The organism is Gemella sp. 27098_8_149, assembly GCF_041433745.1.
Taxonomy (GTDB): domain Bacteria; phylum Bacillota; class Bacilli; order Staphylococcales; family Gemellaceae; genus Gemella.
Genome location: NZ_JAPWCB010000001.1, coordinates 57480 through 115150 on the forward strand (window position 1 = coordinate 57480; position 57671 = coordinate 115150).

47 protein-coding genes (2 of these 47 cut by a window edge) are annotated in these 57671 nt (G+C 29.3%); 2 read left to right on the top strand and 45 right to left on the bottom strand.

Annotated elements, in window-relative coordinates:
- The 6 genes from O3801_RS00340 to O3801_RS00365 all read right to left on the bottom strand — a co-directional run.
- Window positions 1–1386, bottom strand: the 5' portion of a protein-coding gene (locus O3801_RS00340; RefSeq protein WP_294683289.1) for a GntP family permease. 15 nt of this gene lie to the left of the window's left edge; 1386 of the gene's 1401 nt are visible here — the first part of the coding sequence; its start codon is at window positions 1384–1386; its stop codon lies beyond the left edge, outside the window.
- Window positions 1387–1461: 75 nt separating this feature from the next.
- Window positions 1462–1998, bottom strand: a complete 537-nt coding sequence (locus tag O3801_RS00345; protein ID WP_294683290.1) for a DUF1697 domain-containing protein — start codon at window positions 1996–1998, stop codon at window positions 1462–1464.
- Window positions 1999–2067: 69 nt separating this feature from the next.
- Window positions 2068–2625, bottom strand: coding sequence for an elongation factor P (gene efp, locus O3801_RS00350; protein WP_003145634.1), 558 nt, complete (start codon window positions 2623–2625; stop codon window positions 2068–2070).
- Between the two features lie 152 nt (window positions 2626–2777).
- Complete coding sequence (gene trmB / locus O3801_RS00355) at window positions 2778–3422, bottom strand: tRNA (guanosine(46)-N7)-methyltransferase TrmB (RefSeq protein WP_294683291.1); 645 nt, start codon at window positions 3420–3422, stop codon at window positions 2778–2780.
- A 12-nt stretch (window positions 3423–3434) separates the two neighbouring features.
- Window positions 3435–6302, bottom strand: a complete 2868-nt coding sequence (locus O3801_RS00360; RefSeq protein ID WP_371453483.1) for an insulinase family protein — start codon at window positions 6300–6302, stop codon at window positions 3435–3437.
- 22 nt (window positions 6303–6324) lie between these two features.
- A complete protein-coding gene (locus O3801_RS00365) occupies window positions 6325–6837 on the bottom strand; it encodes an adenine phosphoribosyltransferase (RefSeq protein WP_003144963.1) in 513 nt (170 codons plus the stop codon).
- Between the two features lie 177 nt (window positions 6838–7014).
- On the opposite strand from O3801_RS00365, the gene O3801_RS00370 reads away from it, so the two are divergent.
- The gene (locus O3801_RS00370) at window positions 7015–7386 is read left to right on the top strand and encodes an iron-sulfur cluster biosynthesis family protein (RefSeq protein WP_294683293.1); all 372 of its coding nucleotides are present in this window, start codon (window positions 7015–7017) and stop codon (window positions 7384–7386) included.
- A 67-nt stretch (window positions 7387–7453) separates the two neighbouring features.
- Entirely contained in the window at window positions 7454–7981 is a 528-nt protein-coding gene (locus tag O3801_RS00375; protein WP_294683294.1) for a VanZ family protein, read from the top strand.
- Between the two features lie 66 nt (window positions 7982–8047).
- On the opposite strand, the gene O3801_RS00380 is transcribed toward O3801_RS00375, so the two are convergent.
- The 39 genes from O3801_RS00380 to tkt form a co-directional block, all read right to left on the bottom strand.
- Complete coding sequence (locus O3801_RS00380) at window positions 8048–12262, bottom strand: leucine-rich repeat protein (protein ID WP_371453485.1); 4215 nt, start codon at window positions 12260–12262, stop codon at window positions 8048–8050.
- A 218-nt stretch (window positions 12263–12480) separates the two neighbouring features.
- On the bottom strand, window positions 12481–13107 hold the full coding sequence (locus O3801_RS00385) for a DsbA family protein (protein ID WP_371453487.1): 627 nt from the start codon (window positions 13105–13107) through the stop codon (window positions 12481–12483).
- Window positions 13108–13129: 22 nt separating this feature from the next.
- Window positions 13130–15391, bottom strand: a complete 2262-nt coding sequence (gene recJ, locus O3801_RS00390; protein ID WP_371453488.1) for a single-stranded-DNA-specific exonuclease RecJ — start codon at window positions 15389–15391, stop codon at window positions 13130–13132.
- Between the two features lie 31 nt (window positions 15392–15422).
- Entirely contained in the window at window positions 15423–15698 is a 276-nt protein-coding gene (locus O3801_RS00395; protein ID WP_371453490.1) for a LapA family protein, read from the bottom strand.
- Complete coding sequence (gene ligA / locus O3801_RS00400) at window positions 15698–17689, bottom strand: NAD-dependent DNA ligase LigA (protein ID WP_371453491.1); 1992 nt, start codon at window positions 17687–17689, stop codon at window positions 15698–15700. Before ligA ends, O3801_RS00395 begins: the two co-directional genes overlap by 1 nt.
- Window positions 17690–17695: 6 nt before the next feature.
- Entirely contained in the window at window positions 17696–19879 is a 2184-nt protein-coding gene (locus O3801_RS00405; RefSeq protein ID WP_371453493.1) for an ATP-dependent helicase, read from the bottom strand.
- Window positions 19880–20233: 354 nt separating this feature from the next.
- Window positions 20234–21373, bottom strand: coding sequence for a recombinase RecA (gene recA, locus O3801_RS00410; RefSeq protein WP_294683301.1), 1140 nt, complete (start codon window positions 21371–21373; stop codon window positions 20234–20236).
- A gap of 16 nt (window positions 21374–21389) precedes the next feature.
- Window positions 21390–22304: a fumarylacetoacetate hydrolase family protein gene (locus O3801_RS00415; RefSeq protein WP_371453495.1), complete on the bottom strand. Its 915-nt coding sequence runs from the start codon at window positions 22302–22304 to the stop codon at window positions 21390–21392.
- A gap of 130 nt (window positions 22305–22434) precedes the next feature.
- A complete protein-coding gene (uvrC, locus tag O3801_RS00420; protein WP_371453496.1) occupies window positions 22435–24183 on the bottom strand; it encodes an excinuclease ABC subunit UvrC in 1749 nt (582 codons plus the stop codon).
- An 85-nt stretch (window positions 24184–24268) separates the two neighbouring features.
- A complete protein-coding gene (gene pknB, locus O3801_RS00425; RefSeq protein ID WP_371453497.1) occupies window positions 24269–26167 on the bottom strand; it encodes a Stk1 family PASTA domain-containing Ser/Thr kinase in 1899 nt (632 codons plus the stop codon).
- Complete coding sequence (locus O3801_RS00430) at window positions 26160–26903, bottom strand: protein phosphatase 2C domain-containing protein (protein ID WP_294683305.1); 744 nt, start codon at window positions 26901–26903, stop codon at window positions 26160–26162. The genes pknB and O3801_RS00430 overlap by 8 nt, the downstream gene beginning before the upstream one ends.
- Complete coding sequence (gene rlmN / locus O3801_RS00435; protein WP_003145512.1) at window positions 26881–28014, bottom strand: dual-specificity RNA methyltransferase RlmN; 1134 nt, start codon at window positions 28012–28014, stop codon at window positions 26881–26883. Before rlmN ends, O3801_RS00430 begins: the two co-directional genes overlap by 23 nt.
- Entirely contained in the window at window positions 28008–29333 is a 1326-nt protein-coding gene (rsmB, locus tag O3801_RS00440) for a 16S rRNA (cytosine(967)-C(5))-methyltransferase RsmB (protein WP_371453499.1), read from the bottom strand. The genes rlmN and rsmB overlap by 7 nt, the downstream gene beginning before the upstream one ends.
- Window positions 29326–30288, bottom strand: a complete 963-nt coding sequence (gene fmt / locus O3801_RS00445; RefSeq protein WP_294683307.1) for a methionyl-tRNA formyltransferase — start codon at window positions 30286–30288, stop codon at window positions 29326–29328. Before fmt ends, rsmB begins: the two co-directional genes overlap by 8 nt.
- An 88-nt stretch (window positions 30289–30376) precedes the next feature.
- Window positions 30377–30880: a methylated-DNA--[protein]-cysteine S-methyltransferase gene (locus tag O3801_RS00450; RefSeq protein ID WP_371453502.1), complete on the bottom strand. Its 504-nt coding sequence runs from the start codon at window positions 30878–30880 to the stop codon at window positions 30377–30379.
- Between the two features lie 83 nt (window positions 30881–30963).
- Complete coding sequence (gene lspA, locus O3801_RS00455; RefSeq protein WP_371453504.1) at window positions 30964–31419, bottom strand: signal peptidase II; 456 nt, start codon at window positions 31417–31419, stop codon at window positions 30964–30966.
- 13 nt (window positions 31420–31432) lie between these two features.
- Window positions 31433–32077: an endonuclease III gene (gene nth / locus O3801_RS00460; RefSeq protein ID WP_294683310.1), complete on the bottom strand. Its 645-nt coding sequence runs from the start codon at window positions 32075–32077 to the stop codon at window positions 31433–31435.
- The gene (locus O3801_RS00465; RefSeq protein ID WP_294683311.1) at window positions 32058–32579 is read right to left on the bottom strand and encodes a DnaD domain protein; all 522 of its coding nucleotides are present in this window, start codon (window positions 32577–32579) and stop codon (window positions 32058–32060) included. The genes nth and O3801_RS00465 overlap by 20 nt, the downstream gene beginning before the upstream one ends.
- A gap of 9 nt (window positions 32580–32588) precedes the next feature.
- Window positions 32589–33875 (bottom strand): asparagine--tRNA ligase, encoded by a 1287-nt coding sequence (asnS, locus tag O3801_RS00470; protein WP_294683312.1) that lies wholly within the window; start codon window positions 33873–33875, stop codon window positions 32589–32591.
- 129 nt (window positions 33876–34004) lie between these two features.
- A complete protein-coding gene (locus tag O3801_RS00475) occupies window positions 34005–35855 on the bottom strand; it encodes an exonuclease domain-containing protein (protein WP_371453507.1) in 1851 nt (616 codons plus the stop codon).
- Between the two features lie 28 nt (window positions 35856–35883).
- On the bottom strand, window positions 35884–37044 hold the full coding sequence (locus O3801_RS00480) for a CCA tRNA nucleotidyltransferase (RefSeq protein WP_371453509.1): 1161 nt from the start codon (window positions 37042–37044) through the stop codon (window positions 35884–35886).
- Window positions 37045–37104: 60 nt separating this feature from the next.
- Window positions 37105–38289 (bottom strand): acetate/propionate family kinase, encoded by a 1185-nt coding sequence (locus tag O3801_RS00485; RefSeq protein ID WP_371453510.1) that lies wholly within the window; start codon window positions 38287–38289, stop codon window positions 37105–37107.
- Window positions 38290–38495: 206 nt separating this feature from the next.
- Complete coding sequence (locus O3801_RS00490) at window positions 38496–39491, bottom strand: hypothetical protein (RefSeq protein WP_371453512.1); 996 nt, start codon at window positions 39489–39491, stop codon at window positions 38496–38498.
- Window positions 39492–40627: 1136 nt separating this feature from the next.
- Window positions 40628–42007, bottom strand: a complete 1380-nt coding sequence (sufB, locus tag O3801_RS00495; RefSeq protein ID WP_040464531.1) for a Fe-S cluster assembly protein SufB — start codon at window positions 42005–42007, stop codon at window positions 40628–40630.
- Window positions 42008–42042: 35 nt separating this feature from the next.
- Entirely contained in the window at window positions 42043–42471 is a 429-nt protein-coding gene (gene sufU / locus O3801_RS00500; protein WP_371453514.1) for a Fe-S cluster assembly sulfur transfer protein SufU, read from the bottom strand.
- On the bottom strand, window positions 42461–43687 hold the full coding sequence (locus O3801_RS00505) for an aminotransferase class V-fold PLP-dependent enzyme (RefSeq protein ID WP_371453706.1): 1227 nt from the start codon (window positions 43685–43687) through the stop codon (window positions 42461–42463). The genes sufU and O3801_RS00505 overlap by 11 nt, the downstream gene beginning before the upstream one ends.
- A 5-nt stretch (window positions 43688–43692) precedes the next feature.
- Window positions 43693–44979: a Fe-S cluster assembly protein SufD gene (gene sufD / locus O3801_RS00510; protein WP_294681616.1), complete on the bottom strand. Its 1287-nt coding sequence runs from the start codon at window positions 44977–44979 to the stop codon at window positions 43693–43695.
- A 1-nt stretch (window position 44980) separates the two neighbouring features.
- Window positions 44981–45721: a Fe-S cluster assembly ATPase SufC gene (gene sufC / locus O3801_RS00515; RefSeq protein WP_003145337.1), complete on the bottom strand. Its 741-nt coding sequence runs from the start codon at window positions 45719–45721 to the stop codon at window positions 44981–44983.
- Between the two features lie 200 nt (window positions 45722–45921).
- Complete coding sequence (locus O3801_RS00520; RefSeq protein WP_371453516.1) at window positions 45922–46857, bottom strand: C39 family peptidase; 936 nt, start codon at window positions 46855–46857, stop codon at window positions 45922–45924.
- Between the two features lie 12 nt (window positions 46858–46869).
- Entirely contained in the window at window positions 46870–47733 is an 864-nt protein-coding gene (locus O3801_RS00525) for a DMT family transporter (RefSeq protein WP_371453518.1), read from the bottom strand.
- Window positions 47726–48871: a glycerate kinase gene (locus O3801_RS00530; RefSeq protein ID WP_371453520.1), complete on the bottom strand. Its 1146-nt coding sequence runs from the start codon at window positions 48869–48871 to the stop codon at window positions 47726–47728. Before O3801_RS00530 ends, O3801_RS00525 begins: the two co-directional genes overlap by 8 nt.
- 499 nt (window positions 48872–49370) lie before the next feature.
- Entirely contained in the window at window positions 49371–50231 is an 861-nt protein-coding gene (locus tag O3801_RS00535; protein ID WP_371453522.1) for a polyprenyl synthetase family protein, read from the bottom strand.
- Complete coding sequence (xseB, locus tag O3801_RS00540) at window positions 50224–50424, bottom strand: exodeoxyribonuclease VII small subunit (protein WP_294681605.1); 201 nt, start codon at window positions 50422–50424, stop codon at window positions 50224–50226. Before xseB ends, O3801_RS00535 begins: the two co-directional genes overlap by 8 nt.
- Window positions 50424–51680: an exodeoxyribonuclease VII large subunit gene (gene xseA / locus O3801_RS00545; protein WP_371453524.1), complete on the bottom strand. Its 1257-nt coding sequence runs from the start codon at window positions 51678–51680 to the stop codon at window positions 50424–50426. The genes xseB and xseA overlap by 1 nt, the downstream gene beginning before the upstream one ends.
- 13 nt (window positions 51681–51693) lie before the next feature.
- Window positions 51694–52089 (bottom strand): transcription antitermination factor NusB, encoded by a 396-nt coding sequence (gene nusB, locus O3801_RS00550; RefSeq protein ID WP_003145384.1) that lies wholly within the window; start codon window positions 52087–52089, stop codon window positions 51694–51696.
- 14 nt (window positions 52090–52103) lie between these two features.
- The gene (locus tag O3801_RS00555) at window positions 52104–52409 is read right to left on the bottom strand and encodes an Asp23/Gls24 family envelope stress response protein (RefSeq protein WP_003145278.1); all 306 of its coding nucleotides are present in this window, start codon (window positions 52407–52409) and stop codon (window positions 52104–52106) included.
- 186 nt (window positions 52410–52595) lie between these two features.
- The gene (alaS, locus tag O3801_RS00560) at window positions 52596–55217 is read right to left on the bottom strand and encodes an alanine--tRNA ligase (protein WP_371453526.1); all 2622 of its coding nucleotides are present in this window, start codon (window positions 55215–55217) and stop codon (window positions 52596–52598) included.
- A gap of 299 nt (window positions 55218–55516) precedes the next feature.
- A complete protein-coding gene (locus O3801_RS00565; RefSeq protein ID WP_294682768.1) occupies window positions 55517–55885 on the bottom strand; it encodes a S1 RNA-binding domain-containing protein in 369 nt (122 codons plus the stop codon).
- Window positions 55875–57671, bottom strand: the 3' portion of a protein-coding gene (gene tkt, locus O3801_RS00570) for a transketolase (RefSeq protein WP_371453528.1). It continues 180 nt past the right edge of the window; the window shows 1797 of its 1977 coding nt (coding positions 181–1977); its start codon lies beyond the right edge, outside the window; it ends in the stop codon at window positions 55875–55877. Before tkt ends, O3801_RS00565 begins: the two co-directional genes overlap by 11 nt.

Genomic DNA, 57671 nt, shown 5'->3' on the forward strand with positions numbered 1-57671 from the left:
TATTATCAATATTATAATAAAGGCTATTACAGAAGATACAGTTGTTCCTAATGTCCAGGTCTTAAATGTAGTTTTAAAATCTAAATTTAGATATTGTTTAAATAACCAAAATCCAGGATCATTTACATGTGAACAGAACATACTTCCTGCTGTGATGCTTAACATTATAAATACCGGTGAGTAACTTACTGTACTAACAAGTGGTTCAACAATAGCAAGCGTAGTTATTGCAGCTATTGTAGCACTACCTAATGATATTCTTAATATAGCAGCTACTAGGAAGCTAATAACGATTGGTGATAGATTAAGACCATTAGTTAGACTAACAATTTCATCAGTAACTTTAGAATCAACTAATACTTGTTTTAAACCACCTGCAGCACCATTAATTAGTAATACCACTGCAATTGTTTTAAGAGACTGGCTTAGCAATGGAACAATTGATCTTATTCTCAATCCTTTTGTTACCATTAGTTCAATAATAGCTATTAATAAACTTATTATTAAAGCAGTAACAGGATTACTTATAATTGTTAAGATACCTTTTATTGTTTGTGATAGATTAGGTATACCTAAAATTATTGTAGGGATTGTAATTAATAGTACTGGTAATAGCATTAACAAGATAGCAAATGTAGTACTCATAGTTTGATTTTCAATTTTTAGAACGCTTATATTCTTTTCATTATTATTTAAATTAACTCTTGTTTTTACTAAATTAGAATTAGTTAGTAGTAAGCCACCTATAAAAGCCGTAGGCAAAGCAACTATTAATCCATAGTAGAATACTTCAGCCATATTTAAGTGAAATGTTTTTACTATTATACTTGGACTTGGATGTGGTGGGAATAAAGCGTGAATAGTTAGTACTCCTATACTTGCAGGAAGAGCAAGATATATCTTATCTAGTTTTAACTCCTTTGCTACTGCAAGAATAATTGGAATTACTAAAATAAAAGCCACATCAAAGAATAAAGAAAAACTTATACACATTCCAGCTATAAGTAAGCCTAATTGGATTCTCTTAACTCCAAATACACTAATCATTTTTTTTGCGGTAATCTCTACTGCACCTAATTCTTCCAATATTTTACCAAACATTGCTCCTAGACCTAATATTAATGATAAATGTCCTAGAAGAGATCCAGTCCCCTTCTCTATTGAATCTATCAATGTATTAGGGGGAAGTCCTAAAAATAATCCTAGAATTATAGCTACTATTAATATTGATAAAAATGGTTCAAAATGTAATTTTGTTATTAAAAATATAAGAGCACTAATACCAATAAATACTAACAATAATTTATAGGAATAATTTCCTAAAAAAAATGCTAATGATGAGTAGACTATTAATCCTAAGATAATAAATATCTTATCTAATTTCATTATATTCTCCTTAAATTTTCATTAGGTAATTATAACATTATTAATATAGAGAAGTAAAGGTAAACGCTTTATAATTTATTTATTTAGGAGATCAGCAATTTTTTCGAAAGTTCTAGCATTTCGTATAGTAATAGACTTATAGAAACTTTCTTTTATTAAATACTTATGATATGAAGTTTTTAAGTAACTTGTTTCGTTGTATTTCCCCCAGAACACTGCATGTTTACCAAAATGAACATCTTCATCTTGCAGAGCCATTTGTTTTATACGGGCTTTCATAATTGAATAGTCTATTTCATTTGTATAGAATAATACATCTTTTCTATACAAATCGTTAAACCACCAGCTAGGTAAGTTTTCAAGTTCCTCAAGATATTCACTCTGACTAAGTATTACTCTATTAATTTTAAAAGGATAAATATTTAATATCTTTGATATATTTTGATTAATAGTATCTATGCTATCAGTAGTATCAAATATTATATTTCCACTATTTATATATGAAACAACATTGGTATACCCTAAATGTGAAATCATCTCTTTTAACTCAGCCATTGATACTTTATTCTTACCACCAACATTAATTCCTCTAAGTAATAGTACATAACGCATAAAAACTTCTCCTTCTTTTTAAAAAAACTCTCTATCATAATAATAGAGAGTTTTAAAATAATTCTTTAATTATGCTCTTGATACGTAAGAACCTTCTGCAGTATTGATAACTAATACGTCTCCTTCTTTAACGAATAGAGGTACTTGTAAAGTGTATCCAGTTTCAACTGTAGCAGCTTTAGTAGCTCCTTGTGCAGTATCACCTTTAACACCAGGTTCTGTTTCAGTTACAGTAAGTTCTACTGTTGTTGGTAAGTCAATTCCTAAGATTTCATCACCAAACATTAAGATTGAAACTTCCATGTTTTCTTTTAAGAAGTTTAATTCATATTCTAATTGTGCTTCAGGTACTTCGATTTGCTCGTAAGTAGCGTTATCCATAAATACATATGCTTCACCAGTTGAGTATAGGTATGACATTTTTTGGTTGTTAATTTGAGCTTTTGCAACTTTTTCACCAGCTCTGAAAGTTTTATCGTTGACAGCACCAGTACGCATATTTCTTAATTTAGAACGTACGAATGCAGCTCCTTTACCAGGTTTAACGTGTTGGAATTCCATTACTTTCCAAATGTTTCCATCAACTTCGATAGTAACTCCAGTTTTAAAATCATTAACTGATATCATTATTGTAATTCTCCTTTAAATTGTATTAATATTATTATAAATAAATTTTTTTTTAAAATCAAGGTAAAAACTAATAAATTTAGTGTATTTTATATAAAGAATAGTAATTAGCCTATTTTAGTTAACATAATTATATTTACGTAAACTAAAAATTATTTACTTTCTATTACAGCTTCTACCATGTAGATTCTATTACCTTTTTTAATAAACTTATCTTCATACTCAGTATGAACATTATCTTCTTCATAGACACTATTAGTTAAATCTAGTGAAAGTCTATTAAAAGTAAACCCATATTTAGCATAGCTCATTAAGCTGTATTCGAATAAACCTTGGTTATCAGTTTTTTGAACTATTGTTTTATTTCCATTTAAAATAGCTTCATAACGAGCTAAGAACGTATGGAATGTTAAGCGTCTTTTCTCGTGTCTTGTTTTAGGCCATGGATCAGAAAAGTTTAGATATAGTTGATCAACTTCACCTTCAGTAAAATATTCTAGTAAATCTTCTGCATTTCCTGAGATAAGTTTTAAGTTTTCTCTATGAGTTTCTTCAACTTTGTCTAATAGAAATGTTAAGACAGTTGGTTGTGCCTCCATAGCTATAAAGTTAATATCAGGGTGTTTTTCAGCAAGTGTATGAATAAACTTACCTTTCCCACTTCCTATTTCTAAGTGTATTGGATTATCATTCCCAAAAATTTCTTTCCATTTTCCCTTATTATCCTTAGGTTGTAAAAATACAACTGGACTATTTTCTAGACGCTCTCTAGCATCTGCTCTATTTCGAACTCTCATTCATGCACCTTTCTATTTTAATTCTATTGTTTTATTAAATAATTGTTTGTTTTCTAATACTTTTTCTTTTGAACCTAGTACACAAGTATATGCTTTAGATTTCATATTTTCAAATTCTACTGCTAATTTTCTTAAATCTTCAACTGTCGTATTTTTTATTTCATTTACAAGTTTATCATAAACTTCAAATGGAGAGTTAGTGATGTATTTGTTTAATGAATATGCAGCTTGTGCGCTTGGCGACATTAGTACATCTAATGAATTTAGAGTACCTATAATATATTTATTAAGATCTTTTTCATCTGCATTAATATTAGCTACGTAGTTGTTAATATTGTAATATATTTCTAGAGTTTCTGTTAAGTTTGGGTCACGATAAGACCATAAATTAAAATCACCAAAAGCATTAAATATCACGCCAGAACCATAGGCTCCATTTTTAACACGGACATTATTCCATAAATAGTCTAAGCTTAAGATATGTCTTAGTACTAAGTGTGTTCCAGTGTAATCATTTATATTATAACCTACACCAACATATTGAACTAGTGAATCAAAGTAAAAACCTTCAGAATATCCTTGATCTTCTAATTTAATTTCAATTCCTTTTTGTTTGTCTAATTCAGTAGGATATTTAGTTAAATATGAAGATATAGTTTCTTTGAAGTTAGCGTATTCTTCTTTATTACCGACAAAGTTAACTAATAATCTGGCTTGATTAAAGATCAGATTTGTAACAGTGTATAACTGTTCTTTAATTTTATCACTATTTTGTTCATAGTTACTTACTAATTCACTTATAAACATGTAGAAATCATATTCTCCATGATATGAAGCAAGTTTACTTTGAGGATTGTAGAAACCACTAATTCGACGTGCTACAAAAGCATGTCCAGAATTTTTAAATCTACTTTCAAGCATTAATTTAATCTCTAAGAGAACATTGTATAGTGCTTCTTTATCTTCAAAATCAGCATTAAGTGTAGTTTCATCTAAGATTTTAGCCAGTTCCCCAGCTTTTTCTACTAAATTCTTAGCACTGATTATGAATTTCACTTCACATTCTTCACTCTTATGTTTTCTGAAAACATCTACATAAGAACTAATACCACCAAGATTTGCACCTATTTCTTTTATAACTTCAGCTTCAGTTTTATTTTTTGTATTAAAGTTAAATAATAAATAAGATAATACTGACGCATATTGTAACTGTTCAACTTCAAAATCACTTATGTCAAATAGTAATTTAGAATATGAAATACCATTAGTCACAGCATCATAATGTGAGAAATTGATACCTTTGTATTCTTCAAAGAAAGTTTCTTCGAATGGATTTTTCAACTCTACTTCTTTAGCATTGACACTTTTAATTTTTTCTAAATCTTCTTTTTTATCAGTACTGTTTTGCCATTTTTGAAGTGATTTAGTATTTTGAACAAGGGCTTCTAACTCAGTTTCTGATAAAGTAGCTTTATATTCAACTAAATCTTTTTCCTTATTTTCTTTTTCTAATGTCGGAATTAAGTGTAATATAGCTTGTTTATTATTTTCAATTAGAAACTGTCTAGCAAGAGTTTCGTATTGTTTATTAGCACAGTTTTCTTGTAAATGAGAAATTACATTGTCTAAATCAAATGCATCTAATATATTATCTTCGCTATATAACCATGTTCTTAATAATCTAATAGCATAAGATACACCCTTAGGTGATGAAGTTTTATTAATCTCTTCCTTGATAGAAAAGTTCTTCTTGTTAATTGAAGCTTGAACTTGTTCATAATCAAATCCTTTATCAATAATACCTTTTAATAAAGATTTATATTCAGTATCAAGACTTTCTAATTTATCATCACTTACGTATTTAAATATGATTGAGTATACAGTTTCTTTACGATCTTTTTGTACATAACTATATACGTCTTCACAAATATTGTTATCAATGAAGTATTTTCTAAATTCTGTATTACTACTTCCTAGAAGAATATCATCTATTATATCGATATTCTCAATTTTACTAAATTCATTACTATCACCAAGAATATAGTTATACGCAACATAAGCTTTATCTTTTACATCTTCATTAAAGTATGTACGCTTAACAATATCCGCTGTAAAGTTTTCTTGACGTGATAAGCTATAATCGCTATAGTCTTTATAATCGTAATTATTTAGATAACTATCAATATGATTCAGATACTGTTCAGCATTTAAATCCCCATATAAAAAGATATAGCTGTTACTTGGGTGATAGTTGTAATTATAAGTTTCTAAAAATTCTTCTTGTGTAATCGAAGGGATTGCTTCTGGTTTTCCTCCAGAAGAATATTTATAAGAAGTATCACTGAATAGATGTTCCGTTACATATTGATCCAGTACTTCATCAACTGATGAATATGCACCTTTCATTTCATTGTAAACAACACCTTTATATATTAGTTCATCTTTTTTATCTTCAAGGTGATAGTGCCATCCTTCTTGGGCAAGAATATTTGGGTTGTTTTTTAAGTTTGGATTAAATACTGCATCTAAGTATATATCCATCAATATTTCTAAGTCCTTTTCATTTTTAGACGATACTGGATACATAGTTTTATCAGGAAATGTCATTGCATTTAAAAATGTATTAAAAGAACCTTTAAGTAGTTCTACAAAAGGTTCTTTTACTGGATATTTCGCTGAACCACATAAAACAGAATGTTCTAAAATATGAAAAATACCATTATCATTATAAGGAATAGTTTTAAAACTAATGCTAAAACTTTTATTTATATCATCATTTTCAAAGAATACTAATCTAGCACGAGTTTTAACATGCTCATAAAGATAAGCATTTGTATTTATATTTTTTAGATATTTCTTTTCTATAAGTTCAAATGTCATATTATTTAATTATTATAGTAGATTACATTTTTAGTAATGTAAGAACGTCATAACCTTGTAGTTTGTCCATACCGTTTAGACCATCTAATTCGATTAAGAACGCAATACCTACTACGATTCCTCCTAATTCTTCTACTAATTTAATAGTTGCTTCAATTGTTCCACCTGTAGCTAATAAATCATCTGTGATTAGAACACGTTGACCTGGTTTAATTGCATCTTTGTGCATTGTTAAAGTGTTGCTTCCATATTCTAAATCATATTCGTATGAAATAACTTCACGTGGTAATTTATTAGGTTTTCTTACTGGAACAAAACCAATACCTAATGAATAAGATACAGGACATCCAATAATGAAACCACGAGCTTCTGGTCCTACTACTACATCAACTTGTTTTTCTTTAGCATAGTTTACGATTTGATCTGTAGCGTACTTATACGCTTCTCCATCTGCCATTAATGTAGTTATATCTTTAAAACTAATTCCTTCTTTTGGCCAATTTGGTACGATTGAAATGTATTTTTCTAAATTCATTTATTTTTATTTTCTCCTAAATGTTTTCTTAACTCAATTATTATACTATAAAATTACAAAATAAGCAATTTATAATACCGTTATTATAAGCTATAAAGAGATAATCCAAATTACTATCTTTATGATTTATTAGTGTGATAAAATAGAATATATAATTTTTAACATGGAGGCTAAAATATGAAATTTACATTCTCAGATTCAGCAATTGAATATATTTTAAAACAAATTAACAAATTTAATGAAAATACATATAATATTATAATAGACTATGCTGACGGTAATAGTCCTTATAATGAAAATATAAGTGGTTGTCACTGTCAAGTATACGATAAGTATAGAGTATTAATAGTGAGTAAGAATGATGTAAATATTAAGTGGAACAAATATGATAAGCAAGTTGAATCAAATCTTGGCCCTGTATTTTTCCCTTCTTATTATGAAATGATGTTTGATAAAAATAATGTTTTTGATTACAAGAATTTTACTCTTAATTTAAAAAGTGAAGCGGGAATAATTGCTGATCAAGTTCAGCTAATTATTAAATTATAATTTAAGTTAATTTTAATAAACTTTGTTACTATAGATTCTAAATATTAAAAATGAAAGGAGAATAAATTTGAAGTCATTTCTTAACAGCAGAAAATTAACCTATATTCTATTTTTTGTGTATTTATTCATACTTTCATGGGTAATCGTAGCCAAAATGGATTGGAATTTATTAAAAAGTAGTAATCTTTCTTGGATAAATCATCCACGTGTACTACTTCACCCAGGAATAACATGGAGAACAGTTAATCTAATACCATATAGTTATTTCGATATTGTGGAGGTACTATTAAATATACTTTTCTTCATACCATTTAGTTTCTACATAAAGATGTTATATCCTAAATCTTCAGGTTTTAGAGCAATAATACTAGGATTTATGTTGAGTTTAACTTATGAATCAATACAATATGTACTGACTATTGGTTTTCCAGATGTAACAGATTTAATTGATAATACTCTAGGGGCGATTATTGGAGTAATTATTATTAATATCATCTCAGTTATCTTTAGAGAAAAATTAAGAATATATATGAATGTTATATTAATACTTTTTTCTGGATATATTATTCATGACATTCTATATCTTATAATTTAATACAAAAAAACGATAGATTCTAAAATTTAATCTATCGTTTTTTTTATAATAGTAAACTAATCTACTTTATCTTTTTTTTCTAAATCCTAGTGTAGCTAGAACTACTCCTAGTAATCCTAATAATGCAGCTCCTGCACTATTCTCAGTTAGACCAGTTTTAGGAAGTATATTGTTAAATCTTTGTGATACAGGATTTTGTGAATTATCAACTTTATTCTCTGTATTAGATGTGTTATCATTGTTTAATCCATAAGAAGAATCATCTTTTTTAGCTTCTTTAGCTCTTGAAACAATAGTATATGTACTAAAGTGATCTGTATAGAACGTCAGTTTTCCATCACTGTAAGTACTTTGAACTTTCTCTAATTTATCACCATTTACATAGTATACTTCTAATGTTTCATTATCATTAGCAATTACGGCTACAGTAACTGCTCTAGTTTCTCCATTATTATTAATTACATTTCCTTTATCATCAGTGAAGAATAAATCTAGAGTTTTTACTACATTTAGTTTTTCATCAAGATTTTTAACTAATTCTTTAACTTTCTCAACTTTTTTATCATCAGAATTCTGAGCTACAAAATGAATACCAGTAACATCTTTTTCTTTAAATTGAACTTTAACTTCTTCATCACCAGGTAATTTAGCGATAAGAGTATCAGTTACATTTTTCTTATCATCTACTGAAGGTGTGCTTGGTTGTTCAGGAGTCGCTTGTGGTTTTTCTTCTGGTTTTGGCTGTTCCGGTGTTACTTGTGGTTTTTCTTCCGGTTTAGGTTGTTCAGAAGGGGTTGTTTGTGGTTTTTCTTCTGGTTTTGGTTGTTCTGGAGTTACTTGTGGTTTCTCCTCAACTTTTGGTTCTTCTTTCTTAACATCAGCATCAACTGTAGTTACAAGTTCAACTAATTTATCATCGATATTTGTAGCATTTTTTTCGAATAAAGTTTTAGTAATTCTATATTTATCTCCAGCTTTCATATCATTATCAGTAATTTCTAATTTTCCATCATCTTCATTAGAAACGCTTGTTGAACTAAGTTCTTTAACTTCATTACCACGGATACGTTCTACCTTAGTAACAATATACCAGTTTCGACCATAATCATCACTCTTAAGTAATTCTGCCATTGGTTTAGTTTGTTTACTTAGGAATTCTTTGTATTTATCTAACCCTTGTAAGATACCTTCTCCACCGTAGAATTCAGAACGTCCTCTATACCAGTGTAGAAGATTTAGAATTGTTAATTTCTCATCTTTTGGTTGAATAGTGATCTTATTATCTTTTGCAACAACATTTAATTCAATAGCTTGTTTTTGAGGATAGTAACCTTGTGTTACTTCAGGAGAAATTCCTAATAGTTTTGTATCAGAATCATTATATGGTAATGTTGCTGGTAAATTGTTATTAGCAATATCAAGAATATGTAGACTACCATTTGCTTTAATTAATTCTAATGGTATATTACTAATTTGGTTATTTACTAATCTTACAGTTGCTTTATTTTTAGCTAGGTTTTTCCATAAATCATCAGATAGACTAGAAATATGGTTGTTATTTAGAGCTAGAGTATTTAATTTAGTGAAATTAACTCCATTTTCTGGTAGTGATGTTAATTTGTTGTTAGCTGCATATAACTGTGTTAACGAAGTTAAATTAGCAACACTGTCAGGAAGTTTAGTAAGTTCATTGTCAGTTACAGATAAGAATGTTAAACCTGTATTATTTTTAAATATATCATTTGGAAGTGAAACAATCTTATTATTTGATAAACTTACTGTTTTTAGCTTTTTATTGTTAGCAAATACATTTGCTGGTAATGTTGATAGCCATGATTGACTGAACTCAACAGATTCTAATTCAGAGTTATTTGCAAACAAGTTTTCTGGGATATTACCTAAGTTGTTAGAAGATAAGTTCACAGTTTTTAATTTTTTGTTATTAGCGAATAGGTTCTCAGGTAGTTTAGTAACACCATTTCCTCCTAAGTTAATACGCTCAATATTAACTGCATTTTTAAATAGATCTTCAGGTAATTCACCGAAGTTATTACTATCAGATGAGAATGATTTAACACCAGGTCCCATGTGTTTTAGTAAATCAAGATTGTAAATAGCACCTTTATCAACTTTTCCATCAATTTCTAATGAACCAATATTGATATCACCAGTGAAGTTTTTCAATTCATCTTCTGTCACTTTTCCATCATTATTAGTATCTACACCATTAGCAATTAATTTTTTCTGAAGTAAATCATCACTTTTCTTACGTTCTTCATTATTTTTTTCTACTAACTCAAATCCATTCCATCCTTTTTTAATTTCAGGTTTGAATTTTAGTTTAACTGTAGTATATTTATCGAAGTTTCCTTTATCGCTTTCTAAAGAGCCCATATAAGAAACTATAACACCACCTAAATGTACTTGGTCTAAATCTTCAACCGGAAGTGTAAATAATGCTCTGTCATATTGACCTGCTGAGTTCTTCTCACCAAAGTTTTCTTTCACACCTGATTCCCATTTACCTTTGTTTTGGATGGCAAAATCATATAAACCATGAGCAAATAATGTATTTAACATTGTAATACTCATTTTTCCATCTTTAACTACTAATTTCACATTTTTGTCAAAGAATCCTTCTAGCATTGAAGTACCTTGTCTTCCATCAGCGTATAAAGCGTTAAATCCTAAAGTATATTCACCATCTTCTAATTTATCAGTAAGTGAATAAGTTTTTTCTTCTTGTTTTTCAGGAGTTTTTTCTGGTGTTGGTTTTTCTTCAACTACTTTATTACCAGTAGTATATACTTTACTCTCGCTACCGTCATTTGCTTTAAATACAATTGTATTATCTCCATCAAAGTTCCAAGCTTTAAATGCTTTAAGGCTTTCTCCACCATCGTCAAAAGTAACGATTTGATCTTTCCAGTTTTTACTAAATAGTGATTTATCAAATGATTTTCCATTAATAACTACTTCTTTAGTATTTTTAAGAACATCTTCCGCTTTAAATCCATTAACAAGCGTAATGTTTAATTCATCTGCGTAACTGTTCTTTTCTACATTAGAAACTAAATCTTTTTGAGCATATGATGCGCTAGTTGTAGGCACCTCTTGTTTTGGTTCTGTAGGTTTTACATCTTCTTTTTTATCTGTTGATGTTGGATATGAAATTATTGTTCCATCAGCAAGTTTGACTTCTAGTTTATTATCTGAATCTTTTAAAGCCTTAACTAAGTCTTCGTTAAAGATTCTGATTCCAAGATATTTTGAAGTTTCTACTTTATCTTTGAAAACATCTTTATTTACAGTAGTACCGTTTAGAGTCACACTAGCGATTTCATCAACAAAATTATCATAAACAGAAGTGTCTGATAATTCTAATGTTAAGTGTTTATTGTGTTGCCAATCTTCACCTTTTTCTAATTTTGATATAGTATATTTAGCATTTGAAGCTGGTTTATTAGAATCAGTTTCACTATCTTTTGATGGTGTAGTTGTTTCATTGCTTGGTTCTACATAACCAGTATCTTCATATGTTGTTTTCGAACCATCTGAAAATGTGAATTCAATTTTATGCTTATCTTGTTTTTTATAATGCTCAGTTATTGCTTTATCTATAGCAGTTACTTGTCCATTATATAGTTTATAAAATTTACTGTTAGTATTTTGGCTATCAAACCCAAAATCTTTTCCATCTACTGTAAGTTTAGTTACTTTTGACCAGTAGTTTTTGTAAAGGTCAGAACCTTCTAAGAAGAAGATTAGCGAGTCATTTTCTACTTGTGGTTCTAAAATTTTTAAACCTTCATTAATTAATTTTGGTTTTGCTGTTGGATCCACATACCCTTTATCTTCATATACAGCTTTTGATCCATCTTTAAAGATAAATTCAATTTTATGTTTGTCTTGTTTATTATAATGAGTAGTTATTTCATTATTATTAACATAAATAATATTATCAAATAAAGAATAGTTTTTTGAAGAAGATGCTTCACTATTAAAGCCGAAATCTTTACCATCTATTAAAAGTTTATCGATTTTATTCCAGTATCTTTTAAATAAAGTATCTGATGTGTCTTGACCTTCAACGGCAATCTCTAATCCACCCGTTCCAATCTCTGGTTCGTAGACTTTAAAACCTGTACTTTGTTGATCTTGTGCATATACTACGTTAGAATTAAGATTAATTTTAGAATTATTGAAGTCTACAGAACCTATACTTAAACAAATAGGCACAGCTAATCCAATAATTAATTTATTGTTATATTTTTTGTTCATTATGTTCCTCCATTAAAACAATGATAATCAATATCGATTAATTATAAGGTTATTATACTACAACAGGAGAAAAGATACAAGTGAAAACGTTAAAAATAAAAAAAAATTAGAGGTGATTTCAATGGATTTAGCATATGAAATGCTGAATTCATAGGAATAACCTCTAATAAATTTCGTTCATAAATTTGCCACAATGAAAAAATAATTAATATAAAAAATTAAAATCTTTTAGTGATTAAATCGTAGTGAGTTTCGATGTCTTCAGGTTCTGTTGCATATCCTCTAAGATCATAGTATTCTCCATCTTTTTGCATAACTGCTGTTGGATATGATTCGATCCCAAGATTTAAAGTTCTTATAAAATCCGGATGTATAGGGTTAGCATTCTTAAATGCTATAGTTAATTTTAGAGCTAGGTCTGAACTATCTATATTATATTTTTCAGATAATTCTACATAAGTTTGCACTTCACTAAGACTCTTTCCTTCAATAAAAAATTTACATTGAACATCATATGCAAAGTGTAATATTTTTGAATTAGGAATTAACTCTTTTACCACATCCATAGCTATTGCAGGATGAAGAGAGTTTAATATCATTTCACCTTCTTCAAGTACTTTATTATATTTTTCCCCAAACTCTACATTATACATTTCAGATATCTTTTTATTTCCTTCCTGGAAATATCCATATTCTTTGATTTTTTTACTATTATCCCCAAAGAATAATCCACCAGATATTATTTCAATTTCTATATCTGAATGATTTTCATAAAATTTAGTGAATATTTTATCAAAGCCATAACACCAACCGCAGTATGCATCCCAAAAATATAAAATTTTCATTTAATTCTCCTTTTATTTCACATTAAACTTCAAGTATTTTATTAATATTAGCAATACTTTCTTTTAAAAGTAAGTTTTCAACTTCAAATATTTTTTCCATTCTAATAAAACTTGATGATTTTTTTAAATCAACAGTTTTGTAGTCTGGATTAAGTATTATAGTATTATTTTGAAATTTAATTAACTCTAATTCTTTAAATATCTGAATCATTATTTTTAAACTATCAACATTTGTTTTTAATGCCGTTAGTAATTTATCTAATTGTTGAGCTACGTTTATTTGTTTGTTATTAGTTGAAAGTATTAAATTAAATAGTTTAATTAATCTATTTTTATCGATAAGATAAACGTCAGATAAAACTTGTTTTTCTTCACATATTAAGAATACTTTTTTAGGTTTTAGATTTATTATTTTGTCTAAATATTCTTTAGAAGTTGGTATATCTAGTAAATAAATATATTCAAATTCATTATCTTTTAAGCTATCTATATCCTTGTATTTATAAAAATTATTATCTTTATCATCTTTATGTTTAGAAAGTTTTAAACAATTGTTATCAATATTTGAAATATCATAGTTTATAAATCTCAAATCCTCAAATAGAAATTCTTTAACATTTATATCAATAATGTGTGCTTGTAGTTTTGTTCGCCCATTAAAGTTATTTTTATCTATGTTACACAGTAAGTCAATAATATCATTTTTCTCAACTTTATCAAAAGTTACACTGTCTTTAAATGTAATACAGTCTAAATTTCCAACCTCATCTGCTATTGTTAGTCTTAAATATTGTTTATCAGAACCAAAGTATGCTTTATTAAGAACCATAGCATTTTCTATTAACACAGCAGGTTTTTCAAAATCCATACCATATGGTTTTAGAGCTTCTAATGAATTTAGAAATTGATAACTGATATCTTCTAATGAAGTGACAATATCAATATTCTTGTTAGCTTTCAGATCATTATTTTGTTTAAATTCTTCAAATTCATTATCTAAAAATTCTTCAATCTTTTCAAAATTAGATTGCTCAAAAGAGAAACCAGCAGCTAATGTATGTCCACCAAATGCTAAGAATAGATCTGATATTTTATTCATGGCTACGTAGATATTAAAATCAAAAATACTTCTCGCAGAACCCTTAAGAATACCTTCTTTTTCATTCATAATAAACACTGGCTTTTGGTACTTTTCGACAATATTGGATGCTACGATTCCTAGTACACCTTCGTGGTATTCACCAGAAACCATAATAACATTCTTCTGTTTTTTATCTGAACTTTCAATTTTATTTATTACATCTTTTACTATATCTTCAGTAACTTGTTTTCGTTCAATATTATACTGTTCAATCTGTTCAGCTAAAGCTCTTGCTGTTACAGGGTCTTCGGCCATTAGAAAAGTTAATCCTAATTTTGCACTATCCATTCTACCGATCGAATTTAATTTAGGCGCTATATAAAAACCTACAGTTTGTTCGTCAATTTTTGTATCTATACCTGATAATTCAAGTAGCATCTTAAGACCTATTCTTGGATCTTCATTTATTAATTCTAGACCTTGTTTTACAAATATTCTATTCTCATCAGTAATTGAGACCATATCAGCTATCGTACCGATCGCAACTAAATCCAATAAGAAATCAGGAAAGATCTCTAATAATGCGTGGGCTAGTTTAAAAGCAACTCCTACTCCAGCTAATTTTTTAAATGGATAGTTACCTTCTGGATGTTCAGGATGAATTATTGCATATGCATTAGGTATAGTATCTTGAATTTTATGATGGTCTGTTACAATCACATCACAACCCAATTCATTTGCTAAATCAACTTCTTCCACACCTGCAATTCCGTTATCGACTGTAATAATTAAAGTTATCCCTGAATCAATAATCTTTGTAAAAGCTTCTTTATTTGGTCCATATCCTTCTTCAAATCGATTTGGAATGTACGATGATACGATTGCCCCCATAGATATTAATGTCTCTACTAATAACACTGTTGATGTAATTCCATCCGCATCATAATCTCCATAGACTAGAATTTTCTCTTCATTTTCTATAGCTTCATTTATTCTATCCACAGCTTTTTGCATATCGTGCATTAAAAACGGATCATAACCTTCTTCATATTCATCTGAAAAATACTTTTTAACGGAAGTCATATCCGTGATATTCCTTGCATTTAATATTTTAGCAATATTTTTAGAAATACTATATGATTCTAATTCTTTAATAAAATTTTCATCATAATTAGGATATATCCAATTATATTTTATGCCCATTTTTTCACCTCTTTTCTTTAAAAGTCATTATTTATTCTTTTTTATCTTCTATTTTTTCTTTTGTGAATAATAACTTTTCTGTTCTTTCGTATTTTTTTGCTAAACTTTTATACTTTTGATACCAATAAAAACTAGCTGCTATAATTCCCATAAAGAAACATACGAAGAATAAAATTGTTAAAGGTAATTTAACTGTAAAAAATATAAATGATACGGGTACTGAATTATAGTTCATAATGAAAAAAGTTATTACAGATACTATTACAATTACAATACCAAACACTTTATACGGCAATTTATTATCCATTATTCCACCTCTCTTACCATGTTAGCGAATTGTTCTTCATTGATTACCTCAATACCTAATTGGTCAGCTTTAGTAAGTTTAGACCCTGCTTTCTCACCTGCAATTACTAGATCAGTTTTTGAAGTAACACTTCCAGTAACTTTTGCTCCATTTTTCTCTAAAAATTCTTTTGCTTCATTTCTTGTTAATTCAACAAGCTTACCAGTTAATACTACTGTTTTCCCTGAGAATATATTAGAGGTATTCACTGCATTTACTTCATATTGAGGATTCATTCCAATATTAATTAAATCTTTAATAAACTTAATATTATTATCATCAGACAAATAATCTAAAATAGATTCTGCTGTAATTTGTCCTACATCATCAAGATTAATTAGTTCTTCTAATGTTGCATTCATGAAATTAGAAAGATTCAAATATTTTTCTGCAAGTATCTTCCCTGCTTTTTTACCTACATTCAATATTCCTAGAGCATAGATAACTTTATCTAACGAACTTTCTTTTGATTTTTCTATCGCGTTTAATAGATTATCAACAGATTTTTCACCCATTCTTTCTAAAGTAATAAGTTTTTCTCTATCTAATGAATATAAGTCTATTGTATGTCCAATAATTCCTTTATCATATAATGTCGCTACTACTTTATCACCTAATCCCTCGATATTTAAAGCATCCCTTGAAGCAAAGTGGATTATTCTTCGAATATTTTGATCAGGACAATCAGGATTTTTACATCTAGTAAACGGATCGTTATCTTTTACGTAAGTTTCCTGATGACATGATGGACAAGTAGATGGCATTTGATATTTTGTAGTTCCCTCTATTCTTAACTCTTTAACAACACGAACTACCTTAGGAATAATCTCACCAGCTTTCTTGACTACTACCATATCCCCAATATGAATATCCAGTTCATCAATAATATCTTTATTATGTAAAGATGCTTTAGACACTGTAGACCCAGAGATTACAATTGGATCTAAAATTGCAACAGGTGTAATTATCCCAGTTCTACCTACACTAAGTTCTACATCAAGTAATTTAGTTGCAAGTTCTTCTTCAGGGAACTTGTATGCTGTAGCCCATCTAGGACTTTTTTGGGTATAACCAATCTCTTCTTGCAGGTTATATGAATTCACCTTAATAACAATTCCATCAATATCATATGGTAAATCTTGTTTGTGTTCTGTCCAGTAATTAATATAGTCAATTACTTCATCAATACTTTTACAAAGTTTGAAGTTTGGATTTACAGGAAGTTCATAATCCTTAGCTGTATTTAATGCTTCTTCTTGTGAAATAATATTATTATCGCCTACTATTGAATAAATAAATGCAGACAATCTTCTTTTTACAGTTATTTTAGAGTCAAGTTGTCTTAAAGATCCTGCTGCTGCATTACGAGGATTTGCAAATAATACCTCATTATTTTCTTCACGCTCTTTGTTTAGAATATTAAAAGATTTCTTTGGAAGATATACCTCTCCCCTAACCTCAAATGATCTTTTATCTTTTAACACTTTTGGAATCGAAAATATTGTTTTTATATTCTCAGTAACGTCTTCTCCAACAGTCCCGTCTCCACGAGTAGCAGCACTAACCAATTTACCGTTCTCATAGTTTATAGAAATTGCAAGACCATCTATTTTCAATTCACATATATACTCAACATTTTCTCCTGGAACTAATTTTGATACTCTAGCATCAAAATCTCTTAAGTCTTCAGTAGAGAATGTATTCGATAAACTTAACATTGGTATTTTATGAGTAATTTTCTCGAACTCATCAAGAACTCTATCCCCTACTCTTTGTGTAGGGGAATTTTCTAGTATTAATTCAGGATATTTTTCTTCTAATTTCTCTAATTGCTTATATAAAGTATCATACTCAGTATCAGTTATTTGCGGATTATCTTCAACATAATAATCATATGAATATTTATTTAGTAGTGAAACTAGTTTGAAAATTTCTTCTTGAATTTGTTTCATAATTTATTAATCCTTTCTAGTCAGATTAGCATATTCAATTAATAAAGTTTTTACACCAACCTCACTAAATTCAACTTTTACACTATCCTTAGATATGTCTAAGACCTTACCTTCTCCAAATTTTTTATGAAGCACAGTATCACCTACACCATAATTTGTACTAACTGAAGATTTAGGTTTTTCTGAAATTTTAATTTTTGGGCTAAGTTTGCTAATAAACTTATTAGCTTGGTCCATATTTGAATCAGTACTTTCAAAACTTCCTCCGAATGAAGATTCAAAATGCATTAGTTTGTTAGGAACTTCATCTAAGAACCTAGAACGTTTATTCATCTTGATAGAACCAAATTGCATTCGTCTGTTTGCATAAGACATAAATAATCTTTCTTTTGCTCGAGTAATCGCAACATATGCTAAGCGACGCTCTTCTTCCATTTTATTCTTCTCGTCAGCACTACTCTCAGCATCTCTGATAGATGGGAATAAATTCTCCTCTAACCCCATTATAAAGACTACTTTATACTCTAACCCTTTTGAAGCATGGACTGTCGATAGTACTACTGCATCTTCTTGATTCTCATCATCAGAATCAGAAGTAAGAGACATTTCCGAAATGAAGTCAATAAGGCTATCGTTCATACTAGAGAATTGTTTAGCAGAAGATACTAACTCAGAAATATTCTCAATTCTACTTTCTGCATAAGGATCATTAGACTCTTTTAGCATATTTTCATATCCGGAATCTTTATAAATACCAATAATTAACTCATCTATCGAGTACTTTTCTACTTCTGAATATTTTTCAATTAGATTAGTCAGTAATTTGATGTTAGTTACTATTTTTTTAGAAACTCCTACTGCTTCGATGTTTTTTAGAGCTTCAAATAAAGAAATACCGTATTGCTCTGCATACTTGTCAATTTTATCCATTGAACTAGCTCCAATACCTCTTTTTGGTACATTAATAATCCTTCTTAAGCTGAACTCATCAGCTCTATTAACAATAACGTTTAAATAAGCAAGTAAATCACGTACCTCTTGACGTTGCAAGAATTTAAGAGAACCAATTAACTTGTATGGTATTCCGAAAGATAGACATGAATTCTCCATTTGACGTGAAAGGTAGTTAGCTCGATATAAAATTGCAATATCTTTATAATCAATACCTTCTTTTTTCAAATCAAGTATTTTTTTAGCAATATCATCCGTTTCATCCTTATCATTAGAAGCAGCGTAAACAGATATTTTTCCTCCACCTTTATTTTCAGACCATAGAGCTTTTTCTTTTCTATCAGTGTTATTTTTAATAACCGCATTAGCAGCATCAAGAATTGTTGAATTAGAACGGTAGTTCTGATCAAGAAATACTAGTTCAACATTGTCAAAATCTTTTTCAAAGTTTATTATATTATCACTACACGCACCACGCCAGCTATAAATACTTTGGTCATCATCACCAACAACACATACATTTTTGTGTACCTCTGATAACATCTTAATTAATCTATACTGAATAACGTTTGTATCTTGATACTCATCTACATGAATATATTGAAATTGATTTTGATAAATAGCTAAAACTTCAGGGAACTTTTTAAATAATACGATTGTTTTAAGCATTAAATCATCAAAGTCTAAAACACTATTTTTCTTTAAATAACTTTGGTAGTGTGCATAAATTTCTGCTACATTTTTCATAAATCCAAAACGAGATTGTTCTCTCATCTTTTTTACAGAAACTAAACTATTTTTTGCATTTGAAATTATTTTTAAAACATTAGCTGGTTGATATGCATCTTCTGATAAATCTAGAGACCTAACTATATTTTTTATTATACTTTTTTGTTCACTAGTATCTAATATTGTAAAGTTTTTATTATATCCTAAAAGTTCTATGTGTTGACGTAATATTCTTACACACATAGAGTGGAATGTATTTATCCAAATATATTTAGAAGTTTCACCAACTAGAGCATATATTCTTTCTTTCATTTCTTTAGCAGCTTTATTAGTAAAAGTAATAGCCAAGATATTATTTTCTAAAATATTTTTTTCAGAAATTAAATAAGCTATTCTATTTGTTAAAACGCGAGTTTTACCACTACCTGCTCCAGCTATAACCATTACAGCGCCTTCTGTCTTTAATATAGCTTTTAGCTGATTATCATTCATATTTTGTACTAAATTCACTATTATTTCTCCTATTTTTTCTCTAATAATATTTTACCACATTTTCAAAATAAAAGGGAGTGACTCAAAAATCGTGATTTCAGAGAAATCGATTTTGTCGAGTCACCCCCGCAAAGTTTATTAGATATCTAAAAAACTTTTATGAAGTGAGATTAGATATCTATAAACCACTGCGTCTATGAGTTCTCATATAAACTTTTTATAATTTATGACTTTTGGGGCATCCCCTTTTATTTTATTTATTATGTATATAGATTATAAGAATATTGCTATAGCTGAAATAAATCCACTAGCTAATATAATAAAAATCATTAACCATAATACAATTTTAAACAATTTTTTATTCATATATTACTATTCAACCTCACCTAAAGTTTCTATCCCTAAATCAAGTTCATCAATATTATCGTTTGATTCTTCCTCGTCTACTGAGTCATTCTTTTTCCCAGCTTTACTCATAATTTCATCCCTTACAAGACCGTAAATTTCATTGTATAGTTCTTCATTTTCTTCAAATACTTTCTTAACATTTTCACGCCCTTGACCTAATCGCTCTCCATTATATGAGAACCATGATCCAGATTTGTTGATAATATCTAAGTCAACTGCAAAATCAAGAGTTTCTCCAATTTTTGAGATTCCTTCCCCAAACATAATATCAACTTCAGCAACTTTAAATGGTGGTGCAACTTTATTTTTAACAATTTTAATTTTTGTTCTATTACCTAAAATTTCACTATCAGCACCTTTAATTGCTTCACCTTTACGTACATCTATACGAACAGTTGAGTAGAATTTTAATGCACGACCACCTGTTGTAACTTCAGGACTACCAAACATTACCCCTACTTTTTCACGAAGTTGGTTTATAAATAGAGCAATAGTATTAGCTTTATTTATTTGTCCAGTTAATTTACGAAGTGCTTGCGACATAAGTCTAGCCTGTAAACCAATATGGTTAGCTCCCATCACTCCATCAATTTCTGCTTTTGGTACTAACGCTGCAACTGAGTCAATTACGATAATATCAATAGCACCAGACAAAATTAGTTTTTCTGCGATATCTAGAGCCTGCTCTCCACTATCCGGTTGAGATAAGAAGAATTTACCAGGAGTAAAATCAACTCCTAATGCTTTTGCGTATTCAATATCAAGAGCATTTTCCGCATCTATGAATGCTGCAATCCCTCCTGTTTTTTGCACTTCTGCGATCGCATGAAGTGCAATAGTTGTTTTACCTGATGATTCAGGCCCATACACCTCAACAATACGACCTTTAGGATATCCACCAATACCTAAAGCTGAGTCAATTGCCAATGAACCTGAAGATACAGCCTCAACTTTAATTGGATTTTCTGATGAAATATCCATTATAGCACCTTTACCGTACTCTTTTTCGATTACCTTTATCGCTTCATTAATAGCAGCCTGACGTGCTTTAAAATCAGCTTTTTCAATATGTGTTACTTGTTTATCTTTTGCTTTCTTCGCCATTGTTTATCCTTTCTACTTAGTCTCCAATAACTGTAGTTAACGTACCAATTCCTTCAACTGTTATTTTAATTTCATCGCCAGTTTTTAGGAATACCGGTGGTTTTTGAGCAGAACCAACACCTGCTGGTGTTCCTGTTGCAATAATATCTCCAGCTTCTAGAGGAACAATTTTACTAACTTCTGCTAAAACATCATCAATTCTAAATAACATCTCTGAAGTCATAGCATTTTGTTTAATTTCTCCATTAATTTTAGTCACAATACTCATAGATTCTGGTGAACTAACTTCGTCTTTTGTAACTAAGTAAGGCCCCACAGGTGCTGATTTTTCCAATGATTTTCCTAAGAAAAATTGACCGTGTTTATATTGTAAGTCAGTAGCCGTGATATCATTCAAAATTGTATATCCAAAAATATAATCTAAAACTAGAGGTTTCAAGATATTTTTCCCTGGTTTTGCTATTACTACAGCTAGTTCTCCTCCGAAATCTAAGCTATCTGTAATATCTTTATGAGATGGCACTACTTCATTATTTCCAGCTAAAGCTGTTGTAGCTTTCGTAAAGATAAGAACATCTTTAGGAGTTTTTGCTAATTCATCACCAAGTTCATTAACATGTGCTTCGTAGTTGTGCCCAACACAAAGAATATTTTTTGGAGTTCTCGTAATTGGTGAACGCCAAATTATTTTATCAAATGGTACTTTATAGTTATTTGCATTAGAGCTTTCTTCAACTAATTTAAGTACTTTTCTAACTTTTTCAATAAAAGAAACACCATATATTTCAATTGCTTCTCTTAATGTTTGTGGAATTTTGTCAGTATTATCAAAATCCTCTAGTACTTTAATTAAGTCCCATGCACTTTCTTCGCGTTTTACTTTTACTCCATATAATTCTTTATCGTTATATCTGAATGATAAAAATTTCATAGTTGCCTCCTCGACTTTTATAATTTCTTTAAGTTATTATACCATACTTTTACTAATAATACTATAGATTAATTCAAAAAAATTAAGTTATCCGTATATTTCTTAACAAAAATATGGATAACTTAATAAATTATAATTTACTTCTTAAATTTTTTATAACTTCTTTGGGAATTCCTAATTTCAATAGTTTTTCTTCAGGTGCTTTTTTTATTTCTTCCAATGAAGAAAATGATTTTAATAATAGGTTCTTTCTAACTTTTCCGATCCCCGGAATATCATCAAGACTTGATTTATACATACTCTTATTTTTTGTTGCCCTATGATAAGTAATTGCAAACCTATGTACTTCGTCTTGTATTTGTTTTAAAAATAGATATTCTGCAGAAGTTTTAGGAAATTCTATTATCTCATAGTCATCAGTAATAATGTATTCAGTAATATGTTTGTCATTTTTTGCTAAACCAATTATCTTAATTTGTTTTAGCCCAAGAGTATTATGGACTACATCAATGGCTACATTAAGATGATTTTTTCCACCATCAACTATCAATAATTCTGTATTAGTTTTTTTATCTTTATAATTTCTATAAAGTACTTCTTTCATTGTTTGAACATCATTAATTCCCATAGATTCATCAATTTTGAATTTTCTATAATTGTAAGTATTTTTTTTCCCATTTGTAAAATTAACTTTTACTGAAACTGCATCTACACCCATTATATTAGAATTATCAAAAGCATCAATACTATTAATAGATTTCACACCTAACTTTTCAGCGATATTATTAAGTGTAACTTGTAATTTTCTTTCTTTAAGTTCTTCAATAGCAAGATTATTATTCAAGTAATATGTTGCATTTTCTTTTACAGTGTCTAGTATTTTTCTATGATTACCTCTTTTAGGAATAATAACTTTACAATCGACTACATCAGAAAGTAAGTCTTCATTTAATTCATCAATATATATTTCTTTTGGAAGTTTGTTTAGAGTGTAATATTGTAACAAGTAAGAATACAAAATCTCCTCAGGCGTATCATATAAATTAAAATATTCAACCTTACGTTCAATTATATTACCTAATCTAGATAAGAATATTTGAATACAAATATAGTCATCGTTAAATGAAAAACCTATATAATCCCTATCTATATTTGTACTGTCTGCAACAACTTGATTTTGAACTGAAACTTCTATTGATTTAATATAATTATGGATTTGTCCAGCAGCTTCAAACTCTAAATTCTTAATGTGTTCTTGCATTTTATTTTTTAAATCTGATAATATTTCTTTTGTATTTCCTGTTAAGAATGATTTAATTTTAGAAATCTGTGACTTATAATCATCTGCAGTAATTTTCTTAGCACATGGTCCTATACACTCTCCAATTTGATAATACATACATGGTCTTTTTTCTACAGGATTACACTTTCTTAGTGGATATATTTTATCTAAAATTTTCTTAACTTCAGTAGCAGATTTTATATCAACATAAGGTCCAAAATAGATATTCTTATTATTTTTTTTATATTTTCTAGTCATTAGCAATCTAGGATGTTCTTCTTTTGTAATCATTAAATACGGGTAACTTTTATCATCTTTTAAACGAATATTAAAATAAGGTCTATATTTTTTAATTAAATTATTTTCTAATAATAAAGCCTCTTTCTCAGAGTTAACAATTATATATTCAAGATCTTCTATTTTTGATACTAAAGTCTGAGTTTTTTTATTATGAGTACCTGTAAAATAACTTTTTACTCTATTTTTAAGGTTTTTAGCTTTACCTACATATATAATTTCTCCAATATTATCTTTATATAAATAACATCCGGGATTATCTGGAAGTAATTCTAGTTTTTTTTGTAATGTTAAATTCATATTAATCACCATATAATTAATTTATAACTTTTATGAAAAAGCACAGTTGAAATAAATATCTCCCCTGTGCTTTTATAATCACTAATTAGTTACTATTGTTATTTCTACTACTATTAGAATTATTTCTTGTTGAATTATTTCTAGTAGTTCTATCATCATTTGATCTAGAATCCACACTTGAATCATCGCTAGATTCATCACGTGAAGAACTTCTTTCTTTTCCTTTTGAGATTACTATCTCTAAAGATTCATCACTTGGTACTATATTTGATCCAGTTCTGATACTTTGTGAGATAACCGTTCCCGTTTCTTTGTCAGAGTATTCTTCTCTATAAGTGACATTCTTAAATCCATATGATGCAACAGTACTTTCTACAGTTGTGCTATCCTCACCGACAAGATTAGGCATAGTCACTTTCTTTTTACCTGTAGATACTTGAATTATTAATTCTTTTTCTTTTGGTATTATTTCCATACCAGCTCTAATATTTTGAGAAACAACTTTCCCGGTATCATAAGAATTACTTTCTACTTTCTCAACAGTTATATTTTTGAATCCTAATTTTGAAGCATTTTTCTTAACTGTTTCTTCATCTAGACCAACAAAATTAGGCATATCTACTGTTTTTTTACCAGAAGAAACTCTTAAATCAACCTTCGAACCTTTTTTCACTTTTTTACCAGCTTTAGGATCACTGTCTATTACAGTTTTTTCTTTTACATCATCACTTGCAACTTCTGTAACATCCCCTACCTCAAGTCCTGCTTTAACTATTGTAACTTTAGCTTCTTCTAAAGTTTTATTACGAACATCAGGCGCAGAAACACTATTAGATCCAATAACGTAATTATAGATGAAAAATGTACCTACTACTATAGTAACAATAGCCACTATTGCAAGGAATATATGTTTAGCTTTAGATGTCTCTTCTTTTTCATCTCGTTTACTAACATTATTATAGTTATTCTTTTGTTTATTATTTTGTTGATAACGTACGTTATTATTTCTATTATCTTGTTCGTAATCATAATAATCATCTTCATTGTTAAAATCGGCATAAGCATATTGATTATTATTACTACTATTATCTATATATTGAGTTTCATTATAATTATTTACAGGTTGTGCAGGGATTTTAAATCCAGTATATTTATTTTCATATAATCGTTCTGGATTAAGAACCGTACTTAGATCTTCAAATAATTCTTTAGAACTGATGTATCTCTCATTAGGATTTTTCATTGTAGCTTTTAAAACAATATTTTTTACACTTTGAGGTACATTTTCTCTGTATTTGTCGATATCCGGAAGTTCTTCTTGTAAATGTTTTAAAGCAATCGCTACTGCAGATTCTCCTTTAAATGGTATTTGACCTGTAATCATTTCAAATATCAAAATTCCTAACGAATAAATATCACTTTGAGCTGTAGCAACATTACCACGAGCTTGCTCAGGTGATAAATAATATACTGTTCCTAACATTTGATTTGTTTGAGTAAGTGTTGTATCACCATATGCTCTTGCAATACCAAAATCTGTTATTTTACATGTAAGATTATCATTCATTAGAATATTTTGTGGTTTAATATCTCTATGTATTATTCCATTTTGATGAGCATGACTTAATCCAGAAGCTATTTGTTTAGCAATATGAACTATAGTTTCAATAGGAATACGAGGATTTTTTATCATATAATCTTTTAAAGTCATTCCCTCAACGTATTCCAGTATTAAATAGTAAAACTCTCCTTCATTTTCTACATCATAAATCGACACAATATTTGGATGAGATAAACTTGTTACAGCTTTTGCTTCTCTATTAAATCTTTTAACCGCATCTTCATCATTTGCATCAATTTTAAAAGTTTTAATAGCAACTTGTCTATCTAAAATAGTATCATACCCTAGCCAAACTGTAGCCATACCACCAGTTCCTAGATGATCCAAAATTTTATATCTATTACAGATAATTTTATTAATCATGGTTTTCACCCCCTAGATTTTTTATTATAGCTACAGAAATATTATCTACTCCGCCACGGTTAACACATTTTTCAATTAAATCATCAACAGCTATCGATAATTCATTATTTCTTACAATATTCTGAATTTCATCATTTTCTATCATATTCGTTAACCCATCTGAACATAATAGGAAATAATCATATTTATTTAAATCATCGATAAAAGTATGTAAATCAATTGATTCTCTTGTAGCTAATGCTTGTGTTAGAACATGTCTTTCTGGATGACTTTTTGCTTCTTCTTCAGTAATTGCACCTGCTGATATTAAGGCCCCAACAAATGAATCTTCAACGGTAACAATATTCATTGCATTATCTTTTGTAAGACCATAAGCACTGCTATCCCCAATATTATAAACAACAACTTGTCCATCAAAAATAGCGACAGTAACTATTGTTGTCCCCATCTTTTTCTGATTATCTTTTGACTTAGTATATAATTCTGTATTTAGTTTTTCAATCCTATCGAATAACCAATTTTTCATATTATTGAAATTAGCAAATGTTAAATCTTGCCACTCTTTTTCTAAAGTTGAAACTATATAGTTACTAGAATATGCAGCATTACTATGACTTCCTACACCATCACAAACAATAGCAATTATTGCTCCTTGCTTGTTCTTCGATACACTGACAGCATCATCATTTTTTTCTTTTCTTCCTCTATTACTATTATACGAATATACTAGTGGCATCTGGAATTCCTCCTTTTACCTCTTCCTTACGTTCTTTAGCACGAAGTTGACCACAAGCAGCATCAATATCATCACCTTGTGTTCTTCTAATTGTTACATTAACTTTATTTTTCTTAAGAACTTTTTCAAATGCGAAAATATCACTCTTACTAGTTCTAACATAGTTACGTTCAGGTACATAGTTAATCGGAATTAAGTTAACGTGACAGTTTAACCCTTTTATAATTTCCGATAATTTTTCTGCATGTTCTTTTTGGTCATTTACTTTACCCATTAAACCATATTCGAATGTAATACGACGATTTGTAGTTTCTTGGTAATATTTTAATGCTTCCATAAGTTTATCTATGTTATAAGCTCTATTTACCGGCATAATTTTACTACGTAGCTCATTAGTCGGTGCGTGTAATGATACCGCAAAGTTAATTTGAACTTTTTCATTAGCAAAATCATAAATTTTCGGCACAATACCAGAAGTTGAAACGGTAATGTGACGAGCACCAATGTTAAAACTCTCATCACTATTTACTATTCTGATAAAGTCCATCATCTCATCGTAGTTTTCAAACGGTTCACCGATACCCATAATTACAATGCTTGAAATACGTTCACCTTTTTTATCTAACTCTTGTTGTACTTTTAATACTTGTGAAACAATTTCACCAGCTTCTAGATTACGTTTTAAACCACCAAGTGTTGATGCACAGAAAGTACATCCAATTCGACAACCTACTTGTGTAGTTACACATAGTGAGTTTCCGTATTTATTTTTCATAAGTACACTCTCAATAGTATACTTATCTTGTAGCTCAAATAGGAATTTCATTGTTCCATCAGCAGATTCTTGCTTAATAATCGTTTTTAGAGTTGTAATCTCGAACTCTTCAGCAAGTTTCTCTTGAAGAGACTTAGGTACATTTTTCATTTCTGAAAAATCTGTAATTCTCTTTTTATATAACCAATCAAAGATTTGTTTTGCTCTAAATTTTTTCTCACCGATACTTACAATATATTCTTCTAATTGATCAAGTCTTATAGAATATATAGACATTTTATCGAAATCTTTTAACCATCTAGACTTTTTATAGCCTTTAAAATCTGAAATTAACATTTTGCCTCCATTTTTTTTAGTTTTGCGATAAAGAATCCATCGCAACTATAGTCATCAGGTAGTATTTCTAATACACCATTTTCTCTCGTTTTTACAATACTATTATTTAGAGAAATACTCTCTAAACTAAAATCTTTGTTCTCTTTTAAAAACTTCTCTATATTTTCTATATTTTCTCTCTTATCTATCGTACAAGTTGAATACATTAAAATTCCTTCTTGTTTAACATATTTTTTGCTATTTTCTAGAATATCGTATTGAAGTTTAGCAATATCTTCAACATAAGCATCTGTTATCTTATATTTTATCTCAGGTTTATTTTTTATAACCCCTATCCCCGAACATGGTACATCACAAACTACGATGTCAAACTTATCGTTAAATGAAGAATTATTTAAAGTTGCATCTTGTTCTATAACCTCTATATTGGTAATTCCAAGTTTCTCTTTATTATCTTCAATTAATTTTAGCTTATGTATATATTTATCACATGAAATTAAACTAGAATTAAAATACTTACTAGCTATATGCAAACTTTTACCACCAGGAGCAGCACAAGTATCTAGTATTTTATATTTTTTATCTAATGGCAAGCCGATCGACGATGCAACTAGAGCACTTGCCTCATCTTGGATAATATAATATCCTTTTGTGAATAAACTACTATCTAAGTTTAATTTATTTAAAACTAGGCTATCTTCACAGATTTCACTCTCGCTAACAGCATCACCTAATTTTTCTATTAACTCTTTCTTAGTAATTTTTAACGGGTTATATCTAATACTGTTTTTACTCTTTTGATTAAATGAGATAACTATTCTTTGAGCTTTTTCTACTCCGTATTGTTTTTTAAGTATATTATATAATTTGATTGGACAACTATTTTCTATACAGAACTGTTCAGTTGTATTTTTATACTTAAGATCTAGATTACTCGAATTTCGCTCAATATTTCTTAGAATACCATTAACGAATTTTCCTGTGATATTACCTGCAATTTTCTTACTTAATTTTACAGCTTCATCAATAACCGCGAAGTTTGGCGTTTTATCCATGTAAATCAATTGATAGATACTCATTAATAAAATAACTTTAACTTTAGGTTTTACTCTACCTTTAGAATAAGATTTAAGAATGTGTTCAAGATACAATTTATTTTTTATAGTACCATATACTACCTCACTAATAAATCTCTTATCTTGTTCTTCTAACTTATACTGATTAAAGTATTTATTTAAAGTAATATTACTATAGCCATCTTCTTGAATAATTGTATATAGTACCTCGTATGCAATATGTCTAGCATTAATGCTACTCATTTTCTTCACCTAATACTGTTCCTACATAGTCTTTCTTATTTGACAAGAAATTAACTACTGGCATACGTTTTTTACCAGAAACTTGAAGTTCGTTCACTTTTAGCACTGTCTTATTTCCACATAAAATATAGATATGTTTCTTATCTTGTTTAATAATAGTTCCAACCTTGTCAAAATTAGATTCAACATCTTGTTTAACTTCTTCAGTTGACCAAATTTTTAGCACATTACCTTCTAAATAAGTAAATGCCCCAGGTGTTGGATCTAATGCACGAACTTTGTTAAATACATCTCTAGCAGAAGAATTCCAATCAATCTTCTCATCTTCTCTTAAGATATTACGAGCAAACGTAGCTTCTTCTTCATTTTGTTTTTCTGGTGCAATATCACCACTAAAGATTTTTGGAAGAGTTTCATTTAATAAATCACGTCCAGCGATTGAAAGTTTATCATGTAAAGTCTCATAATTATCACTATCAAGAATATCAACCTCTACTTTTGATAACATATCTCCTGCATCTAGTTTTTTAACCATATACATAATTGTTATACCTGTTTTACCATGGTCTTCAAGTATTGAATACTGAATAGGTGCTCCTCCACGTAATTTTGGTAATAATGATCCATGAACATTAATGCACTTATGTTTAGGAATCTCTAATATTTTTTCTGGTACAAGTTGGCCATAGGCGGCAGTTATAATAATATCCGGGTTTAATTCTTTTAATGTATTATAAGTTTCTTCATCTGTTGATATTTTTTCAGGTTGTAATACTTTAATATTATTTTCTAAAGCCACAACTTTTACTGGGGGTGGAGTTAGTACTTTCTTTCTACCGACTTTTTTATCTGGCTGAGTAATAACTAAATCTACACCGTAATTTTCTATTAACATTTCTAAAACAGGAACAGCAAACTTTGGAGTTCCCATAAATACTATTTTTTTATCGTTCATTTATTTCTCCTAAAAAAGAATTTAATCTAATTAATTATATCATATTTTCATATATTCTTCTATTGTTGGACGGTATTTCATCCTTTAATTAATAATTATTATTATCAGATTCTAAATTTAATAGAAATTTTTTATTTTCAAGACCTGCAGCATAACCTGTTAAACTTCCATCTGCACCAATTACCCTATGACATGGAATAAAAATTAACAATGGATTATGCCCAACTGCCCCTCCTACCGCTTGTGCTGACATAGTTTTTATACCTCTTGTCTTAGCTATTATTTCTCCAATATCCCTGTATGTAATTACTTCACCGAAGGGAATTTCTTTGAGAACTTTCCAAACTGTTCTTCTAAATTCAGTTCCATAAAAATTCAAGGGGATTTTATCTATACTTGGGTTTTCACCGTTAAAATATTTTTCTAACCAAGCTATAGACTCTACAAATACATTTAATTCTTCATTAAATTGATATTCGTCGATGTCATTAGGGAAATATTTTTGATTTTCAAAATAACATCCGCAAAGACTTTCACCATCTGAAACCAAATATAAAAGTCCTATTTTGCTTTCATATGTACAATAATACATTTAAATCTCCTTTGTAGTTTTTTCTAATTTACTTAATTATAACAAAAAATGAGAGCATGACCTAAAAAGTCCGCTCTCAATTATTATTTTTCTTCTTCTTTGTAAATCTTATATAGTAAAAAGAATACTCCTACGCAAATAAAACAGTCTGCTAAATTAAAAATTGGAAAATCGTATCCAAAAATTCTAAAATCTAAAAAATCAACAACTTCATGTCTAGTTAATCGATCGATAAAATTACCAATTGCTCCACCATATATTAATGAAAATGTCCCTTTATCAAAAGCAGATAAAGAATTTTTTTGTTTTAATAGATAATATGATAAAATAGCCACAAAAATAATCGTAACAACTAAGAAAAATAAACGACTATCTTGTAGAATCCCCCATGCAGCCCCTCTATTTCTATGAGATGATATACTGAAGAAATTCGCTATAACTTCCTTACTTTCTCCTAATGAGAAATGATTAACTATAAAATTTTTACTAAGTTGATCTAGCAATATTAAAAAACACGCTAATATAAATATGATTATCATATAACTTCTCCTCTTATTTCAATACTAATAATTTTTCTAATTCTGGGTCAATAGTACGCTCACCTCTTGCAGGGAGTTTATATCGACCTAAATGAATTAGTTGATGATGTATTTTTCCCCAACTTTCCATAGGGAAAACACTCATAAGACTTTTTTCTACCTGAAGTGGTGTATCGGTTAAATCTGCTAATCCAAACATTTTTGCTACTCGTTCAACGTGAGTATCAACAGCAATCGCGGGAATATTAAAGCCAACAGATAGAACAACATTGGCAGTTTTTCTTCCTACACCAGGTAGTTTTTCTAACTCTTCTCTAGTCTGTGGAATCTTATAATCGTAAACATCCCTTAACATATTAGCCATACCAACTATATTTTTAGATTTTGCTTTATAAAGACCTAGTGTTCGAATATACTTCTCTATATCTTCCACCTTAGCATCAGCATAATCATCAATTGTCTTATAATTCTCAAACAACCCGACTGTTGCTCTATTTACATACTCATCTTTACATTGCGCCGATAAGAGAACAGCAATAACTAATTCCAAATTATTAGAAAAATCTAGTTCACATTCTACATCAGGAAATACTTTATCCAAATATTCCATAACTTTTTTTGCTTTATTCTTTTTTTGTCTATTTGTTAAACCAGTCATAACCTAAACTACTTCCACTTTCTGATTGAATATCTTTATTTACTTTGTTATTTAATATACCATTAACATAACTAATATTTTTAGACAAAGTTAATGCTTCATCTATCTGTTGTTTTGTATAATTTTTTTCAAACCAAGAAGTTACAATATCAATCTCTTTAGAAGTTAATATTCTCCCAGTTACTCGTTCTGTTAATTTTAATAACTCACGCAGAGTATAATAGTCTTCCTTATTATTAAAAACAATAAAATCTAACTTGCTTTCAGCTGAAATAACAATGCATCCTTTATTAACTAAATTATCAAGCATAGAAAAGATTTCATTTTCTGATTTATTTGATTCATTTTTAAATAAGTCTATTGAAAATGGTAAATCTCCTTGATTTGTCAAATAACTTATCTGAAGAAGAAACATAGCTTCCTCTCCAGATAAGTTATAAGATTTATAATTCATTAAAAAATCAGCATCAACTAAAAGACCTTTTATATTGATATTGATCATTTTGGACTCCTAAGGTGTTAATCTATTTAATAAGCGTGGGAATGGAGCAGTCTCACGAACGTGTCCGTTACCTGTAATCCAAGCTACAGTACGCTCTAAACCTAATCCAAATCCAGCATGTTCTACAGAACCATATTTACGTAGATCTAAATACCAACCATAAGCATCAAGATTTAAATCATATTTCTTAATGTTTTCTAATAATTTATCGTAGTCGTCAATACGTTGAGAACCACCGATGATTTCTCCATATCCTTCTGGAGCTATTAAGTCCGCACATAGTACTACACCAGGTTCATTTGGATCTTCGATCATATAGAATGGTTTAATGTCTAATGGCCAGTGAGTAATAAATACTGGTTTGTTGTAGCTATTTGCGATAAATGTTTCGTGAGGTGATCCGAAGTCATCACCATATTCAATATCATCAAATCCATTATCTTTTAGTAATTGGATAGCATCTTTATATTTAATACGTGGGAATTCTCCTCGAGCATTTTCTAGGGCTTCTAAATCACGACCAAGAACTTTAAGTTGTTCTTGACATTTTTCTAATACATCAGTTAATAGGTGATTAACAAATGCTTCTTGCAGTGCTAAACTTTCATCATGATTACAGAACGCCATCTCAGCTTCAATCATCCAGAACTCGATTAAGTGACGACGAGTTTTAGATTTTTCAGCTCTGAAAGTAGGACCGAATGAAAATACTTTACCAAATGCCATAGCTGTTGCTTCTAAGTAAAGTTGTCCTGATTGAGAAAGATATGCTTCCTCATCGAAATATTTAGTATTAAATAATTCTGTAGTTCCTTCTGGAGCTGATGACGTTAAAATTGGTGGATCTGTTTTTAAGAATCCTTCTTTTTCAAAGAAATCATATGTAGATTTAATAATCTGATTTCTAATTGTTAAGATAGCATGTTGTTTCTTAGAACGTATCCAAATGTGACGATTATCTGCTAAGAATTCTACCCCATGTTCTTTTGGAGTGATAGGATAATCAATTGCTTCTGAAATAACTTCAAAGTCTTCAATTTCTAATTCAATACCAGAAAGTTCTCTTTCATTTTCTTTAATTAATCCAGTTACTTTTAACGAAGTTTCTTGTGGTAAATGACGTAATTGTTGGTATCTTTCTTCTCCTAATGCCTCTTTTAAAGCAATAGCTTGAATAAATCCAGCTCCATATCTTAATTGGAAAAATGCAATTTTACCACTACTTCTCTTGTTCGCAATCCATGCACCAAGAGTTACTTTTTGACCTAGTTGTTCTTTTAAATTATTAATATTCAACTTGAAGTCCCTCCTAATTTAAATTATTATTGTATTCAAAAATTTTTAATATTCATAGTTATATAAAAACTATTTATATTATATCATAAATTTAATATTTTTTTAATTATGTGTTTTAATTTTTATAATTTATTGTTCTAAATCACGAATTAAGACTATACAATCAAAAATATCTTTCAAATAGTATCGATATTCTAATATATCCTTCGTTGCATAACATCTACAAGTTAAACGATTATTTTTTTTAACATCTTTATATAATTCGTTAAAATTTTCTTTAATAGAAAAATTATAAAATTTTATATAGCTTTTTTTCTCTCTTTTACTAAAATATAAGTCCTTATATTTATTACTTTCAAAAATATATAAAATTGACTCAGTACTTTTTGTATTGATTAACTCATCTTCACCATTTGAATATAAGTAGTTTGCTTTTGATTTCAAGTTTAAGTACTTATGCTTTCTAGCGTGGATTATATTAATTAAAGATTTAACTTTTTTATCGTTAACTACTGTAAGTTTCAAGCTATTTTCTTGATCAAGTATAATAAATTTATATGTATTCTTAGAATTTGTTAACACACTTCTCAATTTCTTCATAAATTTATAAGAAATCGGAACTTCGTTTTTATATTTTTTTATATCAATAAGTATAGCATCAACATCCTGTAATATAAAACTTAAACTATCATTATATAAAAACAAACTTTCTGAGATATACATTTCATGCAAAAATTTAACTAATCCATCTATATTATTTCTTAAATCTCTAATGTCCTTATTTTTTAAATTTTTAGAGACTGCTACATTCAACTCTACAATTACATTTTTATAGTAATAATCTTTAGTATTTATTGAATCTAATTCTCGTCCTAATATTTTTTTATGTTCAAAAATAAATGTATGATTTCTAAACATATCACTCTCTATTATATATTCTATAGATTCATAATTTGTTACGATGTTCTTACAACTCTGTGCAGCTTTATTCTTTTCATCAAAATAGTATGATTTTGAGCTAATAGAAACACCTTTTTTAATACCTTCAATATACATTTTTTCCAGATATAATAAATTAAGTTCTGAAAAATCACCAGTTTTTGTTTCTAATATCCATACGTATAATTTTATTAATAGTTTATCTAGATTAGGATCCTCTTTTTTCGGGAACAGTGAGAATACATTTAATGGTACATATGAACTTTTTTTCTTTATAATTACAAAGTCAGAAATATTAAATTTCCTTACATACTCTTCTTCGTCTATCGATGAAAATAGTATAAAGTTTTCTTTGTCATTCGTAGGCCTAGTTTCAAATTTTACTTTTCTATAATCCACTCCTTCGAAATGCAAGAAATCATTAAATTTATCCTTTGTGCTAGCTATATTTTCTCTACAGAATTTAGAAAATATGTACATATTAATATCAATTTTTTCTAATAAATCTTCAATCTTTTTATAATTATTATCACTAATAAAAGAAATTTTCTTTGCTATTTCAATAAACAATCTAACTGTTACTTTTACGTCTACTGCTGCATTATGATACCTTTCACCGGTGTAAAGGTCAAGAGAATTCGATAAATCAGAAAGTCTATAACTTTTTTGCGACGGTAAAAATAGTCTCGCTAATTCGACAGTATCTAGCGATTGTTTTGCCTTGTATTGAATTCCAACATCATGAAATCTTTTCTTTAAAATAACATAATCTGAAGGAAGACCATGACATACAAGAATATCATCTTTAATAAAATCATATAAATCATCAGCAACTTCCTCAAAAAATTTCTTATCTTCCAGCATCTCATTACTTATTCCCGTTAACTCAGTCACAAAAGTAGATACAGGCTTTTTAGGTTGAATATAGTAATTTATCGATGAAACTTCATTAAAACTTTTATCAAGCTTTGTTGCAGAAAATTGAATTATTTCCTTATCATCAGTTAACTCTATATCAACAATACAAAATAATCTATCCATAAATTCTCTCACCTCTCTTTCAAATCATCTATATATTATCTCTTATATTTAATAAAAAATCTAGTATATCTTTTTTATTATTATTTAATCTTCCTAATAAAATTTCTTTTTCCAATTTTAATGTTATACTTTTTATCCAAGGACCAGGATTTTTATTAATAGTACTTATGATTTCTTGTGACGTAATATCAATATCATTAAATGAATTTATAGTTAAAATACATTCATCAATATTATTTTCTTTATCATAACCAAAATAATCACATACAAACTTAATATTTTCACGATTATATTTATATAAAACTAATTCTATTGGAGTATTATTTTTAAACTCATGATTTATTAAATCAAACTGTTTTACTAATTTTATTTCTTTATTAGACAGTTTCAATGATTTTAATTTTTCAAACGAAATATCGTTAATAATAGATAGAATATACAAACTTTGACAGAATGAATAACTTGATAAATCTTGAACCTTATTAACCTCTTTAAAAAATGGAATATATGAATTAAGCTTACTATCTATTAATAATTCTAAACTCCTTAGATTACCTTTACCAGCTAAAAGCTTTTTAAATTCATTTACAATACGTTCAATAGATACAAATTTTATAAGTTCTGCATTTTTCTTAATAGCGTCTATTGTATTATCCTCAATTTCAAACCCTAACTTAGATGAAAAACGAAACGCTCTTAACATTCTTAAGGCATCCTCATAAAATCTCTCATTAGGATCATTTACAGTACGAATAATTTTAGAACTTAAATCTTTATCTCCATTATGATAGTCGAATAACTTCCCTTTATAGTCTAATGCCATAGCATTAATTGTAAAATCACGCCTATCAAGATCTTCTCGTAAATTACTTACAAACTCTACCTTTTCAGGAGAACGGTGGTTTGTATAGTCCTCTTCAGTTCTAAATGTAGTAACTTCATAACTATCACCATTAACTAAGATTGTTACTGTTCCATGCTGAATTCCGGTATCAATACTCTTACGAAACACCTTCTTTACTTCATCAGGTAGCGCATTTGTCGTTATATCAATATCAGAAAATTCTTCACCTAATAAATAATCTCTTACACAACCACCAACAAAGTATGCCTCATAGCCATTTAGATTAAATATCTTTAAGATATCAATAGCTCCTTTAAACTTATTTTTGAAGTTATTTCTTACCATAGCGTCCTTTCAAATTATTAAAGGACTGGAGAGAAACCCCAGCCCTTGTAATCTTATTTATTATTTAGATAAGTTATAAGTATCTCTAGCAATCATAACTTCTTCATCTGTAGGAATTACGAAAGCTTTAACTTTAGAATCTGCTGTTGAGATTTCTGCAACTTTTCCACGTACATTGTTTTTCTCTTTATCAATTTGTACACCTAGGAAAGTTAATCCTTCTAATACTTCTTCACGAACCCAAGTAGCATTTTCACCAACACCTGCAGTGAAGACAATTGCATCTACTCCGTTCATAGCTGCAGCATAAGCTCCAACGTACTCTTTAATTCTGTTGATGTATACATCAATAGCTTCAGCAGCGTGAGGGTTTGTATCTCTTACATCTTCAACGTCACGTAAGTCAGAAGATAGTGCAGATACACCTTTTAATCCTGATTCGAAGTTGAAAATACGTACGATTTCTTCAAGAGATAATCCAGTTTTTTGAGCGATGTAAGGGATAGTAGCTGGATCAATGTCCCCAGTTCTTGTACCCATTACTAAACCTGATAATGGTGTGAATCCCATTGAAGTATCGAATGATTTACCATTTTTAATAGCACAAATTGAAGCTCCGTTTCCGATGTGACAAGAAATTGTTTTTAGTTCTTTAGGGTCTTTTCCTAAAATTTCAGCAACTTTTTCTCCAATATATCTGTGGCTTGTTCCGTGTGCACCATATTTACGAACTCCATATTTTTCATAGAATTCTCTTGGTACTGCATACATGTATGTTGATTTAGGCATACTTTGGTGGAATGCAGTATCAAATGTTAATACGTTTGGAACTCCTGGTAATTCTTTTTGGAATGAACGAACACCTTTAATATTTGCTGGGTTGTGTAAAGGTGCTAAATCTTCGATAGAATCAACTTTAGCTAATTCTTCTTCAGTTACTAATACTGATGCATCATAGAATTCTCCACCATGAACGACACGGTGACCAACTCCTTCAATTTCTTTAACATCTTGTACAATACCTAATTTTGTTAATTTTTCAAGTAGCATTTCAATAGCCACGTCGTGGTTAGGAATATCTAATGTTTCTTTATTTTTTTCTCCGTTGAATTCGATTGTGAATACACTGTTTTCAATACCGATTCTTTCAACTAGTCCTTTTGTAATAACTTTTTCTTCAGGCATTTCAAATAATTGAAATTTTAAAGATGAACTTCCTGAGTTAATAGCTAAAATCTTTGTCATAAGTAAAAATCTCCTCTTAATCTATTTGCATTATATGTACTATTATCTCATTAAATATCATTAATTACAAGAGGTATTTAAAATTTTTTATAAATAAATTTACAAAAAAACTAATAACTAGAATACGCTATCTATATTTTAGTTATCAGTTTTTTCTATTTTTATTATTTTTCTTTTAATGCAAAAATATTTTAGTTCAATAAATATTATGAAGTATATGTACTACTAACTACATTCCAACCTCCATTTTCATAATGTTCCAATTGACCGTTTGCATTTACTCTATACTTACCTACTGTACTTCCATTTCTTTTCAAATTAGCATAAGCCAAATGATCACTACCTAACCAAACATCATATGAAAAATCAGAATTTACTGAACCTCTAGAATAATCTCTAATATATATGGCTCTAGCCCAATCCCCAACTTGAGAATCAGTAAGTTCTTTAGTATTTACAGAACTATTTTCTCTTAGAATAATACTTGTAGATGATGAACTATCTCTAGAACTATTTTTTGTTTTTTCATTTAAACCTCTAACTGTATAAGAGCGTTTAAATTCACCTTTTAATTCTAGTTTTTTTGCTTCAGCTGAAGTTTTACTTAAACTAATCGTAACCTCCACTTTTTCACCATTTTTTAAGTTATTAGACTTACTATAAGTAATTGTTGGCTCTTGTAAAAATTTAGTTATAGTAGGATCCTCAGTATCTAGCGTTGGTATTTTCTTAATATCAGCAGAAGCTGTGCCATCCCCATCAGTACCATAAGGTTTGAAATCTATCTCATATTGATTTAAATTAACAATAGCTTTTTTATCTAGTACATACTTAGTATATCCAAAGTATGCAGTAATTGCCAATAAACCTATTACTAAAAAGCTAATTAAAAATAAAACACCAGTTTTCTTTTTTTGTTTATCATCTTCCACATAATTAAAATTCGGAGGAAAGTTTTCTTGATTATACTGATTGTTGCTACTATATCCATTATAATCATTATTTTGAATATTATTATAGTTTGTATTCTGTGTTGAATAACTGTTGTTGTAATTATTCGAATTTGGTGAATACTGATTAATATAATCCTCACTATCATATTGATCAATATAATTCATATCTTGATATTGCTGATTTTGATAGTTGTTATTCCCATATTCATTTTTTTGGTTATTATAACTTTGATTATTATTTTTTACCATAAACAACCTCCTACATTCCAAATGTTATTTCTTATAATTATCTAATAAATAATATTTTTATTCATAATAATCTTAACATAAATCTCGCTATTTTTCTATAATAAATAATGACAATATTGGCATATAATTAACAGGAATAGAACTTTCAGAAAAAAGTTGACAATAAATATCAACCATATTTTAATTTATAAAAAATAGAAAAGAATGTGAAATTCCTTTAAAATTTAAGTATGAGCAAAAAATCAAGAAAGGAAATTTACATTCATAGTGTGTAATTATAGCAAATTTCTTAAAATAACGCTACAAATAACTGTCGAAAATATAAAAAAATTAAAATAGGTAGTTGCACCATCTGGTTTATTATGAAATATTGGAGGCTTCATCTAATTCTTATCCTCATTGTAAAGAATGTAAGATAACTAATGACAGTTATAGAAAAGTAAAGATTAAAAATACCTGCTATTTCTAGTCTTATACTTAAATAGACCTCGCTTTATATACAAAGGTTGCCGTAGTAAACCCTTTACCTATGAAATTACTTAAGTTAGGAAAAATTCTAATACCTCTAAAAATCTACGAGGTACCCGCATTAAAAGGTTATCTGAAGAGAATACTTCAAAAAAATAGTTGAGTCTTGTTCTATATCTACTTTTAGAAAGACCTAAAACCCTACCTGATTATATGTGCTTTGATGAGCTTTCCTCAACTTTGTATAGTGTAAGTATACACAGATGCATTAACTCATAGGATACAAAATATACTTTAAGAAAGGACCAATAAGATTACAAAAAACTACCCACTATGCCATTCTTATCACCAACATTGTAATGTTAAAGTAGTAATTATAGATATGAACTCTGGCTATAAAAGTATTATTAGAGGGCTTTTAACCACTATAAAGCTAAAATACTCCTTGTCTTCAGCTTGTTTACATCTGTAAAACATCAATCTATTCTCACTAAAAAGAAAGAAATAGGATTAAAACAAAAAAATAGGAGGAAGCTATACTACTAAAGATAGCATAGTTTCCTCCTAATTTTCAAAATCAACCGAATTTGACAAAGAACCAAATAACCTAGTAACCCCCAAAAAAATTATCAACTAGTCTTCAAGAGTATTCGATATAATCTATTTAATTATCCTATTGATCCTTCCATTTCAAATGAAATTAATCTGTTTAATTCTACAGCATATTCCATTGGAAGTTCTTTTGTGAATGGTTCGATGAATCCCATAACTATCATTTCAGTAGCTTGTCCTTCATCAAGACCTCTACTCATTAAGTAGAATAGTTGTTCTTCTGATACTTTAGATACTTTTGCTTCGTGCTCTAAAGATACGTTAGAGTTTTTAACGATGTTGTAAGGAATAGTATCAGATGTTGAATATTCATCTAAGATTAGAGTATCACATTCAATGTTTGAACGAGATCCTTCTGAGTTTTTACCAAAGTGAATCCATCCACGATAGTTAACTTTACCACCACGACGAGACATTGACTTAGAAACAACAGTAGATGATGTTCTAGGTGCTAAGTGAATCATCTTAGATCCTGCATCAAGCACTTGTCCTTCACTAGCCATAGCTATAGATAGCGTACTTCCACTTGCTCCTTCACCAACTAAAATACATGCTGGATATTTCATAGTTAATTTAGAACCTAAGTTTCCATCAACCCATTCCATAGTACCGTTTTTCTCTACAATCGCACGCTTAGTAACTAAGTTATAAACGTTCGTCGACCAGTTTTGAATAGTTGTATATCTGAAACGAGCATTTTCTTTGATAAATATTTCTACAACAGCGGCATGAAGTGAACTTGCTGAATATGTTGGAGCTGTACAACCTTCTACGTAGTGTAGCGAAGAGTTTTTCTCAATAATAATTAACGTACGCTCAAACTGCCCCATTTTCTCACTGTTAATTCTAAAGTATGCTTGAAGCGGTGCTTCTACTGATACATTCTCTGGACAGTAGATGAATGATCCACCTGACCATACCGCAGAGTTTAATGCAGCGAATTTATTATCATTAAAATCAACAGCTTTTGAAAAATATTCTTTAAAGATTTCTTCATGATTTTTTAATGCTGTATCTGTATCTTCGAAGATAATTCCTTTTTCTTCGAATTGTTTATGCATATTGTGATAAACTACCTCAGACTCATATTGTGCAGATACACCTGCAAGATATTTTTGTTCTGCCTCTGGAATACCAAGTTTTTCAAAAGTATTTTTAATTTCTTGTGGTACTTCATCCCATGAGCGTTCTGTTTTTTCTGATGGTTTTACATAGTATGTTAAATCCTCAAAATCTATTTCAGATAAGTCTCCACCCCATGTTGGCATCGGCATTCTGTAGAACTCTTTTAATGCATTTAGACGGTATTCTAACATCCATTGTGGCTCTTCTTTTCTTTCAGAAATAGTTTTAACGATTTCTTTTGTTAATCCTTTATCAGTCTTGAATATAGATACGTCTTTATCTGAAAATCCATACTGATAATCGGTAAACATTTCTTCATTTTTATTCAATGCTATCACTCCTTCTTCTATTTATTTTCTTCTAAAATTTTTTCTGTAATTTTCCATGCTAAAGTAGCACACTTAACCCTAGCTGGAAGTTGAGAAATATTTTGTAATGAAATACTATCTTCTAAGTTTTCTTCATTAAATTCATTTCCCATAATCATATTTAAAAAGTCTTTAATCTTGGCATTAGCTTTTTCTACTGATAAACCTTTTAATTCCTCAGTTAACATAGAAGCTGAAGCTAGTGAAATTGAACAACCTGTTCCTACGAATTTAATATCTTCGATAATATTATCTGCTAATTTCATACTAACTGTTATCTTATCACCACAAGATGGATTCAACATCTCCAACTTGTAACTACTCTCTATTTCACCATTATTTCTAGGATGCTTACTATGATCTAAGATTACTTGTTTATATAAACTTTTTAAATCACTAAAACTCATTTTCAAAAAACTCCTTCGTTTCTTTTAATGTTTGAATAAAGAAATCTATCTCTTCTTTTGTATTATATAAATATAGACTTGCTCTTGCTACTGAGTATGTTCCTAACTTTCCTAATAATGGTTGAGTACACTGATGTCCTGCTCTTATGCAAATACCTTTTTCATCTAAGAAACTCGTTAAATCGTGAGGATGAACACCTACCAAATTAAAAGTTATTAATGAAACTCTCTCTTCTGTATTTTTAGTTCCATAAATCTCTATATTATCTATCTTAGAAAGCTCATCATACATATATTCAGTAAGCTCTTTAGTGTACTTCTCAATATTTTCTAAGCCGATACTATCTAGATACTTAATGGCAGCTCCTAATCCTGCTGCTTGTGCAAGCAGTGGTGTTCCCGCTTCGAATTTATCAGGAAGAATTGCCCATGTTGCTGAAGTGTCTTCAACAATACCAATCATTCCTCCACCGAATTCAACCGGATCAAATTTTTCTAATAGATTTTTTTTACCATATAGAACTCCAATACCAGTAGGTCCACACATCTTATGTGCACTAAAGGCTAAAAAATCACAGTTCATCTTTTGAACATCAATCTTTAAATGAGGAACAGATTGTGCCGCATCTACTACAAAATAAATATCTTTATCTTTTAATAATTCCCCAATCTCAAAAACCGGATTTATATTACCTAATACATTAGAAGCATGACACATTGATACGATTTTAGTTCTATCTGTAATAAATTCTTCTAATTGTTTAATACTTATTCTTCCTTGTTCATCTAATTCTAAATACTTAAGAACAAGATTTTTACGTTTAGCTAGTTGTTGCCAAGGAATAATATTAGCATGATGTTCCATATAAGTAAGGATAATTTCATCTCCTTCACTTACATCTTGCTCTAAAATTCTAGCAGTAAAATTTAAACTTTCAGTAGTTCCACTAGTATAGATTATTTCTTCATAACTACTTGCATTTATAAACTCTCTAACTAACTCTTTAGACTCTTCGTATATTTTCTCTGATTCATTACCTAAGGTATAAACAGATCTATGAATATTTGAATTATAATTTTTATAGTAATCTGTAATAGTATCAATTACTTGATTAGGCTTTTGAGTAGTAGCTCCATTATCAAAAAATATCAAATCATTCCCTGATATCTTTCTTTTTAATATAGGAAAGTCTTCTCTATATTTACTAAAATCTATCATTTCTATTCACTCTCGTTGTTGTTAATTTTTTCATCAATAAGCACTGTAACTAGTTCTTTAATCTTATCTACTGTTAATTCTGAGATAACTGGAGATAGGAATCCGTGAACTAGTAATCTGCTAGATTCTTTTCTAGTTAAACCTCTACTTTGTAGATAATATAATTGTTCTTCATCAATACGACCTAACGACGCTCCGTGACCAGCCATAACATCATTTTCATCGATTAATAGCATTGGGTTTGCATCTGCCTTTGCTTCAGAAGAAAGTGTTAGCATTCTTGAACTTTGATAAGCATTAGAACCTGTTGCACCTTTAACGATAAATCCTACACCGTTAAATACAATATGTGATCTATCTAATAGCACACCATGTTGTAAGATATCACCTTTACTACTTAATCCTTGGTTAACTACTTCACTATTGAAGTAAGTTTTTTGTTCTTTAACTCCTAGAGTAACAATCTTAAGGTTAGCTTCAGATCCGTCTCCTAGGATGTTAGTTGTATTATCGTGATATACATCTGCCTCATCCATTGCAGCTACATTCCAGTTAATTAATGAATCTCTATAAGTTAAACCACGACGTAAAATAGTTCCACGTTTTTCACCTGGTTGGTTCGTAATTGAACTATAGTTAATTTGAGCTCCCTCATGTGCAACTACTTCTGATACTAAACTGAAAGGTGCCTTATCGTCTTTTTGGTTATTTACGTAGTTTTCAATAAAATTAAATTTAGCGTTATTTCCAACCTGAATAGTTACATGGTTGAATAAACTTTGTTCTTTATCAGAAATCACGATATATTGAAGTGGTTCTTCAATTACAGCATTATCCTTAACATCAATAAATAATCCAGCATTTAATAGTGTATAGTGAACAGCTGTTACTTTACTTTCAGCATAGTCAACAACACTCATAAAACTATCTTTAATGTGATCATCATTCATTGCAGTGAAAATATCTTTAATCACTACTTTATCAGCATATTTTTCTGGAATATTAATGTGAACAATAGTATTGTTCTTTTGAACTACAGCAAAATCATCACTATTAATACCATATTCAGCTATTTCTACATTTCCTTCATTTTCTAATCTTAGAGTTGAAAAATCAACATTAAATAAGTTCCATCTTTCTAACTCCATAGACTCTAATTTTGGAAAAGGTAGCGTATAACTCTTATATAAAGCTAATTTTCTAGTATTTAAAAACCAAGCAGGTTCTTTAGTGTTAGAAAAGATGCTTTGTAAAGTTTTAATACTTAGTTTTAATTTATTATTCTCCATATTAAACCTCTTCTTTTAACCAGTCATAACCTTCTTTTTCTAAACGAAGTGCTAGTTCAGGTCCACCTGATTTTACGATTTTCCCGTCCATAAGTACGTGTACAAAATCTGGTTCAATATAATCTAATAATCTTTGATAGTGAGTGATAATTAAGCAACCGAAGTTTTCTCCACGCATTTTATTAACACCTTTTGATACGATTTTTAAAGCATCGATATCTAATCCAGAGTCGATTTCATCTAGAATAGCAAATTTAGGTTCTAACATCATCATTTGTAATATTTCGTTACGTTTCTTTTCTCCTCCAGAGAAACCATCATTTACATAACGTTGTGACATTTTTAGATCCATTTCTAAAAATTCCATAGTCTTATCTAATTTTTTAATATATTGCATTAAAGGAATACTATCTTCACGTTGTGCATTAATTGCAGATTTAATAAATTCTGAAGTTGGTACTCCTGGCACTTCAGATGGATATTGCATTGCTAGGAATAGACCAGCACGAGCTCTTTCGTCAACTTCCATTTCTAATACTTCTTCACCATCTAATAAAATACTTCCACCATCTACTTCATACTTAGGGTGACCCATAATAGCTGACGCTAAAGTAGATTTACCTGCACCATTTGGTCCCATTACGGCATGTATCTCACCAGATTTAATTTCTAAATTAAGTCCTTTTAATATTTGTTTTTCATTAATTGATACTTCTAGATTTTTTATATCAAGAACTGACATTTTATTTCCTCCATCTTTTATATTTGTTGCGATTAAATCATATAAAACATTAATTATCGCAAATTACATAAGTATTATTATAAAGGTTTTCACATGTTTTATCAAATTATTGGTTCGAACAATCTCTTATTATACACTCCTGTTTATAAAAAAATAAATCCTCAAATTTCATTTGAAATTCGAGGATTTATCTATATAATTTATTTTGAAAATTCCCACATAGCTACTATTTCAGTTTTTAATTCGTCATAAGACCATTTTTTTAACGTTCTTGTGTAACTATTTGGATCATTAATTATAAATTTTCCTTCGTTATCTACTCCAGTTATCAAAATAATATGTCCTACAGTTGTAAACTTACCTGGATGCACAGAGGCGATAATTGGATTCCCTTTAGCTAAAACAGATTTCATTGCTTCTTCATTAAGTGATACTCCTGTTGATTTCACTCCATATTCTTTAGCAATATAATCGAAGAAACTCCATTTTGTACCCGCATCTGTAAAGTATCCGCTAGCATCCTCTTTTTCTGCAATGTTTTTTGGTGTAATTGATTTATCATCTAATATTCCACTAAGTGCCATAGCTACACAAGTTGGACCACAACCACCTATAGCCACATTTGTGCCACCTAATTTATCATAAGCCCAACGTTTATCCCATTGGATATAGTAAGGAAACTTCCTATTAATTTCAACTGTTTCTCCTTGTTCAAACGGTGTTGCTTTTTGACCAGCTAGATAACCAAGTACATATTGTGTAGCATCTTTATTATTAACTAGTAATTTTTGTTCAGCTTCTGGAAGATTTTCTCTTTGTAAGTATATTAATTGTCCTACTAGACTACCGTTAGCATTTTGAAGTAGATTATTCTCAACTCCACTTGGATTAGTAATAAATGGATAAGGTTGTGTTACCCCTTTTATACCATCTCTAGCATTAGCTACATTTTCTGTTTTTAATACATTAGTACTCTTATTTTCTTCTTTTAAAAATTTATTAAACCAAGCAATCTTATTTTCATCTTTTAAAAATTTATTAAACCAAGTAATCTTATTACTTTGAATAACATAAAGTACAACTGCACATAGAATAATGAATACTGTTGTCATTATTACAATTCTTTTTCTCTTCATAATTACACCCCTCTATTTATTTTTTATCACTAAAATTATTCCTACTGAGATAACTATAATATATCCGATTAAACTTTGCAAGTCTGGTAACTCACTAAAAAATATAAATCCTAATATTCCTGAAAACAATACTTGTGAATAATCAAATACTGATATATTTTTTGCCGCTGCATACTTATAAGCAAATGTCACTCCATATTGACCAATTGTAGCAGAAGCACCAGCTAATATTAGCATCGATAGTTGATACAATGTCATTACTCTATAATCAAAAATAAGATAAGGTAATAGTAATATTGTTGATAATGAAGAGAAGAAGAATATAATAAATTCACCCGAAACATTATGAGTACCTAAATACCTAACGCAAGTATAAGCAATTCCTGAACAAAATGCTCCTAAAAGTGCTGCTAGAGCTCCCATACTTATTAGACCCGCTCCAGTTGGCTTAACGATAAATCCTACACCAATAAATGCAATTACTATAGCAACAAACTGAAATTTTGTCATACGCTCTTTAAAAAAGAAATAGGATAGTATTATTATCACAAAAGGCGAAAGTTTTTGTATAATTGTTGAGTCTGCAAGACTAATATGTGAAATTGCATAAAAGTTAAATACTAATCCTATTGTACCAAAAATAGTTCTAGAAAATAGTACTGTCCACGACACTCTATTTGCAGGAAAATTAATATTTTTCCAATGTTTAATTAACGGTATTGACGATATTGCAACAGCTATAATATTTCTAAAAAATCCTTTTTGCATTGAGGGAAGATCACCAGAAAGTTTAATAAATAAAGCCATTAACGAAAAACCTATCCCTGACATTATTATGCAAAATATTCCCATCAATATATTATTCTTATTATTCATTATAAAACTCCAATAAATTAAATATCTGTAAAATCGTATTTTCAATATTTGCTTTAGAAACTTTTTTACTCATCGCAGTATCTAAAGAAGTGAATTGTCTCTGTATTGAGAATGAAACATCTATTAGCTTTTTATCTTCATCTGTTAAATCTTCTAATTCATCATCTAAAATACTACCTGCTAAAAAAATTACTTTCTTATTAAATCGTTTTGCGATTTTTGCAATCTCAATTGGTGCCTTTCCCATATAACTTTGTCTATCTATTTTTCCTTCACCAGTTACGATGATGTCCATTTTTTGAATAATTTCTTCTAATCCTAGATAGTTAATCATAAATTGTGAACCAGATTGAATAGTAGCATTACAAAATGTCATAAATGCAAAACCTAATCCACCGGCAGCTCCACTACCATCTTTTAAAGTATTATTCAAGTTAGTTTTCATATTAACTAAATTGGCAAATCTTTCTATGTACGAATCAACCTCTTGAAACTCTATTTCATTTAAACCTTTTTGTTTTAAAAATACATATGTTGAACCATTTGGTCCTATAAGTGGATTATTCACATCGCTAATTATAGTAAATCTAGAATTTTTTAATTTATCATTAACGAGCTCAGTATTAATATTTGAAATTTTCTTCAAATCATTTATACCATGTTTACAAGTAGCACCATATTTATCACTAAATTTAATACCTAACTCATTTAACATCCCTATTCCACAATCATTGGTCGCACTTCCACCAAGACCAATAATAAAATGTTCAATACCTTTGTCTAATAAAAAGGAAATCAACTTCCCTAATCCAACAGTTGTCGTAATATACGGATTTTTTTGCTCTTCAGTTAAATATTTTAGGCCAATTACCTCTGAAACTTCAATTACTACTTCTTTTTTCTCTAAATTAATAAGATAATTGACATCACATTCTTCGTGCGCTGCATTAATTGTTGTAAACTTTTCTTTATTAAATCCTTTAAAAATTGATAAAAATCCGTCACCACCGTCCGCAATTGGTTGAACTATTGAAGAGATATAATCATAATTACTATTTAATTTATCAGAAATAATTTCTCCAATCTCTAATGATGTTAACGATCCTTTAAACTCATTTACTGCTATCAATACTTTCATAAAGTTACAACTCCACTTACAAAATTCTTATAATCATTTAGTTAATTTTATCATTAAAAGCATATTAATTAAAGTTTTTAACTTGAAAAATAATATAAAAACATTTTCATTGATAAAATTTACACAAATACTTTAAATTTATTATTTTTTTTAGTATAATAATTATGTAAAGTATTTTTACTTTATGTTTAGGGTTTAAATTAGGACTCAATTTTTGATTATATCAAAAAATACAGTATTAATTTGTCAACTGTAGAAGCAAACTACTTTTAGTTTTACAATTAATAAGTAATCCTCATGTTTGTGCCAGTAATCTACAGTTAACATTTTAAATTTATTAGTTTATGAGATTCCTATCCCTAAAGTTAAACTAATATTATTACTGTAAAAAACCACGAAGTTTACCCCTAAACTTTCGTGGTTTTTAGTTTAAATCCAAAAAAATCAAGATATCCTAGAAAAACACGTTTTTTTCTAAGATATCTTTTTATTATCTATTTTATTTATCTCGCTTTAACAAATAATTAGCAAAGTCTTCTAATAAATGATTATTTAAACGACTTGCAATATTTATAGCATTGTGAGTATGCTGTTTTAATAACTCCTCACATTCTTCAATTCCATAGAAACTAAGATAAGTAATCATATCTTCATCACTTGGCAATTTTCCGATTTTCTCAAAATCACCATAGTAATCAAGAATATCATCTTTTATCTGATACGCTATTCCTAATTGTTGTCCAAATTCTTTAACGTCCTCTAACTCATCTAATTTATTCGCTACTAAGCAAGCAAAATCAAGAGGTAATTCAATTAATCTACCTGTCTTTAAGCTATGCATTCTTCTAAGGTAATCGGCATCAACATCATAGTTCTTTTGTTTAACATCATAAACCTGTCCAGCAATCATTCCCATTGAACCAGAATAGTTAGCGAACTGTTTAATTAGTTTAACCTTAAGATCAGGAGTCACATCAGCATCGCTTAGGACTTCAAATGCTAATGTTAACATAGCATCTCCAGTAAGAACTGCAATATCCTGACCAAACACTTTATGATTTGTAAGTTTACCCCATCGATAATCATCATTATCCATTTCCGGTAAATCATCATGAACTAGTGAATATGTATGAACTAGTTCAATAGCCAAAGCAATATCAAAATGTTTATTATAATCTATCCCATAGTACTTAAGTAAATATAAAAATGATAATGGTCTAATTTTCTTACCATCATTCACCAAAGAATACGAGATTGATTCTTTTAATATTTCAGGCATTTCAAGTTTTTCTATATAGTCTTTTGCGTAGGTATTAAGTTTATCTTTATTAGTTTCTATGAAAAGTTTAAAATTATTCATTGTCTTTAAAATCCTTAGTTAGTTTCGCTACTTCTTTTTCAGCATTTTCAATTAATTCATTACAATTTTTTATTAAATCTATTCCTTGTTTATATCGTTCTAATGAATCTTCTAACGATAACTTTCCAGATTCTAATTCTGCAACAATTTTTTCTAAATTCATTAAACTTGTTTCAAAATTTTCTTTACTCATTACTTAACTCCTTTATCGGATATATTGTTTACTTTACAATCGAAACTACCATCTACAAGTTGTATAGATATATCATCACCAGTGCTAACTTCTTTTACGCTTGTGATTTTTTTATCATTCAAGAACGCTACAGAATATCCTTTTTTCATAATATTCAGCGGTGAATTAGCTTCTAGTTTATTTATCTCAGTTGTAAAGTTTTCTCTAAATCTTCCTAATAAATCAATATTCAAAAATTTTTCGCTTGAAGATTTTAGTATATTCTGTTTATCTTTTAATAATAATTGTAAAGATTTATTTAACTCTTTTTCTAAAATTTCAACTTTGTTGTTATAATCTAAAAAAATTTTTGAATAATTTTTATAATATGGATTATTTTCACTATTAAGAACTCTAGTTTTATATGTCTGCAGTATATAATTAATAGTATTAGTTAATTTATCATAATTAAAAGATATTCTATTCTTTATATCTTCTATATTCGGTGTCACTAATTCTGCAGCCGCAGTTGGAGTCGAAGCTCTTCTATCAGAAACAAAATCTGCAAGAGTAGTATCTGTTTCATGCCCAATTCCTGTAACTATCGGTGTTTTACAATTGAAAATTGCCCTGATAACCTCTTCAGTATTAAAACTCCATAAATCCTCAATAGATCCACCACCACGACCTAAGATTATTACATCATTGTTTCCATCATCAGCTAGTTTAATATTTTTAACAATATCTTGGACTGAGTTTTCTCCTTGTACCAAAGTTGAATAAATATTAATTTTTGCGATAGGAAAACGTCTTTGAATTGTTCTTGTAATATCTTGAACCGCAGCTCCTGTTTTAGCCGTAACCACTGCAATGTTTTGACTAAAACTTGGAATCCTCTTCTTATATTGAGGAGAAAATAGACCTTCTTTCTCGAGTTTTTCTTTCAATTCTAAAAACTTCTGATACAGTTCTCCTATCCTATCTTTTTTCATATCAAGAACAACTAAGTTTACTTCTCCACGTTTTAAATAGAAGTCAACTTTAGTCTTAATAAGTACAGTATCACCATCTTTAAAGTCTTTAGATCTTGCTCCAAACCAATTTGCTCGAATTACTGAATTTTCATCCTTTATTGAAAAGTAAATGTTATTACCATGGGGCTTAAAATTTGATATTTCACCTTTTATATATACTTCACCTAAGTATGGATCTAATTTAAACTTACGTTCAATATATTTATTTAATGCTGTGACGGTTAGATATGTTTTTTCTTCCATCTAACTTTACCTCTTATTTTGTTGAGTTTTCTACAATTCCTTTTAATACTCCATTGATAAATTTATAACTTTCATCCTTTTCACTATATTTTTTTGAAAGTTCAACAGCTTCATTAATTGAAACTTTATAAGGAATATCACTGTATAGTATTTCATATGCAGAAATACGTAAGATTTGTCTATCCATTTTTGAAAGACGTTCTAATTTCCAATCTTTTAAATTATTAGAAATAATTTCATCAATTTCTTCTTTCTTTTCTAATATTTCTGTTAATGTTTTATTAACATAAATACTAGTTGAAATTTCTTCTTGTTCTAAATCTAAAAGTTCTATAAAATCTAATTCCGTATTTTCAACTTGGAATAAAATTTTAAAAACTGCTTCTCTAAGTTCGTGTCTGCTCTTCATTTATATCTCCTAAATTAAAAATCAATTCCTATAATATTAACATTAACCGTTTTAGTGCTAATTTCTGTCATATTAAAAATAGAATTTCTAACATTCTCTTGAATTTTTCTAGCTGTTTTAGTTACTGAATATCCAGCTTTTAAGTTACAATACACATCAATAATTAATTCTGTACCTGCAAATTCTAATTCAACTCCACGTGAGTATACTTTTTTTCCTAATAATTTAGAAACACCCTCTACCTCAGTTGTTGCAATATTAGCGATAACTTCTAAAGCACTTGGGTTGATTTCTACTTTTCCTAATTTTTTTGTTTCCATTTACTTATCCTCCAAAATTATATTTAATATTAAAGCAATCTAATATTAAATTATTATTTGTCCATAATAATCCTATTAATTATACCATATTTTCAGAGAAAAAGGGAGAGATTACCTCAAAATAGTTATTGTTGAAAATACTATTTTATCTAGGTAATCCCTTCCTTATGATTTATGTATTAGTAATTAAATATTAGCTAATAATTCTTCGAATGCTTTATCGATATTGTCTTTATTCTTAGCTCCTGCTTGAGCCATATCTGGACGTCCACCACCACGTCCATCACATACTGTAGCTAGCACGTTTACTAGTTTTCCAGCATTGTATTTATCAGTGATAGCTTTATCTACAGCTACAACAAAGTTTACTTTATCTTCATTTACAGAAGCAAAGGCAATAACATAGTTTTCTAATTTAGACTTAGCGTTGTCAACAAGTTGTTTTAAGTGATTCATGTTTTCAGATTCAACAACACTTGTAAGTACGTTAACACCATTAACTTCTTTAATATTATTTACTAAGTTGTTTAATTCAGCATTAGCAATTTTTTGTTGTAAACTTTCTTTTTCTTTAGATAGTTTCTTAATATCAGATTGTAATGCAGATACTTTTTCTACTACATTTGACGCATTAGCTTTTGTTAATTTTTCAACAGAACGTAAAGTTTCTTCTTGCTCTCCTAGGTATTCGTATGCAGCTTTTCCAGTTAGAGCTTCAATTCTACGAACCCCTGCAGCTACACCTGATTCAGAAACAATCTTGAAGATACCTACTTCAGCACTATTAGCATTATGAGTTCCTCCACATAGTTCGATTGAGTAATCACCAATAGAAACAACACGTACAACATCTCCGTATTTTTCACCGAATAATGCTTGAGCACCAAGTTTTCTAGCTTCAGCTATTGGCATTTCTTCTGTTTTGATTTCTAACGCATTCCAAATTTGTTTGTTTACTTCTTGCTCAACTTTTTCAATTTCTTCTTTTGTAAGTGGAGCGAAGTGAGTAATATCAAATCGTAATTTTTCATCAGTTACTAGAGATCCTGCTTGTTTAATGTGAGATCCAACTTCATGACGAAGAGCTTCATTTAATAAGTGAGTTGCAGTATGGTTTTTCTCAACATTTAATCTATAAGCTCTATTAACTTCTAGCTTGTATTCTTTACCAACTACTAATTCACCCTCTACTACTTTAACAAAGTGAATGTGACGTTTATCAGGAAGTTTCTTAACATCAACAACTTCAGCTTTGAATCCTTCAGCTGTTACTAAACCTTTATCCGCAACTTGACCTCCACTTTCCGCGTAGAATGGAGTTTTATCAAATACAACTTTTACAATTTCTTCACCTTTGTAGTTTTCTAATAGATTATCTTCTTTATCAACTATTGCTAGTACTTTACCTTCATCTGTAAGGTTAGTGTAACCTGTAAATTCGCTATCTCCTACTATTCTGCTGTATAGGTCAGATTGTACTTGCATTGAAGAATCGTCTTGACGTGAAGAACGAGCACGCTCTTTTTGTTTTTCCATTTCTTCATTGAATCCATCGATATCTACAGTTAATCCTAATTCTTCAGCATACTCTTCTGTTAATTCAATTGGGAAACCAAATGTATCATAAAGTTTAAATGCATCTTTACCAGAGATTACTTTAGTAGTGTCTTTAACTTCTTTAGCAATATTGTTTAAGATAGCTTCACCTTCATTTAGTGTTTCATGGAATCTATCTTCTTCTTTTAGAATTACATCTTTAACAAAGTTTGCGCTTTCTTTAACGTTTGGATAATAGTCTTCCATAATTTCAGCAACTACATCAGTTAGTTTATACATGAATGAGTTATTTAAACCTAAAACTTTTGCAAATCGTACAGCACGACGTAATAATCTTCTTAAGATATATCCACGTCCTTCATTTGATGGTAAAGCTCCATCAGCAATAGCGAATGCTACAGTTCTGATGTGGTCAGCGATAACTTTAAATGCTACATCTTGTTCAGCATTTACACCGTATTTAGCACCTGAAAGTTTTTCAATTTCTCTAATAATTGGGATAAATAAATCTGTATCAAAGTTAGTTGGAACATCTTGTAATACAGAAACAATTCTTTCTAACCCCATCCCTGTATCTATGTTTTTCGCTGGAAGTTCTGTATATGTACCATCAGCATTGTGGTTATATTGACTGAATACTACATTCCATACTTCAAGATATCTATCGTTTTCCCCACCTGGATACATTTCTTCTTTTGGAGACCATGTATCAGCATCTTCTCCACGGTCATAGAAGATTTCTGTATTTGGTCCAGATGGTCCTTCACCGATATCCCAGAAGTTACCTTCAATACGAATAATTCTTTCTTCAGGTAATCCAATAACATTGTGCCATAAATCATATGCTTCCGTATCTTCAGGGTGAATTGTTACTGATAATTTTTCTTTTTCTAATCCTAACCATTTCTCAGAAGTTAAAAATTCCCAAGCCCAAGGTACTGCTTCGTTTTTGAAGTAGTCACCGATTGAGAAGTTACCTAACATCTCGAAGAATGTGTGGTGACGTGCAGTTTTCCCTACATTTTCAATATCATTTGTTCTAATTGATTTTTGTGAGTTAGTAATTCTTGGATTTTCAGGTATTTCTCTACCATCAAAATATTTTTTAAGAGTAGCTACTCCTGAGTTAATCCATAGTAAAGTTGGATCGTCTACTGGTACTAAAGAAGCACTTGGTTCAATTTTGTGCCCTTTTTCTACGAAGAAATCTAAATACATTCTTCTAATTTGTGTTGATGTTAGTTGTTTCATTAATTTTTCTCCTTTCAAGCTAACAAATAAATAAAAAAGCCCCCTGTGTAAAATTTATTACACAAGGGACGACTATAATCGTGTTACCACCCTAATTCGAGCACATCTTGTACTCCTCATTAGTTTTTATAACGGCTTAAATGCCGATGAAGTACTACATAGGTAGCATAAAAGTTCTATTATGAATCCTTTTCACCAGTAGATTCTCTCTGTTAAATAATATGCTTAACTTTTAATTCCTAAACTTCATTGTATATGTATGTTATTATAAACAGATAAGTTACGTTTGTCAATAGATTTTACTTAGAATTTCTCATTTCAAACATAGCTTTCTTTTGCCAAAGCTTCATGTTTTGTTTTAACGTATCAAAACCATATTCAAAATTCAATGTATCTAAGCTATTAATCTCTTTTTTATCTGTATCTTTTTTCTGTTTAAAGTTTAATGTTGCATTAATTTTATTATCTTTTATTGATAATACTTTCACTTCTAAAATCTCATCTTGTTTAATATAACTACTTATATCAAAAATAAAACAATTAGTAATTTCAGAAATATGAATTAATCCTACCATTTTATCTCGTGTTTCTATAAAGGCTCCGTATGGTTTTACGGCTGTTACTTTAACCTTTATAATATCGCCTGGGCGAACTTCTCTATAGCTCATTTTTAATTTTCTCTACAACTGCTTCAACTGTAAATCCGTATTCTTCGATTACTTTATTTGCAGGTGCAGATGCTCCAAATTTATCAATTCCGATAGCTAATCCATCTAAACCAACATATTTGTACCAAAGAGCACTGTTACCCATTTCTAATGATACACGACGACGGATATTTAATGGTAGTAATTCCTCTTTGTATTCTTTAGATTGTTCTTCAAATAACTCTACTGATGGCATACTTACTACACGCACTTTAGAACCATCTTTTTCTAATTCACGTGCTACATCGATTGCTAGCGCTACTTCTGATCCTGTTGCGATTAAAATAGTATCAAAGTCTGCAGATGTTTCATAAACAACGTATGCACCTTTAGCAACTTTTTCGAATGAAGAATTTTCTAAGATTGGTAAGTTTTGACGAGTTAGAACAATTGAAGTTGGTCTATCGTTAGTTTTTTGTGATAAGTACCAAGCTGCTTGTGTTTCAGTTGCATCAGCTGGTCTGAATACATAAGTATTTGGTATTGTTCTTAATGATGCTAAGTGTTCGATTGGTTCGTGAGTCGGACCATCTTCACCTACTGCAATACTATCATGTGTGAATACATATGTTACAGGTAAGTTTTGTAATGCTGATAATCTTAACGCACCTTTTAGATAGTCTGAGAATACGAAGAATGTACCACCAAATACACGTACACCACCATGTAGCATTAATCCATTTAATACTGTTGCCATTGCAAATTCACGAACACCGAATTGAACATTACGTTCTGTTCTGTGAGCATCATCTTGTAAGTTATCACCTTTAATAAATGTCATATTAGAGTGAGAAAGGTCAGCTGAACCTCCGAAGAATGTAGGTAATACTGCCGCAACACTGTTAATAGCATCTTGAGAAGAGTTACGAGTTGCTTGTGCTTCTCCTACATTTTTGAATGAGAAACTCTCTTTAGATAGACGTTTAATATCTTCACGAGATAGAACTTCTTCTAATTCTTTTGCTAACTCAGGGTATGCTGCTTTATAATCGGCATATAATTTTTCCCATTTAGCGTATTCACCTTCTCCACGGTCTGCAACATTAACTTTGAAGTCAGCATATACATCCGCTGGAATATCGAATGGCTCATTCTCCCAACCGATTTCTTTTCTAAATAATGCAGTTTCCTCTTCACCTAACGGAGCTCCGTGAACCCCATTTGTTCCTTGTCTATTTGGAGAACCAGCTCCGATAATAGTTTTAACCTCGATTAATGTTGGTTTGTCAGATTTTTTAGCTTGTTCAATTGCTGCGTTAACCGCTTCAACACTTGCACCATCTTCAACTAGAATTGTATTCCATCCATATGCTTCATATCTAGCACGCACATTTTCTGAGAATGCATCTTTAGTTTCACCATCTAAACAAATGTCATTTGAATCGTATAATACTACAAGTTTATTTAATTTTTGAACTGCAGCAAAACTTGATGCTTCAGAAGCAACACCTTCCATGATATCCCCATCACCACAAATTACATAAGTATAGTGATCAAATAGATCATATCCTTCTTTATTATATTTAGCTGCTAAGTATCTTTCCGCTAAAGCCATACCAACTGCAGTTGAGATACCTTGACCAAGTGGTCCTGTTGTAGCATCGATACCTTTAGTGTGTCCAAACTCAGGGTGACCTGGTGTTTTAGATCCCCATTGACGGAAGTTTTTAACTTCTTCTAAAGATACATCTTCAAATCCTGATAAGTGTAATAATGAGTATAATAACATTGATCCGTGTCCTGCTGA

Coding starts and splice junctions, on each gene's coding strand:
- fmt (WP_294683307.1), bottom strand. CDS start 30,288: ATGAACGATAAAAAAATAGTATTTATGGGAACTCCAAAGTTTGCTGTT.
- O3801_RS00345 (WP_294683290.1), bottom strand. CDS start 1,998: ATGCGTTATGTACTATTACTTAGAGGAATTAATGTTGGTGGTAAGAAT.
- O3801_RS00475 (WP_371453507.1), bottom strand. CDS start 35,855: ATGGATAGATTATTTTGTATTGTTGATATAGAGTTAACTGATGATAAG.
- O3801_RS00450 (WP_371453502.1), bottom strand. CDS start 30,880: ATGTATTATTGTACATATGAAAGCAAAATAGGACTTTTATATTTGGTT.
- O3801_RS00535 (WP_371453522.1), bottom strand. CDS start 50,231: ATGAATAATTTTAAACTTTTCATAGAAACTAATAAAGATAAACTTAAT.
- ligA (WP_371453491.1), bottom strand. CDS start 17,689: ATGAAACAAATTCAAGAAGAAATTTTCAAACTAGTTTCACTACTAAAT.
- O3801_RS00530 (WP_371453520.1), bottom strand. CDS start 48,871: ATGAAAGTATTGATAGCAGTAAATGAGTTTAAAGGATCGTTAACATCA.
- recJ (WP_371453488.1), bottom strand. CDS start 15,391: ATGGGCATAAAATATAATTGGATATATCCTAATTATGATGAAAATTTT.
- sufC (WP_003145337.1), bottom strand. CDS start 45,721: ATGTCAGTTCTTGATATAAAAAATCTAGAAGTATCAATTAATGAAAAA.
- O3801_RS00465 (WP_294683311.1), bottom strand. CDS start 32,579: ATGATCAATATCAATATAAAAGGTCTTTTAGTTGATGCTGATTTTTTA.
- rlmN (WP_003145512.1), bottom strand. CDS start 28,014: ATGTTAATTTCAGATTTTAAAGGCTATAAAAAGTCTAGATGGTTAAAA.
- O3801_RS00430 (WP_294683305.1), bottom strand. CDS start 26,903: ATGCCACTAGTATATTCGTATAATAGTAATAGAGGAAGAAAAGAAAAA.
- O3801_RS00415 (WP_371453495.1), bottom strand. CDS start 22,304: ATGAAATTTTTATCATTCAGATATAACGATAAAGAATTATATGGAGTA.
- nth (WP_294683310.1), bottom strand. CDS start 32,077: ATGACTGGTTTAACAAATAGACAAAAAAAGAATAAAGCAAAAAAAGTT.
- O3801_RS00370 (WP_294683293.1), top strand. CDS start 7,015: ATGAAATTTACATTCTCAGATTCAGCAATTGAATATATTTTAAAACAA.
- alaS (WP_371453526.1), bottom strand. CDS start 55,217: ATGAAACAACTAACATCAACACAAATTAGAAGAATGTATTTAGATTTC.
- O3801_RS00565 (WP_294682768.1), bottom strand. CDS start 55,885: ATGAGCTATAGAGAAGTTCGCCCAGGCGATATTATAAAGGTTAAAGTA.
- sufU (WP_371453514.1), bottom strand. CDS start 42,471: ATGAGTTTTAGTGATTTAAAAAGTTTATATAAACAAGTAATCTTAGAT.
- O3801_RS00485 (WP_371453510.1), bottom strand. CDS start 38,289: ATGACAAAGATTTTAGCTATTAACTCAGGAAGTTCATCTTTAAAATTT.
- lspA (WP_371453504.1), bottom strand. CDS start 31,419: ATGATAATCATATTTATATTAGCGTGTTTTTTAATATTGCTAGATCAA.
- O3801_RS00525 (WP_371453518.1), bottom strand. CDS start 47,733: ATGAATAATAAGAATAATATATTGATGGGAATATTTTGCATAATAATG.
- O3801_RS00365 (WP_003144963.1), bottom strand. CDS start 6,837: ATGAATTTAGAAAAATACATTTCAATCGTACCAAATTGGCCAAAAGAA.
- recA (WP_294683301.1), bottom strand. CDS start 21,373: ATGGCGAAGAAAGCAAAAGATAAACAAGTAACACATATTGAAAAAGCT.
- O3801_RS00380 (WP_371453485.1), bottom strand. CDS start 12,262: ATGAACAAAAAATATAACAATAAATTAATTATTGGATTAGCTGTGCCT.
- efp (WP_003145634.1), bottom strand. CDS start 2,625: ATGATATCAGTTAATGATTTTAAAACTGGAGTTACTATCGAAGTTGAT.
- nusB (WP_003145384.1), bottom strand. CDS start 52,089: ATGAAGAGCAGACACGAACTTAGAGAAGCAGTTTTTAAAATTTTATTC.
- O3801_RS00490 (WP_371453512.1), bottom strand. CDS start 39,491: ATGGTAAAAAATAATAATCAAAGTTATAATAACCAAAAAAATGAATAT.
- O3801_RS00385 (WP_371453487.1), bottom strand. CDS start 13,107: ATGAAAATTTTATATTTTTGGGATGCATACTGCGGTTGGTGTTATGGC.
- trmB (WP_294683291.1), bottom strand. CDS start 3,422: ATGAGAGTTCGAAATAGAGCAGATGCTAGAGAGCGTCTAGAAAATAGT.
- xseA (WP_371453524.1), bottom strand. CDS start 51,680: ATGGAAGAAAAAACATATCTAACCGTCACAGCATTAAATAAATATATT.
- O3801_RS00480 (WP_371453509.1), bottom strand. CDS start 37,044: ATGGTAAGAAATAACTTCAAAAATAAGTTTAAAGGAGCTATTGATATC.
- sufB (WP_040464531.1), bottom strand. CDS start 42,007: ATGTTTACCGATTATCAGTATGGATTTTCAGATAAAGACGTATCTATA.
- pknB (WP_371453497.1), bottom strand. CDS start 26,167: ATGATTAATAAAATTATCTGTAATAGATATAAAATTTTGGATCATCTA.
- O3801_RS00520 (WP_371453516.1), bottom strand. CDS start 46,857: ATGAAGAGAAAAAGAATTGTAATAATGACAACAGTATTCATTATTCTA.
- O3801_RS00360 (WP_371453483.1), bottom strand. CDS start 6,302: ATGACATTTGAACTTATAGAAAAGAAATATCTAAAAAATATAAATACA.
- xseB (WP_294681605.1), bottom strand. CDS start 50,424: ATGAGTAAAGAAAATTTTGAAACAAGTTTAATGAATTTAGAAAAAATT.
- uvrC (WP_371453496.1), bottom strand. CDS start 24,183: ATGAATTTAACATTACAAAAAAAACTAGAATTACTTCCAGATAATCCC.
- O3801_RS00555 (WP_003145278.1), bottom strand. CDS start 52,409: ATGGAAACAAAAAAATTAGGAAAAGTAGAAATCAACCCAAGTGCTTTA.
- rsmB (WP_371453499.1), bottom strand. CDS start 29,333: ATGAGTAGCATTAATGCTAGACATATTGCATACGAGGTACTATATACA.
- O3801_RS00395 (WP_371453490.1), bottom strand. CDS start 15,698: ATGGATAATAAATTGCCGTATAAAGTGTTTGGTATTGTAATTGTAATA.
- sufD (WP_294681616.1), bottom strand. CDS start 44,979: ATGGAGAATAATAAATTAAAACTAAGTATTAAAACTTTACAAAGCATC.